At 71.0% G+C, this 56,215-nt stretch carries 51 protein-coding genes and 2 pseudogenes (1 of these 53 cut by a window edge); 16 read left to right on the top strand and 37 right to left on the bottom strand.

The features are described from left to right. Positions 1–225 precede the first annotated feature (225 nt). The 3 genes from ISU07_RS05735 to ISU07_RS05745 all read right to left on the bottom strand — a co-directional run bounded on the left by ISU07_RS05735 (position 226) and on the right by ISU07_RS05745 (position 3,288). Positions 226–1,770: an MFS transporter gene (locus ISU07_RS05735; protein WP_194705831.1), complete on the bottom strand. Its 1,545-nt coding sequence runs from the start codon at positions 1,768–1,770 to the stop codon at positions 226–228. A 92-nt stretch (positions 1,771–1,862) separates the two neighbouring features. Further along, entirely contained in the window at positions 1,863–2,699 is an 837-nt protein-coding gene (locus ISU07_RS05740) for an MBL fold metallo-hydrolase (RefSeq protein ID WP_194705832.1), read from the bottom strand. Between the two features lie 4 nt (positions 2,700–2,703). Beyond that, positions 2,704–3,288 (bottom strand): dihydrofolate reductase family protein, encoded by a 585-nt coding sequence (locus ISU07_RS05745; RefSeq protein WP_194705833.1) that lies wholly within the window; start codon positions 3,286–3,288, stop codon positions 2,704–2,706. A 73-nt stretch (positions 3,289–3,361) separates the two neighbouring features. Here ISU07_RS05745 and ISU07_RS05750 point away from each other — a divergent pair, with 73 nt between their 5' ends. Further along, complete coding sequence (locus ISU07_RS05750) at positions 3,362–3,787, top strand: winged helix-turn-helix transcriptional regulator (RefSeq protein ID WP_194705834.1); 426 nt, start codon at positions 3,362–3,364, stop codon at positions 3,785–3,787. 4 nt (positions 3,788–3,791) lie between these two features. Here the strand turns inward: ISU07_RS05750 and ISU07_RS05755 are convergent, their stop codons facing one another. Next, positions 3,792–3,950: a hypothetical protein gene (locus ISU07_RS05755; RefSeq protein ID WP_194705835.1), complete on the bottom strand. Its 159-nt coding sequence runs from the start codon at positions 3,948–3,950 to the stop codon at positions 3,792–3,794. A gap of 205 nt (positions 3,951–4,155) precedes the next feature. On the opposite strand from ISU07_RS05755, the gene ISU07_RS05760 reads away from it, so the two are divergent. Both ISU07_RS05760 and ISU07_RS05765 read left to right on the top strand, forming a co-directional pair. Continuing rightward, positions 4,156–4,773 carry a trimeric intracellular cation channel family protein gene (locus ISU07_RS05760; protein WP_194705836.1) on the top strand — a complete coding sequence of 206 codons (618 nt, stop codon included), beginning with the start codon at positions 4,156–4,158 and terminating at the stop codon, positions 4,771–4,773. 90 nt (positions 4,774–4,863) lie between these two features. After that, positions 4,864–5,871, top strand: a complete 1,008-nt coding sequence (locus tag ISU07_RS05765) for an aldose epimerase family protein (RefSeq protein ID WP_194705837.1) — start codon at positions 4,864–4,866, stop codon at positions 5,869–5,871. Here ISU07_RS05765 and xylB read toward each other — a convergent pair. Continuing rightward, positions 5,835–7,262, bottom strand: coding sequence for a xylulokinase (gene xylB, locus ISU07_RS05770; RefSeq protein WP_194705838.1), 1,428 nt, complete (start codon positions 7,260–7,262; stop codon positions 5,835–5,837). The two genes, ISU07_RS05765 and xylB, sit on opposite strands and share 37 nt — an antisense overlap. Further along, a complete protein-coding gene (xylA, locus tag ISU07_RS05775) occupies positions 7,259–8,437 on the bottom strand; it encodes a xylose isomerase (RefSeq protein ID WP_194705839.1) in 1,179 nt (392 codons plus the stop codon). The genes xylB and xylA overlap by 4 nt, the downstream gene beginning before the upstream one ends. 63 nt (positions 8,438–8,500) lie before the next feature. Between xylA and ISU07_RS05780 the strand changes: the two genes are divergently transcribed. Then, positions 8,501–9,622: an ROK family transcriptional regulator gene (locus ISU07_RS05780; protein WP_194705840.1), complete on the top strand. Its 1,122-nt coding sequence runs from the start codon at positions 8,501–8,503 to the stop codon at positions 9,620–9,622. Between the two features lie 28 nt (positions 9,623–9,650). On the opposite strand, the gene ISU07_RS05785 is transcribed toward ISU07_RS05780, so the two are convergent. The 12 genes from ISU07_RS05785 to ISU07_RS05840 all read right to left on the bottom strand — a co-directional run bounded on the left by ISU07_RS05785 (position 9,651) and on the right by ISU07_RS05840 (position 20,832). Then, positions 9,651–10,415, bottom strand: coding sequence for an SDR family NAD(P)-dependent oxidoreductase (locus ISU07_RS05785; RefSeq protein WP_323742450.1), 765 nt, complete (start codon positions 10,413–10,415; stop codon positions 9,651–9,653). Beyond that, entirely contained in the window at positions 10,412–11,266 is an 855-nt protein-coding gene (locus ISU07_RS05790; RefSeq protein ID WP_194705841.1) for a fumarylacetoacetate hydrolase family protein, read from the bottom strand. The genes ISU07_RS05785 and ISU07_RS05790 overlap by 4 nt, the downstream gene beginning before the upstream one ends. Before the next feature lie 42 nt (positions 11,267–11,308). Continuing rightward, positions 11,309–12,409: a sugar kinase gene (locus ISU07_RS05795; protein ID WP_194705842.1), complete on the bottom strand. Its 1,101-nt coding sequence runs from the start codon at positions 12,407–12,409 to the stop codon at positions 11,309–11,311. Further along, entirely contained in the window at positions 12,406–13,038 is a 633-nt protein-coding gene (locus tag ISU07_RS05800) for a bifunctional 4-hydroxy-2-oxoglutarate aldolase/2-dehydro-3-deoxy-phosphogluconate aldolase (RefSeq protein WP_194705843.1), read from the bottom strand. Before ISU07_RS05800 ends, ISU07_RS05795 begins: the two co-directional genes overlap by 4 nt. Then, positions 13,035–13,820, bottom strand: coding sequence for an SDR family oxidoreductase (locus ISU07_RS05805; RefSeq protein ID WP_194705844.1), 786 nt, complete (start codon positions 13,818–13,820; stop codon positions 13,035–13,037). The genes ISU07_RS05800 and ISU07_RS05805 overlap by 4 nt, the downstream gene beginning before the upstream one ends. Then, entirely contained in the window at positions 13,817–14,851 is a 1,035-nt protein-coding gene (locus tag ISU07_RS05810; RefSeq protein WP_194705845.1) for a zinc-dependent alcohol dehydrogenase, read from the bottom strand. The genes ISU07_RS05805 and ISU07_RS05810 overlap by 4 nt, the downstream gene beginning before the upstream one ends. Continuing rightward, complete coding sequence (locus tag ISU07_RS05815) at positions 14,851–16,152, bottom strand: enolase C-terminal domain-like protein (RefSeq protein WP_194705846.1); 1,302 nt, start codon at positions 16,150–16,152, stop codon at positions 14,851–14,853. Before ISU07_RS05815 ends, ISU07_RS05810 begins: the two co-directional genes overlap by 1 nt. Before the next feature lie 124 nt (positions 16,153–16,276). Then, positions 16,277–16,948, bottom strand: a complete 672-nt coding sequence (locus ISU07_RS05820) for a FadR/GntR family transcriptional regulator (protein WP_194705847.1) — start codon at positions 16,946–16,948, stop codon at positions 16,277–16,279. Next, a complete protein-coding gene (locus tag ISU07_RS05825; protein WP_194705848.1) occupies positions 16,932–17,888 on the bottom strand; it encodes an amidohydrolase family protein in 957 nt (318 codons plus the stop codon). The genes ISU07_RS05820 and ISU07_RS05825 overlap by 17 nt, the downstream gene beginning before the upstream one ends. A gap of 4 nt (positions 17,889–17,892) precedes the next feature. Continuing rightward, on the bottom strand, positions 17,893–18,849 hold the full coding sequence (locus ISU07_RS05830; protein WP_194705849.1) for a sugar ABC transporter substrate-binding protein: 957 nt from the start codon (positions 18,847–18,849) through the stop codon (positions 17,893–17,895). 91 nt (positions 18,850–18,940) lie between these two features. After that, entirely contained in the window at positions 18,941–19,696 is a 756-nt protein-coding gene (locus ISU07_RS05835; RefSeq protein WP_194705850.1) for an ATP-binding cassette domain-containing protein, read from the bottom strand. After that, positions 19,693–20,832 (bottom strand): ABC transporter permease, encoded by a 1,140-nt coding sequence (locus ISU07_RS05840; RefSeq protein ID WP_323742451.1) that lies wholly within the window; start codon positions 20,830–20,832, stop codon positions 19,693–19,695. Before ISU07_RS05840 ends, ISU07_RS05835 begins: the two co-directional genes overlap by 4 nt. A 197-nt stretch (positions 20,833–21,029) precedes the next feature. Here ISU07_RS05840 and heR point away from each other — a divergent pair, with 197 nt between their 5' ends. Continuing rightward, positions 21,030–21,806 (top strand): heliorhodopsin HeR, encoded by a 777-nt coding sequence (gene heR / locus ISU07_RS05845; protein WP_194705851.1) that lies wholly within the window; start codon positions 21,030–21,032, stop codon positions 21,804–21,806. 78 nt (positions 21,807–21,884) lie between these two features. Here heR and ISU07_RS05850 read toward each other — a convergent pair whose 3' ends face one another. The 6 genes from ISU07_RS05850 to ISU07_RS05875 all read right to left on the bottom strand — a co-directional run bounded on the left by ISU07_RS05850 (position 21,885) and on the right by ISU07_RS05875 (position 28,748). Next, on the bottom strand, positions 21,885–22,295 hold the full coding sequence (locus tag ISU07_RS05850) for a hypothetical protein (protein ID WP_194705852.1): 411 nt from the start codon (positions 22,293–22,295) through the stop codon (positions 21,885–21,887). A gap of 155 nt (positions 22,296–22,450) precedes the next feature. Then, positions 22,451–23,101 carry a response regulator transcription factor gene (locus ISU07_RS05855; RefSeq protein WP_194705853.1) on the bottom strand — a complete coding sequence of 217 codons (651 nt, stop codon included), beginning with the start codon at positions 23,099–23,101 and terminating at the stop codon, positions 22,451–22,453. Beyond that, the gene (locus ISU07_RS05860; protein WP_194705854.1) at positions 23,098–24,570 is read right to left on the bottom strand and encodes a sensor histidine kinase; all 1,473 of its coding nucleotides are present in this window, start codon (positions 24,568–24,570) and stop codon (positions 23,098–23,100) included. Before ISU07_RS05860 ends, ISU07_RS05855 begins: the two co-directional genes overlap by 4 nt. A 4-nt stretch (positions 24,571–24,574) precedes the next feature. Next, positions 24,575–26,062 (bottom strand): TRAP transporter substrate-binding protein, encoded by a 1,488-nt coding sequence (locus ISU07_RS05865; protein ID WP_194705855.1) that lies wholly within the window; start codon positions 26,060–26,062, stop codon positions 24,575–24,577. Continuing rightward, on the bottom strand, positions 26,059–27,648 hold the full coding sequence (locus ISU07_RS05870; protein ID WP_194705856.1) for a sensor histidine kinase: 1,590 nt from the start codon (positions 27,646–27,648) through the stop codon (positions 26,059–26,061). The genes ISU07_RS05865 and ISU07_RS05870 overlap by 4 nt, the downstream gene beginning before the upstream one ends. A gap of 32 nt (positions 27,649–27,680) precedes the next feature. Next, entirely contained in the window at positions 27,681–28,748 is a 1,068-nt protein-coding gene (locus tag ISU07_RS05875) for a TolB family protein (RefSeq protein WP_194705857.1), read from the bottom strand. Positions 28,749–29,298: 550 nt separating this feature from the next. Between ISU07_RS05875 and ISU07_RS05880 the strand changes: the two genes are divergently transcribed. The 3 genes from ISU07_RS05880 to ISU07_RS05890 are packed head-to-tail and all read left to right on the top strand — an operon-like array spanning position 29,299 to position 30,467. Beyond that, positions 29,299–29,781, top strand: coding sequence for an alpha/beta hydrolase (locus tag ISU07_RS05880; RefSeq protein ID WP_228521376.1), 483 nt, complete (start codon positions 29,299–29,301; stop codon positions 29,779–29,781). A 52-nt stretch (positions 29,782–29,833) separates the two neighbouring features. After that, the gene (locus tag ISU07_RS05885) at positions 29,834–30,235 is read left to right on the top strand and encodes a hypothetical protein (RefSeq protein WP_194705859.1); all 402 of its coding nucleotides are present in this window, start codon (positions 29,834–29,836) and stop codon (positions 30,233–30,235) included. Then, positions 30,210–30,467, top strand: a complete 258-nt coding sequence (locus ISU07_RS05890) for a hypothetical protein (protein WP_194705860.1) — start codon at positions 30,210–30,212, stop codon at positions 30,465–30,467. Before ISU07_RS05885 ends, ISU07_RS05890 begins: the two co-directional genes overlap by 26 nt. A 390-nt stretch (positions 30,468–30,857) precedes the next feature. On the opposite strand, the gene ISU07_RS05895 is transcribed toward ISU07_RS05890, so the two are convergent. The 10 genes and pseudogenes from ISU07_RS05895 to ISU07_RS25030 form a co-directional block, all read right to left on the bottom strand. After that, positions 30,858–31,439, bottom strand: a complete 582-nt coding sequence (locus ISU07_RS05895; protein WP_194705861.1) for a hypothetical protein — start codon at positions 31,437–31,439, stop codon at positions 30,858–30,860. A 296-nt stretch (positions 31,440–31,735) separates the two neighbouring features. Next, positions 31,736–32,881, bottom strand: coding sequence for a cytochrome P450 (locus ISU07_RS05900; protein ID WP_194705862.1), 1,146 nt, complete (start codon positions 32,879–32,881; stop codon positions 31,736–31,738). Between the two features lie 11 nt (positions 32,882–32,892). Next, positions 32,893–33,300 (bottom strand): CBS domain-containing protein, encoded by a 408-nt coding sequence (locus ISU07_RS05905; RefSeq protein ID WP_194705863.1) that lies wholly within the window; start codon positions 33,298–33,300, stop codon positions 32,893–32,895. An 83-nt stretch (positions 33,301–33,383) separates the two neighbouring features. Then, positions 33,384–34,112, bottom strand: coding sequence for a respiratory nitrate reductase subunit gamma (gene narI / locus ISU07_RS05910; RefSeq protein WP_194706122.1), 729 nt, complete (start codon positions 34,110–34,112; stop codon positions 33,384–33,386). A gap of 2 nt (positions 34,113–34,114) precedes the next feature. Continuing rightward, the gene (gene narJ / locus ISU07_RS05915) at positions 34,115–34,825 is read right to left on the bottom strand and encodes a nitrate reductase molybdenum cofactor assembly chaperone (RefSeq protein WP_194705864.1); all 711 of its coding nucleotides are present in this window, start codon (positions 34,823–34,825) and stop codon (positions 34,115–34,117) included. An 11-nt stretch (positions 34,826–34,836) separates the two neighbouring features. Continuing rightward, entirely contained in the window at positions 34,837–36,510 is a 1,674-nt protein-coding gene (narH, locus tag ISU07_RS05920; RefSeq protein ID WP_194705865.1) for a nitrate reductase subunit beta, read from the bottom strand. Next, positions 36,510–40,181 (bottom strand): nitrate reductase subunit alpha, encoded by a 3,672-nt coding sequence (locus ISU07_RS05925; protein WP_194706123.1) that lies wholly within the window; start codon positions 40,179–40,181, stop codon positions 36,510–36,512. The genes narH and ISU07_RS05925 overlap by 1 nt, the downstream gene beginning before the upstream one ends. Positions 40,182–40,289: 108 nt before the next feature. Then, the gene (locus ISU07_RS05930; protein ID WP_228521380.1) at positions 40,290–41,636 is read right to left on the bottom strand and encodes a nitrate/nitrite transporter; all 1,347 of its coding nucleotides are present in this window, start codon (positions 41,634–41,636) and stop codon (positions 40,290–40,292) included. Further along, positions 41,623–41,892, bottom strand: a pseudogene (locus ISU07_RS25025) (DUF2249 domain-containing protein); the annotation flags it as partial. The gene ISU07_RS05930 and the pseudogene ISU07_RS25025, both read right to left, overlap by 14 nt. 123 nt (positions 41,893–42,015) lie before the next feature. Continuing rightward, a pseudogene (locus ISU07_RS25030) lies at positions 42,016–42,426 on the bottom strand (hemerythrin domain-containing protein); the annotation flags it as partial. Positions 42,427–42,521: 95 nt separating this feature from the next. Here ISU07_RS25030 and ISU07_RS05940 point away from each other — a divergent pair. Genes ISU07_RS05940 through ISU07_RS24690 form a run of 3 tightly spaced genes read left to right on the top strand, consistent with a single transcriptional unit; the run spans position 42,522 to position 47,139 of the window. After that, the gene (locus tag ISU07_RS05940; RefSeq protein ID WP_194705867.1) at positions 42,522–43,205 is read left to right on the top strand and encodes a helix-turn-helix transcriptional regulator; all 684 of its coding nucleotides are present in this window, start codon (positions 42,522–42,524) and stop codon (positions 43,203–43,205) included. A gap of 59 nt (positions 43,206–43,264) precedes the next feature. Then, positions 43,265–44,404, top strand: a complete 1,140-nt coding sequence (locus ISU07_RS05945; RefSeq protein WP_194705868.1) for a hypothetical protein — start codon at positions 43,265–43,267, stop codon at positions 44,402–44,404. Continuing rightward, positions 44,401–47,139 carry a multicopper oxidase domain-containing protein gene (locus ISU07_RS24690; RefSeq protein WP_323742452.1) on the top strand — a complete coding sequence of 913 codons (2,739 nt, stop codon included), beginning with the start codon at positions 44,401–44,403 and terminating at the stop codon, positions 47,137–47,139. Before ISU07_RS05945 ends, ISU07_RS24690 begins: the two co-directional genes overlap by 4 nt. On the opposite strand, the gene ISU07_RS05955 is transcribed toward ISU07_RS24690, so the two are convergent. The 3 genes from ISU07_RS05955 to ISU07_RS05965 all read right to left on the bottom strand — a co-directional run bounded on the left by ISU07_RS05955 (position 47,129) and on the right by ISU07_RS05965 (position 50,002). After that, a complete protein-coding gene (locus ISU07_RS05955) occupies positions 47,129–48,211 on the bottom strand; it encodes a tellurite resistance/C4-dicarboxylate transporter family protein (protein ID WP_323742453.1) in 1,083 nt (360 codons plus the stop codon). The genes ISU07_RS24690 and ISU07_RS05955 overlap by 11 nt on opposite strands. 519 nt (positions 48,212–48,730) lie before the next feature. Continuing rightward, a complete protein-coding gene (locus tag ISU07_RS05960; RefSeq protein WP_194705870.1) occupies positions 48,731–49,483 on the bottom strand; it encodes a ZIP family metal transporter in 753 nt (250 codons plus the stop codon). A 33-nt stretch (positions 49,484–49,516) separates the two neighbouring features. Next, complete coding sequence (locus ISU07_RS05965) at positions 49,517–50,002, bottom strand: MarR family winged helix-turn-helix transcriptional regulator (protein ID WP_194705871.1); 486 nt, start codon at positions 50,000–50,002, stop codon at positions 49,517–49,519. An 88-nt stretch (positions 50,003–50,090) separates the two neighbouring features. Here ISU07_RS05965 and ISU07_RS05970 point away from each other — a divergent pair, with 88 nt between their 5' ends. The 5 genes in view from ISU07_RS05970 to ISU07_RS05990 are tightly spaced (at most 52 nt apart) and all read left to right on the top strand, a layout consistent with a single transcriptional unit that may run on beyond the window. Next, a complete protein-coding gene (locus ISU07_RS05970; protein ID WP_194705872.1) occupies positions 50,091–52,640 on the top strand; it encodes a molybdopterin oxidoreductase family protein in 2,550 nt (849 codons plus the stop codon). Beyond that, the gene (locus ISU07_RS05975; protein ID WP_194705873.1) at positions 52,640–53,104 is read left to right on the top strand and encodes a hypothetical protein; all 465 of its coding nucleotides are present in this window, start codon (positions 52,640–52,642) and stop codon (positions 53,102–53,104) included. The genes ISU07_RS05970 and ISU07_RS05975 overlap by 1 nt, the downstream gene beginning before the upstream one ends. Then, positions 53,101–54,903 carry a glycoside hydrolase family 15 protein gene (locus ISU07_RS05980; protein ID WP_194705874.1) on the top strand — a complete coding sequence of 601 codons (1,803 nt, stop codon included), beginning with the start codon at positions 53,101–53,103 and terminating at the stop codon, positions 54,901–54,903. The genes ISU07_RS05975 and ISU07_RS05980 overlap by 4 nt, the downstream gene beginning before the upstream one ends. A 52-nt stretch (positions 54,904–54,955) precedes the next feature. Further along, on the top strand, positions 54,956–55,966 hold the full coding sequence (locus ISU07_RS05985; protein ID WP_194705875.1) for an SDR family oxidoreductase: 1,011 nt from the start codon (positions 54,956–54,958) through the stop codon (positions 55,964–55,966). Beyond that, positions 55,966–56,215, top strand: partial view of a hypothetical protein gene (locus ISU07_RS05990; protein WP_194705876.1) — the 5' portion only. It continues 197 nt past the right edge of the window; 250 of the gene's 447 nt are visible here — the first part of the coding sequence; it begins with the start codon at positions 55,966–55,968; its stop codon lies off the right edge, out of view. The genes ISU07_RS05985 and ISU07_RS05990 overlap by 1 nt, the downstream gene beginning before the upstream one ends.

Raw genomic sequence — 56,215 nt, forward strand, 5'->3', positions numbered from 1 at the left:
GCCTGCTCCCCGCGGAGCCCCGGGGACACGCCCTAGGGGCGCCGTTCGAAATGGTCCGGACGAACGCGGGCATCGTGTTTTACCCTGGGGGCAGAGCCGACTGGCTGGACACCTGACGGGTGACCTGTTGGTGCTCAGCATCGCTCGTGGGGTGCGTTTCGGACCGCCCGTGCCGGCAACGGCAGGGCGGTCCCGTCTATTTCGGGTCCTCCCGGGACGCGGCCCTCAGTCCTCGGAGTCCACGAGGAGGGACGGGTCGGCCGGGATGTCCTCCCTGTGCGCGTTGATGAGGACGAGCGTGGCGACCAGGGCAGCAGCGAACAGGAACGCCCCCCACAGGAACGCGACGTGGTAGCCGTGGATGAAGGCCAGCGGCAGGAGCTGCTGGCCCTCGTCGGGGCTGCTCGGCGGGTGGTCGGTGAAGTACGCCGTGACGGCGCCCGCGAACACGGTGTTCAAGAGAGCGGTGCCCAGGGAGCCGCCGATCTGCTGGGAGGTGTTGAGCGTCGCGGAGGCGACGCCGGCGTCGTGGCTCTCCACCCCGATGAGGGACGTGCTCGCCGCCGGGATGAACACGCCCGCCAGGCCGACGGACATGATCACCATCGAGGGGAACACCAGCAGCCAGTAGTTGGAGTCCTGGTCGATCTGGGTCAGCAGCAGCATGCCCACGATCGCCATCAGGAGACCGGGGATCATCAGCGCCCGGGGCCCGAGGCGCGGCAGCAGGTTGGACACGAAGCCCGCCGCGACGATGATGCCGAGGCTGAACGGCAGGAAGGCGAAGCCGGCCTTCAGCGGCGTGTAGCCGAGGTTCACCTGGAAGTAGTAGGTCAGGAACAGGAACATGGCGTAGAGCGCGGCGCCCACGAACAAGAACGTCAGGAACGACCCGCCGCGGTTGCGGTCGGACACCACGCGCAGCGGGAGCATCGGGTTGCGCGCCCGTCCCTCCCAGACCACGAACGCGGCGAGCAGCACCACCGCGACGACCAGGAACGTGACGGTGCTGGGTGCGCCCCACCCCTGGACGGCGGTGGAGGTCGGGTCGTCGGGGTGCTTCGCACGCGCGGCCTCGGTGAAGCCGTAGACCAGCGAGAAGAGTCCGACGGTGGCCAGCAGGACGCCCGGGACGTCGTACCGGGTGTCGCCGTGCGCCTTGCTCTCCTTGACCAGCGGAACCGCAGCAGCCGCCACGATCACGGCGAAGGGCACGTTGACGCCCAGGCACCAGCGCCAGGAGGCGTACTCGGTCAGGATGCCGCCGACGATCAGGCCGATCGCGGCGCCGCCGCCGGACAGGGCGCCGAAGACGCCGAAGGCCTTCGCGCGCTCCTTGGGCTCGGTGAACGTGACCGTCACGATGGAGAGCGACGCCGGCGCCATCAGGGCGGCGAAGGCCCCCTGGAGCGCGCGCGCCCCGAACAGCATCTCCTGGTTGGGCGCGAGGCCACCGATCGCCGAGGCAGCCGCGAAGCCGATCAGGCCGATGATGAACGTGCGCTTGCGCCCGGTGTAGTCGGCGATCCGCCCGCCGAGGAGCAGCAGCGCCCCGAAGGCCAGCGTGTAGGCCGTGATCATCCACTGGCGGTCGGCGTTGCTGATGTCGAGGTCCGCCTGCGCGGACGGCAGCGCGATGTTCACGATCGACGCGTCGAGGATGATCATCAGCTGCGCAGCCGCCAGGACGACCAGCGCCCACCAGCGGCCCGGGTCCGGCTCGGCCGCCTGGGACGACGCCTGGGGGGTGGTGCTGTCGGGTTCACTCATGAGGACTCCTCGAGTCGCGGTTCGACCTCCCGAGAACGCTCGGATCAGCAAACCACTTCGCGCCGACAGGGTCTGCCCCTCAGCGCCCTCGTCTAACGCTGGTCCTCACGCTGGTCCTCACGCTGGTCCTCACGCCGCTGGGCGAGCTGGCGGACCTGCCCCTCGTGCACGCCGGCCACCCACTCCCAGCCGGGCCGGGCCGCGGGGCCGACCCGCGGGTCGTCCGAGGCTCGCCCGTCACGGAGGGCGCCCAGGTACGCGCGGTCCTGGTCGACCCGCGTGCGCAGCTGGTCGGCGCCACCGACGGACCCGTGGCCGGGGACGACGACGTCGACGTCGCCGGCCACGCCGTCGAACAGCGTCAGCGCGTCCAGGTAGTCCTCGACCGGGTCCGCAGCACCCATGTCGAGCATCGGCACGAGGACGTCGGAGAGCATGTCGCCGGCGACGAGGACCCCCGGCCCGACGACGAGCAACGCCGCATGGCCGGCGGCGTGCGCGTCGTGCTCGATGATCCGGACCTCGGGACCGCCCCACGGGACCCGCGTCGCCCCTGGTGGGAGCCCGGTGACGGTGCCGATCAGGTCCAGCGGCACGTCGTCGGGGACGCCGACGGCCTTCGCCCGCTCGGGATCCAAGCCGCCGGCGAGCTTCGCCCTGGCGGTCTCCGCGCCTCGCGCGGTGGCGTGGCGGCGAGCGTCCCCCAGCCCGGTCGTCCACAGCAGGTGGTCCCAGTGCGGGTGGGTCGAGAAGCCCGCCACCACCACCCGGCCCGCATCGGCCAGGTCCTTCTCGAGGCAGGCCAGCTCCTCGGCGTGGATCCCGGGGTCGACGAGGAGGACGCCGTCATCGCCCTGGACGACGACGGTGTTGGTCTGCACGAACTCGCTCACGTGGACGAAGACCCCGTCGGCGACCCGGCTCAGCATGCGCTCACTCCTGGGTGCCCTGGACGGCGTACCGGTGCAGCGTGACGCCCGAGGAGAACGTGCGGTGCTCCAGCAGCTCGAGGTCGATGGGCAGGTCGTGGTCGTCGAACAGCGGCCTGCCGAAGCCGAGGTACGACGGGTGCGTGCACAGCATCAGCTCGTCGAGGAGCCCCGCGCGCAGCAGCTGCGTCGCGAGCGTGGCACCACCCACCGCGATGCTGCCCTCGGTGGCCGCCCGCAGGTCGGCGAGCCGCTCGATGGCGTCGTCCCCGCCGATGATCCGGGTGTTGTGGTCGGCACCGGTCCGGGTCCGGGAGACGAGCACCTTGGGCTTGGCGACCCAGATCTCGGCGTACTCACGCATGTACGCCGGCAGCGACGTGTCGCCCACCGCCCGCGGCCAGTACTCCTCCATCACCTCGTGCATCACCCGCCCGTGCACGATCAGCGCCGCGTCCCGCGTGCGGTCGTTGAGGTCCTGGTGCAGCTCCTCGTCGATGCGCAGCCACTCACCGGCCCCGTTGTCCCCGGGCACCTGCTCGATCCGCAGGTCGAGGGACACGTGCATGGCGTAGACGAAGCGGCCCATCGACATCTCCTCCGTAGTGGTTGCAATTCGCAATCACTATCGGGAAGGATGAGAGGGCTGTCAAGGAGGAGTCGTGGAACCACGGTCCGGGGACCCGGTCACCGCCGCCGTCGAGACGCTCGGCGACCGCTGGTCGCTGCTCGTGCTGCGCGACGTCGTCTTCGAGGACCGCCGCTACTTCAGGGCGCTGCTCACCGGGTCGACCGAGGGCATCGCGTCCAACATCCTCGCCGACCGCCTCGTGCGGCTCGTCGACGCCGGCATCCTCACCCGCGGGACGGCTGCTCGGGGGCAGCGTGCGCAGTACAGCCTCTCCGAGGCCGGCATCCGGACGCTGCCGATCATCTGCGCCCTCGGCGACTGGGGCCTCGACTGGCGTCCCGGCAGTGAGGAGCTCCGTGCCCGGTACCAGCGCATCCGCGACGGTGGTCCGGCGTACGTCGAGGAGCTGATGGCCGAGCTGCGCGTCCGGCACCTGGGCGCCGGTCCCGCACCGTGAGCCGTCAGAGCGCGGGGCCGTCCGCCCGGTGGCGGGGGACGTACTCGGTGAACGTGTAGACGCGGCGCATGCTGGACAGCCACGCCTCGATGTCCACGACCTGGCGGCTGCGGTTCGTCCGAGCGGCCGCGAGGCCGGGGTAGGCGATGGTGGCAACAGACATGGCGGGGGTCCCAACTGTGCGCCCGAGGGGGTCGACTGATTCCGACCACGAAGGTCCCACGAACCACGCTGAAACGCTCCGTTCTCGGCCGATCGGACCGGATTTCGTCGCGAACACCGAATTTGACAGCGGGCGGCTTGCCGGGATGTGACCAGCAGGTCTAGCCGTCGGACGCCCTCTGGGCCGGAGACGGTAGACATCCGCTGTGAGCACCGAACCGACCCTGCTCCTCGCGCTCGACCTCACCGGCACCTTCGCGTTCGCCCTCAACGGCGCGCTCACCGCCCTGCGACTCGCCCGCCTCGACGTGGTCGGCGTCCTCACCCTCGGCATCGTGACGGCCATGGGTGGCGGCATCCTCCGCGACCTGATGATCGGCGCCGTGCCGCCGGCGACGTTCGCCGACTGGCGGTTCCTCGCGGTCGCGGCGGCCGGAGCGACGATCGCGTTCCTCCTCGGCCACCGGCTGGACCCGCTCGCCCGGTCGATCACCGTGCTCGACGCCGCCGGGCTCAGCCTCTTCGCGGTCACCGGCGCCAGCAAGGCACTGCAGTACGGCCTGGGACCCGTCCAGGCGGTCATCCTCGGCGCGGTCACGGCCGTCGGGGGCGGCACCCTGCGCGACGTGATGATCCAGCGCATCCCCACGGTGATGCGGGCCGAGCTCTACGCCATCCCCGCACTGGCCGGGGCGGCCGTGACCGTGGTGGCCGTCGAGACCGACGTGTACGGGCTCGCCACCGCCGTCGTCGCGGCCGTCGCGTGCTTCGCCATCCGGATGACAGGAGTGCGCCTGGGCCTCGACGCCCCGCGGCCGAGGTGAGGCGCGCCCCGCGCGGACGGGTCGGGAGTCGGCCGACGGAACGAACGGACCTTCCGTACCGTCCGGGGCTGAGGTGCAAGGGTGGGCGACGTGAAGGCCGCCACGTTCGGTGCCCTGCCCGACGGCGGTCGCGTGGATCGTCTGGTGCTGGGTGAGGCTCCTGGACCCGTGGTGCACGTGCTGACGCTCGGCGCGACGATCCACCGGTTGGAGGTGACGGACGGCCACGGCCGGCGGCGCAACGTGGTGCTCGGTCACCCGGACGTGGCGACGTACCTCGACTCGCCGTACTACCTGGGCGCCGTCGTCGGACGCTACGCCAACCGCATCGCCGGCGGTCGCTTCGACCTGGACGGCCGCACGGTCCGCGTGCCGGCCAACGACCGGGGCCACGCGCTCCACGGCGGCCCCGACGGCTTCGACCGGCGGCTGTGGGACGTGCTCGAGCTGGGGTCCCACCGCGCGGTGCTCCGGCTCGTCAGTCCGGACGGGGACATGGGTTTCCCCGGCACGGTCGAGGCGACCGCGACCTACGAGGTGACGGGCAACGCGGTCCGGCTCGTCCTGGAGGCGGTGACCGACCAGACCACGGTCGTGAACCTGACCAGCCACGTCTACTTCGACCTCGACGGCGCCGGGACGATCGAGGGCCACCGCCTGTGGGTGCCGGCGGACCGGTGGACGCCGGTCGACGAGACCGGGATCCCCCGAGGCACCCATGAACCCGTCGACGGGACGCCGTTCGACCTGAGGCAGCCTGCGTCGCTGGCGGCGAGGCTCGCCGTGCTGCCGGGAGGCTACGACCACAACTTCGTGGTCGGTGGCTCGGGACCGCGGCCGGTGGCGGCGCTGGAGTCCCCGGCGTCCCGGTTGCGCGTCGAGGTGGGCGCGGACCAGCCCGGGCTCCAGGTCTTCACCGGCGGTACCTTCGACGGCACCCGCCCGGACGTCGACGGCCGATCGCTGCCGCGCTACGCCGGAGTGGCGCTGGAGCCGCAGCTCTTCCCCGACTCGCCACACCACCCGAGCTGGCCGTCGCCGGTGCTGGTGCCCGGCGACACCTACCGGTCCGGCATCGAGTGGTCGTTCTCGACGTAGCGTGCGGCGACCGCCTCGGCCGCGGCGGCGTACCGCTCCATCACCTCGGGCGTCGCCTCGGCGGACATCCGTGCGGTGGCGGGCCGCTCCCAGACCGGCGGCGCGGAGGCACCCGTCAGCACCCAGGCTGCCTGGCGGGCCGCACCGTCGGCGACGTACTGAGCAGGGGCAGGGAGGTCAACCGGCAGGCCCCACACGGCCGGGGCCAGACGGCGGACGGCCTCGGACCGCGCCCCGCCGCCGAGCAACGTCACCGCCTCGACGGCGACGCCGTGCTCCCGCATCCCGGTGATCGCGCTGCCGAGGAGACACAGCAGCCCCTCCACCGCCGCCCTGGCCAGGTTCGCCCGGGTGAGGTTGTCGAGGGTCATGCCGTGCAGCTCGCCGGTGGCGCCGGGGAGGTCGGGGGTGCGTTCGCCGACGAGGTACGGCACCTGGACGAGTCCGCCGGCGCCCGGCGCGGCGGCGAGCGCCAGGCGGGAGAGCTCCTCGTGGTCCACGTCGAGGAGTGCCCCGGCGGCGTCGAGCACGCGCGACCCGTTGAGCGTGCAGGCCAGCGGGAGGTACCGCCCCGTCGCATCGGCGAACCCCGCGACCACGCCGGACCGGTCGTGCGTCGGGGAGTCGGACACGCACGCCACGACGCCGGACGTGCCGACCGAGACGCTCACCTCACCGGCACGCAGCCCGAGGCCGAGCGCGGCACCCGCGTTGTCGCCGCAGCCGGCGCCGAGCGTGACACCGTCGGGTCCCTCGCCGGCGCTCTCGGCCGGCGCCAGCACGCGCGGGAGGCGGACGTCGTCCCGGCCCAGCGCCAGGGCAAGGAGGTCGCGGCGGTACTCGCCCGCGACCGGGTCGAAGTACCCCGTGCCACTGGCGTCGGACCGGTCGGTCACCAAGGTGTCGAGCCCACGGGCGCCGGACAGACGCCAGGTGAGCCAGTCGTGCGGCAGCGCCACCGCGGCGACCCGCGCGGCGTTCTCGGGTTCGTGCTCGGCCAGCCAGCGCAGCTTCGTGACCGTGAACGACGCGACCGGCACCGATCCGGTGGCGCTGGCCCACGCCCCGGGCCCGAGCTCGGTGACGAGGTCGCGAGCCGCGTCGGCGGACCGCACGTCGTTCCAGAGCAGGGCCGGCCGGACCACGTCGCCGCGCTCGTCGAGGGCGACCAGTCCGTGCTGCTGGCCGGCGATCGAGAGGGCCGTCACGTCCGCGAGGCCGCCGGCGCGGTCCAGCGCCTCCTGGAGCGCGAGCCACCACGCCTGCGGGTCGACCTCGGTGCCGTCGGGGTGCGTGGCCGAGCCCTCCCGGACGAGCGCGCCGGAGTCCGCGTCCCGGATGACGACCTTGCACGACTGCGTCGAGGAGTCGACCCCGGCGACGAGGGTCATCCGATCAGGTGCTCGAGAGCCAGCTGCTGCAGCCGCACGAACCCGAAGTCGCGCTCGGCGGCGACATCCGGGTCGAACCCGTCGTCCCCGGCCAGCAGGTCGGACACCGACTCCCCCGGAGCCATCGTCGGCTCGGCGAGCTCCGGCAGCCCGGCGTACGCCATCGCCTCGGTGACCCGGCTGTCGGCCCGGAAGGCGCGGGCCTTCTCGGCGAGCATCAGGTATGTCGCCATGTTGGCCTTGGCCGACTCCCAGACACCGGCCATGTGCTCGGTGCGCGAGGGCTTGTAGTCGAAGTGGCGCGGCCCGTCGTACCTCGGGCCGTCCGGTCGGCTCGGGAAGCCGTTCTCCAGCAGGTCGACGGTGAAGAACGCCGACATGAGGTCGCCGTGACCGAACACCAGGTCCTGGTCGAACTTGATGCCCCGCTGTCCGTTGAGGTCGATGTGGAAGAGCTTGCCGCTCCACAGCGCCTGCCCGAGGGCGTGCGTGTAGTTGAGCCCGGCCATCTGCTCGTGACCCGTCTCGGGGTTGAGGCCGACGATGTCGCCGTGCTCGAGCTCGGCGATGAGCGCCAGGGCGTGGCCGACCGTGGGCAGGAAGATGTCGCCACGTGGCTCGTTGGGCTTCGGCTCCAGCCCGATGCGCAGGCCGTACCCCTGGGACTTGATGTAGCCGGCGACGGTGTCGAGGCCCTCCCGGTAGCGGTCGAAGGCGGCGTGCAGGTCCTTCGACCCGTCGTACTCGCTGCCCTCGCGACCTCCCCACATCACGAACGTCGATGCGCCCATCTCCGCCGCGAGGTCGACGGCCCGCAGCACCTTGCGCAGCCCGAACCGACGCACGGACCGGTCGTTGCTGGTGAGCCCGCCGTCCTTGAAGACCGGGTGGGTGAAGGTGTTCGTGGTGACCATCTCGATCACCAGGCCGGCCGTGTCACAGGCCTGCTTGAAGGACTGGGCCGCCTTCGCGCGCGCGCTCTCGTCGGCGCCGAAGTCGAACACGTCGTTGTCGTGGAAGGTCACGCCCCATGCGCCCAGCTCGGCGAGGCGTCCGGCGTACTCCTCGGGGGCGAGAGCGGGCCGGCTGGCGGTCCCGAACGGGTCGACGCCGAGCCACCCCACCGTCCACAGGCCGAAGGAGAACCGGTCATCCGGCTGAGGTGCACGAACCATGAGCTGCTCCTGTGGTATTTGTTGTATGGCTAAACATAATGGGTTCGACGGGTAGGGGCAAGGGTGACCGGATCACGAGAAGGACCGTCGCGACAGGCGTCGTTGCGGGACAGCAACCTGCGCCTGGTGCTCGCGACGGTGCTGGCGGCCGAGGAGCCACCGTCCCGCGCCGCGGTGGCGGCGACGACCGGGTTGACCCGCTCCACCGTGTCGCGCCTGGCGGACGAGCTGGTCACCGGCGGTCTGCTCGACGAGCTCGACCGGTCGCCGGCCCCGGGGCGCGGCCGCCCGGGCACGCCCCTCGTGGCGGGGTCGGGCGTGGCCGCCCTGGGGATGCAGGTGAACCCGGGCTTCCTGGCCGCCAGGGTCGTCGACCTCCGGGGTCGGGTCCTCTCCGAGGACCTCGTCCCCGGTGACCTCTCCGGGAGCGATCCTGTCGAGGTGCTGCGCCGGCTGGGCCTCATGGCGCGCACGGTCGAGCGCGCCGCTCCTGCCTCGACGCGGCTGGTCGGACGGGGGCTGGCCGTGCCCGGCCTGGTCGCGGCCCGGCACGGCCGGTTGCTCAGCGCGCCCAACCTGGGGTGGGCCGACGTGCCCATCAGGCGCCTGTTGCCGCGCGGCCTCGGGGGATCCGCCCTCACGGTGGCCAACGAGGCCGAGCTGGCGGCGCGGACCGTGGCGGCAGCCGCGCCGGGACGACCGGGTCCGTACACCGACTTCTTCTACGTCTCCGGCGAGGTCGGCGTCGGCGGGGCCATCGTGCTGGACGGACGCGTGTTCGGCGGCCGCTACGGCTGGGCCGGCGAGGTCGGGCACATCACCGTGGACACCGACGGCCCGCCCTGCTCGTGCGGCTCGCGGGGCTGCCTCGAGCAGTACGCCGGCCTGCGCGCGCTGCGCCAGGACGTCGAGCGGGCCGGATGGGCCCTCGGCGTCGCGCTGGCCGCCGTGGTCAACCTGCTCGACATCCCGACGATCGTGCTCGGAGGCCATCTCGCCCACGCGGCCGACGCGCTGCGACCGGGAGTGCTGCGCGAGATGGAGCAACGAGTGCTCTCGTCGCCCTGGCGACCGCCGGACGTCCGGGTGGCCGACGAGGACCCCGCGGCCGGTGCGACCGGCGCGGCGTACCAGGTCTTCGACCAGGTCCTCGACGCTCCGGCGTCGCTCGTGCCCCAGCGCTGAGCGCCGTCGGGGTCGGTGTCGCGGGCCCCTACCGGGCCGGGCCCAGGTCCGGCCTGATGCGCAGGTGCGTCACACCGCCGTCGACCTCGAGCGCTGTCCCGGTCGTGGAGCCCGAGCGCGGGCTGGCCAGATAGGCTACCGCCCCGGCCACCTCGTCCGGGGTGACCATGCGCCCGGTCGCCTGTCGTGCATCGAGGGCCCGTCGCTCGGCGGCAGGATCGTCGAACTGCTGCAGCATCCGGTCGACGAACGCCGTGTGCACCGTGCCGGGACTCACCGCGTTGACCCGGATCCCCTCCCGGACGTGGTCGGTCGCCATGGCGTAGGTCAGCGCGAGCACGGCTCCCTTGGACGCACTGTAGAGAGCCCGGTGGGGCAGGCCGTTGAGTGCGGCGATCGAGCAGACGTTGACGACGGCCGCGGCGGGCGAGCGCCGTAATGCCGGGAGTGCGGCAGCCGAGACGCGGGCCATGCCGACCACGTTGACGTCGAGCACGCGGTGCCACTCCGCGTCGTCGTTGTCCTCCACGGTCCCCACCGCGGACATGCCGTCGTTGTTGACCACGACATCCAGGCGTCCGTGCCGGTCCAGCACTGCGCGGACCGCATCGTCGACCTGGGCGCGATCGGTGACGTCGCACCGGAGCTGGTCGGTCCCGCCGGAGGGATGCACGTCGAGCACGGCGACGACCGCGCCCCGGGCGCGCAGCTCGCCGACGATCGCGGCACCGATGCCGGCGGCGCCGCCCGTGACCAGCCCGACCAGGCCGGCGAAGTCACTCGCCACGGTCACGGAGCGGCCTCGAACCGTTGGCGCGCGCGACCCAGCCCGTCGATCCAGAGCTCGACCTCGTCACCGGGCCGCAGGTACGGCTCGCCAGGCGTCCCCAGCCCGACGCCCGCCGGCGTACCCGTGTTGATGAGGTCGCCGGGGTTCAGCACCATGAACTGGCTGAGGTACCACACGAGGTGGTGGACCCCGAAGAGCATCTCCGCCGTGCTGCTCTTCTGGCGTACGACGCCATTGACGGCGAGCCCGACCTCCAGGGCCTGGACGTCCGGGACCTCCTCCGGCGTGACCAGCTCCGGACCCAGCGGGTTGAACGTCTCGCAGCTCTTCCCCTTGTCCCACTGACCACCCCGTTCGAGCTGGAAGGCCCGCTCGGACACGTCGTGCGAGATCACGTAGCCACCGACGCACGAGGCGGCGTGGTCGGGGTCGTCGAGGTACCGAGCCTGGGCCCCGATGACGACGCCCAGCTCGACCTCCCAGTCGGTCTTCGTCGATCCCCGGGGGATCAGCACGGTGTCGTAGGGGCCCACCACGGTCGTCGGATCCTTCATGAAGACCACCGGTTCCGCGGGCGGTTGCGTCCCTGTCTCACGCGCGTGGTCGCGGTAGTTCAGGCCGATGCACACCACCTTCCCGGGCCGCGCGACGGGCGCTCCCACCCGCAGCCGCTCGGCGCCGGAAAGGACGGGGAGCCCCCCTCTTCCGATCTCGTGGTGCACGAGCGCGGGCTCCGTGCGTGTGAGGAAGGCGCCGTCGAGGTCCTCGGTGAGCGGGCGCAGGTCGAACGTGCCGTCGTCCGTGCACGCGACCGGGATCTCGCGGCCACGCTCACCGAGCCTGCGGTAGCGCATGCGGGACTCCTTCGGTGATCGCGGACGGCGTCTGCGGCGTCCTCATCGCTGGACGCGCGCCCCTGCGCCGCGCACGAGGGCCTCGACCTCGGCCAGGGTCGCCATCGAGGTGTCGCCGGGGGTCGTCATGGCCAGCGCCCCGTGAGCGGCGCCGTACTCGACCGCGGTCGCGAGGTCCCGCCCCGTCAGGAGCGCATAGACCAGCCCGGAGGCGAAGCTGTCGCCACCGCCGACCCGGTCGAGGATCTCCAGGCCGTTGCGCTGGGTGGCTCGGACCAGGCCGTCCTCGGCCGACCAGGCGAGCGCGCCCCAGTCGTTGCGGTTCGCGCTGTGCACGCTCCGGAGCGTCACGGCGGCGACCTGGAGCTGCGGCAGGTCCCGGGCCACGGTGCCGAGCATCGCGGCGTAGTCCTCGGGTCGCAGCTCGGTGAGGTCGGGCGAGGCGCCCTCCACGGCGTACCCGAGAGCGGCGGTGAAGTCCTCCTCGTTGCCGATGAGCACGTCCACCAGCCCGGCGATGCGGGCGTTGACCTCGCGGGCCCGGGCCGGGCCCCCGACCGAGCTCCACAGACTCGGCCGGTAGTTGAGGTCGTAGGAGACCACGGTCCCGTGCCGGCGTGCCGACTCCATCGCCGCGACGACGACGTCGGTGGTTCCGGCCGACAGCCCGGCGAAGATGCCACCGGTGTGGAACCAGCGCACTCCCAGCCGGCCGAACAGCTCTTCCCAGTCCGTGTCACCCGGCTCGAGCTGGCTCGCAGCGCTGTGGCCCCGGTCGGAGACGCCCTTGGCGCCGCGCACTCCGAAGCCGCGTTCGGTGAAGTTGAGCCCGTTGCGCACGGTGCTTCCGATCCCGTCGTCCGCGGCCCACGTGATCCAGCTCGTGTCCACGCCTCCCGCGAGCACGAGACCCTCGACCAGGCGGCCCACCTCGTTGTCGACCAGCGCGGTGACGACCGCCGTCCGGAGGCCGAAGCTGCGACTCAGGCCCCGCGCGACGTTGTACTCGCCGCCGCCCTCCCACACCCGGAACTCCCGTGCCGTGCGGATCCGGCCCTCGCCGGGGTCCAGCCGCAGCATCACCTCGCCGAGGGAGACCGCGTCGTACGCACACTCCTCGCGCAGGCGGGTGTGGAAGGTCATCGCAGGTGCTCCACCAGCGTGGTCGCCTCGCGGACGTCACGGGCGATCCGCTCGAAGTCACCCGAGTCGACCGCGTCGCGCGGCGCCAGCCACGTCCCGCCGACGGCAAGGACGGACGTGAGGCGCAGGTAGTCGCCGAGCTCGGCGGCGCCGATGCCGCCCGTGGGCACGAACCGCGCGGACGGGAACGGTGCCGAGAGGGCGGCCACCATCGCGGCGCCCCCGGCGGCGGCGGCGGGGAAGAACTTGACCACGTCACGGCCCGCTTCCAGCGCCGCCTGGAGCTCGGTGGCGGTCGCGACCCCCGGCACGAGGAGGACACCGAGCTGCCGGCACTCGCGGTCGACCGCTGCGCTGAAGCCGGGCGACACGACGTATCGAGCACCGGCGGCGACGGCCTGCTCCACCTGTGCGGGGCGTACGACGGTCCCGGCGCCGACCACGAAGCCGGGACAGGCGGTCATGGCCGAGATGACCGACAGGGCCGCCGGGGTTCGCAGGGTGACCTCCGCCGACGGGAGGCCGGCGTCACTCAAGGTCTCGGCCAACGGCCATGCGCGGTCCGCGCGGTCGACCACGACGACCGGAACCAGTCGGTGCCGGCCGTGGAACTCGAGGACGTCGTTCACCGGCCCAGCCACCCGCCGTCGACGGGCAGGACCGTGCCGTGCACGTAGTCGGACGCGCGGCTGGACAGGAACACGGCGGCGCCGCCGAGATCCTCCGGTGATCCCCAGCGGCCGGCCGGGATCCGTTCGAGGATCGCCCGGTGGCGCTGCGGGTCCCGGCGCAGGGCGTCGGTGTTGTCGGTGGCGAAGTAGCCGGGAGCGATCGCGTTCACGTTGACCCCGTGGGGGGCCCACTCGTTCGCGAGTGCCCGCGTCAGTCCGGCGATCCCACTCTTGGCTGCCGCGTAGCTCACCACGTTGACGCCGCCCTGGTAGCTGAGCATCGAAGCGGTGAAGATGACCTTCCCGGCGCCGCGGGCGACCATCCCACGCCCGACCTCCCGCGTCAGCACGAACTGGCTCGAGAGGTCCACCTCGAGGACGCGGTCCCAGGACGCGTCGGTGTGGTCGACGGCGGGCGCCCGCTCGATGGTTCCCGCGTTGTTGACGAGGATGTCGACCGGTCGCCCGTCGTTCAGCTGGTGGGCGAAAGCGGTGACCGCGGCCCGGTCCGCGAAGTCGACGCGGTGGCCCTCGAAGCTCCGGCCCAGAGCCTCGACGTCGGCCTGGACCTCGCTGCCGGAGGGCTCGAGGGAGGCACTGACGCCGACGATGTCGGCGCCGGCAGCCGCGAGCGCCCGCGCGATGGCCAGTCCCAGACCACGGCGGGCGCCCGTGACCACCGCGAGGCGACCGCGCAGGTCGAAGCACGACGGGCCGGCGCGCAAGCCTGCGGTGCTCATGCCGACCCTCCCGCCGCCCCACAGTCCACGAGGACCTTCATCACCCGACCGCCCCGGGCGAGGCTGTCGAACGCCGCGGGTGCCTGCGCCAGGACGTCGACCCTCGAGACGATCGCGTCCACCGGGACGGACCCGCGCTCGAGGAGCTCGACCGCCGCGGTGAAGTCGGCCCGCTCGTAGACGCGAGCGCCAAGGAGCTGGAGCTCCTTCCAGAAGACCCGCCTCATGTCCACGCGTCGGGGCTCCGCGTGGATGCCGACCGCCACCAGCCGGCCCCGGGCGCCCAAGGCGGCCACCGCCAGGTCGAGGCCCGCCTGGGTGCCGGACACCTCGAACGTCACGGCCGCGCCGGCGCCGCCGGACCAGGCGTCGAGCGCACCGGTCAGGTCCTCCGAGCCGGAGTCGAGGACGTCGATCCCCAGACCACTCGCGACCGAGCGACGGTACGGGTCCGGCTCGACCAGCAGCACCTCCGCGGCGCGCGTGCGAGCGACGACGGCGATGAGGACGCCGATGGGGCCGCCGCCGATGACCAAGGCGGACTCCCCCGGCGAGAGCGAAGCGCGGACGACGTCGTGATGGGCCACGGCCACGGGCTCGACGAGTGCGGCTGCCCGCAACGACAGGGCGCCGGGCAGGGGTACCAGCAGCTCCTGCGGCACGGTCCAGCGCTGCTGCATGGCCCCGGGTGAGTCGATCCCCACGAAGTCCAGGTGATCGCAGATGTGTTCGTTCCCGGCGCGGCACGTGGGGCACTGCCCACACCAGCGCAGCGGCATGACCGTGACCGGGTCGCCGGGCGACCACCCGGTGACGCCCTCCCCCGTCGCGGCCACCCGGCCGGACATCTCGTGCCCGATCACGCCGTGGTCGGCGATCCGCTCGTCCATGTGCCCGGCCAGGATGTGCAGGTCGGTCCCGCAGATCCCGACGTACGCCACCTCGACCTGCACCTCGCCGGGTCCGGGAGGGCGGGGCGCGACCTCCGCGACCTCGATGCCGTAGCCGGCGACGTACTGGGCGGCCAGCATCACCGGTCCCTCCAGACCGGGCCGTCCGGGAAGCGGTGGTCGAGGACGGACTGTCGGCGCATCTCCGCGCTGGTGCCCGGCGCCGTCGGGGCGAGGTAGCGACCGCCGACGACCACCGCCGGGTCGACGAAGTGCTCGTGGAGGTGGTCGACGTACTCGACGAACCGGTCGTCCATGGTCCCGCTCACCGCGACGAAGTCGAACATCGCCAGGTGGCGCACCACCTCGCACAACCCGACGCCTCCCGCGTGCGGGCACACGGGAATGCCGAACTTGGCAGCGAGCAGGAGGATCGCGACGTTCTCGTTGACCCCCGCCACCCGGCTGGCGTCGATCTGGATGACATCGACCGCGCCGGCCTGCAGGAACTGCTTGACCATGACGCGGCTGTGGGCGTGCTCGCCCGTCGCCACCCGCACCGGCGCGATCTTCGCCCGGATGACGGCATGGCCGAGGATGTCGTCGGGACTCGTCGGCTCCTCGATCCAGTAGGGATCGAACTCGCTCAGACGCGCCATCCAGGCCGTGGCCTCGTCGACGTCCCAGCGTTGGTTGGCGTCGATGGCGATCCCGACGCTTGGACCCACCGCGTCGCGAGCGACCGCCAGCCGTCGCAGGTCGTCGTCGAGGGAGGCTCCGACCTTGAGCTTGATCAGCGGGAACCCGTCCGCCACGGCCTCGCGGGCGAGGCGGGCCAGCTTGGCGTCGTCGTAGCCCAGCCAGCCCGGCGTCGTCGTGTACGCCGGGTAGCCACGCTCCAGCAGCACCCGCTGGCGCTCGGCCCGGTCCGGCGCGGCCCCCCGCAGGAGGGCGAGCGCGTCGGCGGGCGTGAGCGCGTCGGTCAGGTACCTGAAGTCGACCAGGTCGACGATCTCCTCCGGCTCGAGCCCGGAGAGCAGCTGCCACAGGGGCAGGCCGGCGCGCTTGGCGCGCAGGTCCCAGAGCGCGTTGATCAGCGCGCCGCACGCCATGTGGACGACACCCTTCTCGGGGCCCAGCCACCGCAGCTGGGGGTCGTGGGTCAGCTCGCGGCCGAACGGACCCAGGTGGGACAGCACGTCATCGACGTCGCGACCGACCAGCCAGGGCGCCAACGCGGCCGAGGCCACCGTCTGCACGTCGTTGCCGCGCCCGGTGGTGAACGTGAACCCATGTCCCTCGAGCCCGTCGTCGGCGTCGGTGCGGACCACGACGTACGCCGCCGAGTAGTCGGGCTCCGGATTCATGGCGTCGGACCCGTCCAGGTGCTGGGAGGTCGGGAACCGGACGTCGATCGACTCCAGCGACACGAATCGCGCCATCTCCACCTCCTCCGGTCTTGCGGAGGCTAGGCCCAGGATTCATCCGATGTCAATGGGGCTATTCGGCGGCTTTAGGTGCCTCGAACGCATCGTCGGCCCGTATTGATGGGATGTTTGGCGGAGGTCACCGCACGAGCCGCAGCCAGGCCTCGACGCCGGCGACGTGCGAGACCATCGCGGCATGGGCCAGGTCCGGCTCGCCGGCCGCCAGCGCATCGAGGATGGCCTGGTGCTCGCGAACGGTGCGTTCCTGGGCACCGGCCTGGGTGCGACCGCGCCAGACGCGCGCCCGGTTGGTCGGGCCGGAGAGGCCCTCGATCAGCGACGCGAGCACCGAGTTGCCCGAGGCGCTGCTGACCAGGCGGTGGAACTCGATGTCGGAGGTCAGCAGGTCCTCCGGTGTCGCGTCCAGCCGGGAGGCGTCGACCACCTCCTGCATCTGCCGAACCTGCTCGGGCGTGACCAGCTGCGCGGCCATCGCGGCGGCTGCCGGCTCCAGGATCCTGCGTACCCGGAGGAAGTCGAGCACGCTGTCGTCGCGGTGGAAGTCGACCACGAACGTCAGCGTGTCCAGGAGGAGGTGGGGGTCCAGGCTCGTCACGTAGGTCCCGTCGCCCTGGCGCACGTCGAGGATGTTGATCAGGGCCAGGGCGCGCACCGCCTCGCGCAGCGAGTTGCGCGAGAGCCCCAACGTCTCGGCCAGGTCCGCTTCACGGGGCAGGCGGTCCCCGGGCTTGAGCTGGCCGCCGAGGATCATCTCCTTGATCCGGAGGATTGCCTCATCCGTCAGGGCCATGGCACGGATCCTTCGCTCGAGCGGCGCGGTTGACCGGATCATAGGTGGCCGTCGCCGTCCCGCTGAGCACGGACGTGCGGTGCTCCTCGGGCAGGTCGGCGACCACGTCCAGGACGGTCTCGCACCACTGGTGGTAGCCGGCCACGCTGGTCAGCACCGGCCAGTCACTGCCGAACATGCAGCGACTCGGTCCGAACGCCGTCAGAGCGTGCTCGAGCCACGGGCGCAGGGCACTCGTCGTACGTCGTCCGGCGGGAGCTTCCGACAGGAGCCCCGACAGCTTGCACCGCACGTGGGGACGGGCCGCCAGCCTGGTCAGCTCGGACGCCCACGGGGCGAAGTCCTCGGCCGTGACGCTGGGCTTGCCGAGGTGGTCGAGGACGAACAGCACGTCCGGACAGCGGTCGACCAGGTCCACCACCTCGCCGAGCTGGTGCTGCCGCACGCACAGGTCCATCGTCAGGCCATGTGCGGCGAGGAGCCGGACACCCGCGACCAGGGACGGATCGGTGACGAACCCGGGCGGCTCGTCCTGCAGGAGTCGTCGGACGCCCGACACGAGAGGTGCGGTGCGCACCAGGTGCTCCAGGTCCGGCGCACAGTCCGCTCCCTTGTCCAGGGGTACGTGCGCCACGACGGCGAGCACGTCGGCGCCGTCGTCGGCCAGCTGGTGGATCCACTGCACCTCGCCCTCGCTCTGCTCCGCGCGGCAGTCGGCCTGGACGAAGACGGAGCCCGCCGGGGTGACACGGGTCAGCGATGCCAGCTCCGAGTTCAGGTCCTGCGGGAGGAAGTCGCGCCGCAGCGCGGAGTCGGCACTCGCGAGCCACGCGTAGTAGAAGCGCCGGCGGTCCCAGAAGTGCACGTGGCTGTCCACCAGGGCAGGCGTCGTGCCGGTCGCCCGCTGGCGACCGGCGCGACGGTCATGCTGTCTCGTCAACAGATCACTGGAACTGGTCCACGTTGTCCGAGGTCACCATCTCCGTGCCCGTGTCGATCGTCGGCGGCACGTCCTTGCCGTTGATCGCGTCGAACGCGGCCTGGACACCCATGCTGCCCATCTTGTCGGGGAACTGGGCCACCGAGCCGGACTCGGTGCCGTCACCGATCGCGGCCAGCTCGTCGGGAGACGCGTCGAACCCCACGGTGACCAGCTTGCCGCTCTTGCCGATGGCGTCGATGGCTTCGAGCGCCCCGAGCAGGGGCGGTCCGCAGGCCGCATAGATGCCGTCGATGTCCGGGTGCGCGGTGAGGATGTCCTGCGCGGCGTCGAGCCCCTTGGTCTGGTCGCAGTCGGTCGGCGTCTCGGCGACGACTTCCGCGGCGTCCCCCAGAGCGTCCTTCATGCCGGTGACGCGGTCCTCGAGCGACGGGTTGCCGAGCACGCCTTGCAGGACGGCGATCTGGGCTCCGTCAGGCAGGTTCTCCGCGAGCCACTGTCCCGCGAGCTCGCCGCCTGCCTTGTTGTCGGTGGCCACGACCGAGGTCTTGGCGTCCCAGTCCGGGATGTCGTTGTCGACCAGGATCACCACGATCCCGGCGTCGACGGCCTTCTGGAGGTCGTCCTGCACGTTCGGGCTGGTGGGTGTGATGACGATGGCGTCGACCTGCTGGGTGACGAAGGACTGGATGGCCGCGATCTCACCCTCGTCGTCGGTGCCGCTCTTGCCCTGCGCGAACAGGACCTCGGCTCCGGCCTCGTCGGCGTCCCACGCCTTCGCCGCGTCGACCATGGTGTCGTAGAAGTCGACGGGGAACTTGGTGATGAACCCGATCGTGACGGCGTCCCCGCCTCCGTCACCGGAGCCGTCGTCGGCGGCCTTGGAGTCGTCGTTCGAGCATCCAGCAGCCAGCAGTGCCGTGGCCGCCACGGCGGCCAGCAGGTGAGTCCTTCTCTTCATGCTTGTGGTGGTCCTTCCGAAGACAGGCGTGTCTCGCCAAGCCGTCCCGCAGCGCGGTTCGGCGAGGTGGAGCGGGTCGAGTCGTGTGCGGTCAGCTCTCACCCCCCACGATCAGCGAGACCAACCGCGACCTGTTCTCAGGGCGTGGCACCTCTTCACCCACGACACGACCTCGTCGCATGACCACGGCCCGGTCCGCGATCTCCATGACGTGGTCCATGGCGTGGGAGATGACGATCACGGCGCAACCCTCGGAGCGCAGCCGCAGGATGAGGTCGAGCACCTGGCGCGACTCCCGCAGCCCCAGAGCGGCGGTCGGCTCGTCGAGGATCACGATGCGGGAGGCGAACGCGGCCGAGCGCGCGACCGCCACCGCCTGGCGCTGGCCGCCGGACATCATGCCGACGCTGGACGCGCGGTCCGGCAGCGAGATCTGCAGCCGGCGCAGGCGCTCGGCGGAGGCCCGGTTCATCTCGCTACGACGCATCCAGCGCATACCACGAGGCAGCCACGCCGGAACGGCCTGTTCGCGGCCCGCGAAGAGGTTCGCGGTGGCGTCGAGGTTGTCGAAGAGCGCGAGGTCTTGGTAGACGGTCTCGATACCGGCGGCCCGTGCCACCGCCGGGCTGGACATGGACACCTCCTCGCCCTCCACCTCGATGAGGCCGGCGTCGAGTCGGTGGACGCCGCTGATGCAGTTGATCAGCGTCGACTTGCCCGCACCGTTGTCCCCGAGCACGGCCAGCACCTCACCGTGCTGGGCCACGACGTCCACCTCGTCCAGGGCCAGGACCGCCCCGAAGCGCTTCGTCGCGCCGCGGACCGCGAGCGCCGGGGCGTCGCTCATGACGCAGCCGCCTGCAGCACCCGGAACCTGCTCTCCAGACGACCGCGCAGCACGTCGCTCTCGACCGCGATGACGATGACGACGCCGATGACGATGAGCTGCAGGTAGGCCTCGATGTTGAGGAGGTTCATGCCGTTGCGGATCACGCCGATCATGAACGCGCCGACCAGCGCATGCCCGACGTGTCCGCGGCCACCGAGGAAGCTGGCGCCGCCGATCACGACCGCGGCGATCGCGTCGAGCTCAGCGAGGTCGCCGAAGGTGGGCGACCCGGCGTTGAGCCGGCCCGACGTCACGATGGCCGCGACTCCCGCCAGCAGACCGCTGCACACGTAGACCGAGATGAGCACCGCGGAGCGCGGGATGCCGAGGCGTCGCGCGCCGTCGGGGTTGCCACCCACGGCGTAGATCCAGCGACCCCAGACGATCCGCGTGAGGAAGACCGTGGTCACGACGGCCACGCCGGCGACCAGGAACGTCGAGTTCGGCAGCCACGCGGCCAGCCACGTCGCGCTGTCGCCGCCGATGGTGCTCACCACGTCCGGCATCCCGCGGATGGGCTGGCCACCCGAGATGCCCAGGGCGAGGCCGCGGGCGATGCTCAGCGTCGCCAGCGTGATGATGAAGGGATGCGGCAACCGGCCGTAGACGAGCACCAGCCCGTTGACGGCCCCGACAGCCGCGCCCGTGCCGAGCATCGCCAGCACCGTGAGCGCGCCACCGTCCGAGGAACCGAAGACGGTGGCCCCCACCACCGCCGACAGGGCGAGGCTCGACCCGACCGAGAGGTCGATGCCCCTGGTCAGGATCACCAGGAGCTGACCGATCGCGAGGATCGCGATGACCGCGGTCTGGGCGAGGACGTTCCCGAGGTTCTGGGTGGTGGCGAAGACCGGCGACAGGTTCGCCATGATCACCACCAGCACCCCGAGGATCAGCACCGGCCCGAGCCGGAGCAGCACCAGCAGGGCGCCAAGGGCCTTCAGCCTGAGCAGGCCCTCGTCCGCGCGGTCAGGGTCCTGGATCCGCATGGCCTCGACTTCCTGGGCGAGGTCCGACCCGTGCCCGGACGGCGACTGCGTCTCTTCGACGGCTCCGCGGTGGCGGTGGTGGTGCATCGCCTCGATGTCAGGCACAGGGGGTCCCTCCTCTCGTGGCCGCGACTCTAAACGCCGAGACATCGGATGTCTAGCCTTGATTTCGATGATCCGTGCCCATAAATGCGCGAGTTGAGGCAAATAGATCGGATCAAGATGCCTGACAGCCGGCTCAACCGCTCCACCCAGGTGGCCGACCTGGGTGGTGGTCTGGGCGGCCCCGGCAGGATGGGACCATGTCCGACCCGCAGCCGAGCGCCACCGGTGTCACCGCCGGCAACCTGCGTACCCTGCGCGGCTGGAACCTCGCCCTCGCGCTGCTCCATCTCGGGCAGGCGGCGGCGATCCTCGCCCTGGCAACGGACTTCGCCGTCACGGTGACCCGGTCGCTGCCACTCGGCCCTCCGGGCACGCCTCCGGGGATGCCCGAGGAGCTGTTCGACCTCTCGGTCGGTCCCGCGGTCGCGGTGTTCCTCGCGCTCGCGGCCCTCGACCACCTGGCCACCGCGACGGTCTTCCGACGTGCCTACGACGACGACCTGCGCGCCGGCATCAACCGGTTCCGTTGGGTCGAGTACTCCTTCAGCGCGACGCTGATGGTGGTGCTCATCGCGCTGTACACGGGGATCGACGGGGTCTCTGCATTGATCGGGATCGCCGGCGCCAACGTCGCCATGATCCTGTTCGGCTGGTTGCAGGAGGCCGCCAACCCTCCGGGTCGTCGTACCGTGACGATGAGACCGTTCTGGTTCGGGTGCATCGCAGGGGCGGCGCCCTGGCTGTCGATCGGCTACAACCTGGTGGCTGCCGAGGAGGTCCCGGGTTTCGTGGTCGGCATCTTCGTGTCGCTGTTCGTGTTCTTCAACAGCTTCGCCGTCAACCAGTGGCTGCAGTACCGGCAGGTCGGCCCGTGGCGCAGCTACGCCTTCGGCGAGAAGGTCTACCTCGTGCTCAGCCTCGTGGCGAAGTCCGCTCTCGCGTGGCAGATCTTCGCCGGCTCCCTGGCGTCGTAGCGAGCACTCACCGTCCCGCACAGGACCGGAGCACTCATCACACGGACCACGTCGCGGCCTGGTCGTTCCGCGGCGCCCTCACCTGCCCGTACGACGGCCCTGGTCCAGGGACTCCCACTGCCTGGCGTACCAGCGGTGGAACTTGCGGGGGTTGCGGCCCTCGAGCTCGTCCAGCACCGCAGCCCGCACCCGGACGTAACCCACCAGGTGCCTAAGGTTGGCCGGCATGAAGAGCAGGCGCCCGGTCTCGTCCCAGACATCCACGAGCTCCTCCCAGCCGAGCTCGTGAACGACGCGCGCAGCGACGGCTGAGGTGAACGACGGGTGCCGGGCCAGGGCCAGGACGCGGTCGCGCGACGTCACCTCACCTCCACGCTGCTGAGGTTGGCCGGACGTCTCGCCGTGGGTCTGCCACCAGACTCCGGATCCGGTGGACGCCGCCAGACCGGGCCAGAATGCCGACCACGTCACCGACCAGCGAGGCGTCATGGTGATCATCCCCTTCGACACGCCTTCGGTTACGGCCAGCATCTCGGGACGTCGCACTCCTCCCCAGGGGACTCGGTCCCTCCCCGGCGGGACCTTGGGCACGGGCGGCTGCGCCGCTGACAGCCGGCGTCGGTTCTACCAGCGCGAGCTGCGCCCTAAGTGGCTGCGCGAAGGTGCGTGAGGACGGCGAGCACTCGGCGGTTGGCCGTGGTGTCCTGGGGGAGGTTCAGCTTGGTGAGCAGCTGCGCGACATGTACCTCGACCGTGCGCTCGCTGAGGACCAGTCGCTGGGCGATGCCGGCATTGCTCAGCCCCTCGGCAACCAGGCCGAGCACCTCCCGCTCGCGCGCCGTCAGGCGGGCAAGCGGCTCACTGCGACGTTTGCGGTCCAGCACTGCGGCCACCACGGCCGGGTCCACGACGAGCTCGCCGCCGACCACGCGGCGCACGCCGTCCACCAGGGTCGACTCGTCGAGGACGCGGTCCTTCAGCAGGTAGCCGATGTGCGAGTGCTGCTCCAACAGACCCATCACCAGCTCGGGATCGACCACGTGCGAGAGCACGAGGACGGCGGTGCCCGGATGGTGCAGGCGGATCAGCGCGGCGCCTTCGAGGCCCTCCGTGGTGTGAGTGGGTGGCATTCGGACGTCGACGACGGCGGCGTCCGGGGCGAGCTGTTCGACGGCGGCGAGGAGCCCGGCGAGGTCCTGGGTCTCGGCCACGACGTCGAGTCCACCGGCGCGCAGGATGTGCACGATGCCGGAGCGGGTGACCAGCTCGTCCTCGGCGACGACGACCGTGGTCATCGCGCCTCCTCCCGGGGCAGCCGCCCTTCGTGCCGCCACCCGGCCCCGACGCGCTGCGACACCAGCGAACCACCCAGGGCACGGAAGCGGTCCGATCCGCTCGGCGGTGTCGACCCGCCCTCCTCCGTGGTGACCGCGAGCCGCCAGCACCCCGGTCCCTCGGTCAGACGCACCGTGACCGGTGCGGTGGCAGAGCGCAGGGTCTCCTCGACGAGGCGGTACGCCGCGTGGGCGGACGCCGTGTCCAGGGCGGCGGGAACCACCCCGGCGTCCAGCGGCACCGGGCTGCGGTCGGCCAGGCCGGCGAAGGCGTGCGCCAGGCCCCCGGTCTCGAGCTCGGGGGGGCTGATGCCGTGGGCGAGGTCGCGCAGCTGGTCGAGCACCGCCTTGATGACACCGGCCGCACGTGCGCGAACGTCGTCCCCCAGGCCTTGTTCGGCACGGACGGCGAGACCGAGGTTCAGCACGTGGCGCTGGGCGCCGTCGTGCAGGTCCTGCTCGAGCCGGCGCCGGCCTTCCTCGGCCAGGGAGACCAGGCGCGCCGCCGAGGCCCGCAGCTGGTCCGCGCGCAGGGTGGCCTCGGCGGCGAGCCGGTTGTTCTCCAGGGCCAGACGGGCTGGTCCGCGAAGCGCGCGCGCCACGGCCACCGGCCCAACGCCGGACAGCTGTCCGCGCAGCTCGGCCACGACTCCCGTCGGCCCACTCACCTCGATGACGGTCTCGTCCGGCGCGCTCGCTGGCAGCCGGCGACCCGATCGGTCGATCACCAGGCCTTCGCCCACCGGGTAGCCGAGGACGACCGGCCTGCCGCCGAAGGCCCGGGCCAGCAGGTCTTCCGGGTCCTCCGCCGTCGCCAGGGCTGCCACCGCGTCGGTCAGGCGGGCCGCGGCCGACTCGGCACGGGCGAGCTCGGCGGCGAGCAGGACCACGGCCACGCTCCCGGCCAGCACGCCACCGGCGAGGGTCCCGGTCACCAGCGACCAGCTCGCGAACCCGGCCGTCGCGAGACCGCCGAGGGTCCGCGGCCACGGGCCACGGGAGGCGAGCACCAGGCCACCGACGAGCGCGACGCCCCCGACGAGCGTGACCGCGTCGGCCAGGCCGGGGTGCGGGGAGACGACCAGCGGGTTCGGGTCGCACAGCCGCAGGCAGCCGGGGTCGTGGAAGGGGTCGTCCAGCGCCTGTCGCACCGGGCCGGCCAGGACGGCTCCGGCGGCAGCAGCCAGAACCCCCGGCCTGCGGCCATGGACCACCAGGCCGACGAGCACCAGGACCAGCGGGAGGCCGGCCGTGGCCACCGAGCGCGCGGTCGGGCCGGCGGCCAAGGTGCGGCCGTCGACGACGACGACCAGGACCGCCCCGGCCGCCACCGCCGCGCCGGAGCGCATCCGTGAGACCGCGGTGCCCGCCGCCGCCACCGCACCCGTGACCGTGAGTGCGGTGGCGACCAGCAGGGCCAGGGTGATCACGGGTCTAGGGGCTCGCGATCAGCTCGAGGGGGTGGGCGAGGAAGCCGGTGGTGGGCGGGTACGTCGCGAGCCACTCCGGCGTCGGTGTCCACGTCATCTGGTCGCCCTCGCGGTGGAAGACGACCTCCCAGTGCCCGTCGCAGTCACCGACGCTGGTGTCCTCGAACAGCGACATGCGGTCACCGGCCACGGCGAACGTGCCGCCGCAGGACCGGCCGCGCGGTTCGACGTACGAGTAGCTGCCGTCCCCGGCGAACGTGAACGTCCACACGCCCTGGTTGTTGGCGACGTCCTGCGGAGAGGCTCCGGCGGCGGCGAAGTCCTCCGGCGAGACCAGCAGCCGCCACTGGCCGGCCACCACGGACTGGTCTCCCTCCGGCCGGACGGAGGGCAGGTCGTCCGCCGGCAGCATGGAGCAGGGGGACGGCACGTCTGTCGACGGTTCTGCGCGCACGATCTCCTCGATGCGGTCCAGGGCCGCGGCCGTGACCGGGTCCCCTGCCGCGAGGTCCCTCACCACCGGCTCGACGGCGCGTCGCCACGCGGCCAGCTCAGCGGCATCGGCCACCGCGACGTCCCCGAAGTGCTGCTCGCAGAAGTCGCGCGCCGCGCCCGCCAGCGCCACCGTCTGGGTCGTCGACCAGTCGCGGGTCGCCGTGGCGGCCTCGCGCACGGCGTCCTGCTGGCCGGCGGTGAGCCCATGCCACCAGTCGGGGTTCACGATGACGACGTTGGCCTTCGCGGAGAGCTGCACGTTGGCGGTGATGGTCGAGACATGGGCGTGAGACTCTCCCTGGGGGCCCGACGGCCGGTCGACCGAGGTCTCGGCGCCGGCGACGTCCCCCCGGCTGATGGCGTTCGCGGCGTCGTCGCCGTTGCGGGGATCAGCGATGGCGCCCAGCACCGCGAACGCCATCGCGGAGGCCTTGCTGGGCCGGACCAGCACGCGCTTCCCGTCGAGGTTCGTCGGCGTCAGGGGCCCACGGAAGCCCAGCGGCTGACGCATCTGGTCGTAGGCCAGGGCCAGGCCCACGACTCCGGCCCGCTCCAGCCCGCCGAGCATGCGGTCGGTGACCGGGTCGGCCAGGAAGGTCGCGACCTGACCGGGGGACTCGAAGACGAGGGGGGCGTTGAGGGCCTGGAGACTGGTGGCACCCTCGAGGTCGAAGGTGCGGGACGCGACGATCCCCAGGTCGGCGTCGCCGTCTCGGACCATCCCGATGACGTCGGAGGAGCCGTCCTGGGCGCCGGCATCGACGGGTGGTCCCTCCTCGATGCTGATCGCGCCACCGGAGGCCTCGGCCAGGTCCGTGCCGAGCTGCGCCAGGGTCTCCCCGGTGAGGCTGTTGGTCGTGTAGGCGACCGCGACCACGTCGAGCGGACGTGCCGATCCCCCGTCCTTGGCAGGTGGAGGTGGGGCCGTTCCGCAGGCGGTCAGCGCCAGCAGGGAGACGGCACCGAGAGCCGCGGACAAGGGTGGGTGGACCTTCATGGTGACGCCTCCTCGGTCGGTGACGTCGACGCTAGGGACGGGGCGCGGTGGGCCGCATCGGCGCCAGCACCCGCTTCGTCTAGGTGGTGACGCGTGCCCGGGACGCGCACCTCGACGCGGGTCCCTGGGCGCAGGTCCGCCACGTCCACGGACCCTCCGACGGCGGCGATGCGGTCGCGCACCCCCACCAGGCCCCGGGCGGTGGCGCGTCCCGGCCCCGGGCCGTCGTCGGCCACGACCAGGACGACCCAGGGGTCGTCCGACGCGAGCGTGACCTGCCGCCGGGCCGAGGGTGCGTGCTTGACCGTGTTGGCCAAGGCCTCCGAGCAGGCGAACCACAGCGCCCTCCCACCTGTCGGACCCGGCCGGCAGCCCGCGTCGACCCGGACCTCGGCGCCCTCCTGCTGCGCCAGGACGCGCAGCGCCTCGGCGACCGACGCGTACCCGTCCAACGGGTCCAGCCCGGACGCCACCCGCGTGAGGTCGTCCTCCGTCTCCCGAACCCGACGCAGGAGGGCGTCCGGCGCTCGTCCGCCGGCCAGGTCGGCGCGCAGCCGCACGAGGGCTGCGAGGGGCCCTTGGCGCAGCCGGGTCACCAGCTCCGTTCGCTCGTCGTCCTCGACCCGCACCAGGCGAGTGCGCAGCAGCTCAAGCTCGGTCACCCGCTCGTGGACCACCCGCCGCGTGACCAGGTTCTGCGCGGCGAGCCTGAGGCCCTCGTCGACGGTCGCGCGCAGCGCCGGCGGCACGGGTCGACGGGCGACCACGACGGCGAGGTCGTCGAGCTCGGCCGGTGCTGCCGGTCGGCCGTCGAGCCGCACCCAGGCGTCCGGCGCCACCCGCACCACCGCGTGGGCTGCGGGATCGCCGGTCACCTCGGCCAGGAGGTCGTCGAGCGACATGAGCGCGTCAGGTCCCACGTCGAGCGCGGTCGCCCGCCGCAGCCACGGCCCCACTCGCACCAGCGCCACCGAGGCGGTCGCGAGGAGCCCGCCGTACGCCGCGAACAGCCACGCCTCCGAGCTCGTGCCCACCAGCGCACGAACGGTGGGCACTCCGGCCAGTGCCATGGCCGTGGCCACGACAGCCACGAGGTACGTGCGGCCGGGGCGGGTGGCCCACCATCGACGAACATCGGGAACGACGACCGCGAGCACGAGAACCACGCCGGCGGCCGGGACAGCGAGCTCGTACCCGCCCGTGAACGCCGACAGGGATGCCGCGGCCGAGACCGCCAGGGCCACCCTGTGCACACGGCGCACGACACGCCCCTCCGGTGCGACCAGGACCGCCGCCACGACGGCCGTCACGTGGACCAGGGACCCGTAGGCGAGCACCCTTCCCAGCGCGTCGACGTCGGGGGCCAGGTCCGGCAGGAACCACGCGACCGCGGCCAGGACGAGCAGCGTGCCGGTGGGCCGCGTCTGCCGGAGGGCCGAGAGCTGGGAGCCCGACACGAGCAGCACGAGCCCGGTAGCCAGGTTGACGACATCAGGCTCGCGCTGGTGCAGGAGCGCAGGTACCCCCGTCGCCACCACCGCCACGAGCGCGCCCGCAGCCGGGACGGCTGCGGGCGGCACGGGCATGAGCGGATTGTGGACCCGCGCGGGTCGGCCAGTCACTCGAGCGGAGCGGTGCCCCAGTCCACCTGGTGCTCTTCGAGCCGGACGTCGGACACCCACTCTTGCCCACTCCCGTCGGGGTGGATCACCTGCAGGCCCGTGGCTCCGCCCGTGGAGTCGTAGGAACCGTGGGAGAACAAGATCGTCGTCCCGTCCGGGGACCACACGGGGTCGTAGCTGGAGCTGATGAACAGAGGCTGCTGCTTGCCGTTCCCGTTGAAGTACCCGATGCCCGTGAAGAGGTCGGTGGTCAAGGCGTGCGACCCGCTGCCGTCGGCACCGATCACCATCACACTGGCGAAGTTGCCCAGGTGGGTCCCGTTGGTCTCGAAGGTCAGCTGCGTCCCGTCCGGGGACCAGTCGGCGTCTCCGGTGGTCGTGCCCCACGGCGTGAGCCGGCGGGGGTGGCCGCCGTCGATGTCGGCGACGTACAGGGCCGAGACCTCGCCGGCGTACTTGTGCGGGGTGTCCTTGCCGCCGCGGTAGTAGGTGTAGGCCACGTGCCTGCCGTCCGGCGAGATCCGCGGGGCCTCCAACCAGCGGGCCCGAGGATCGTCGGTCGGGAGAGCGAGGATCCGCCGCATCCCGGTGCCGTCGGGACGGACGAGGTAGATGCCGGCGCTGTGCGGGTAGTCGGCCCCGTCGGAGGCGAAGGCCAGCAGCGAGGCGTCGGGGGCCCAGCTCGGCTCGTCTGAGTACCCGCCGATGTGGGTGACCTGGGTGATCTGCGTGCCGTCGGGCCGCATCACGTAGATCTCCTTCAGGTCGCCGTTCGCCTCGGGCGCGATGCGGGTGCTCTCGAAGGCGAGGCGCGTCCCGTCCGGTGACCAGGTCGCCCAGCCGTTGTCGAAGCCGCCGCTCGTCACTTGGTGCTGGTGGGTCAGATCGGGGTTCGCCGTCCAGACCTGCCAGTGGAAGTTGTCGTCCGGCCGCATGAAGCTGATCCGGCCGTTGCTGCCGGGCGGCGTCGCGAGAGCCGGGGCGACCATCGGGGTGCTCAACGTGGCGGCGGCCACGAGACCGACGATGGCGAGGCGACGGGTCGTACGTCGGGTGCTGGTCATGACGACCAGGCTGATCGCTGACGCTCTCCTCCACATCGGTGTCAACGCGTATCCGTCCCTCGGCGGCACCGGCGACGTGGTGCTCGACCTGCGCCGTCCTCCACGGGAAGGCACTCGTCCACGTGGCGTCGCCCTGGACATCGCGAGGTGAGCCGGCGACCAGCGAGCCTGTCACCAGGCGAGGGTTGTCCCGTCGCGGAAGAAGCCTCCAGTGGTTCGTCGGCCAGCGTGCCCTGCCTGCCTGACTTTCCCCACCCTGTCCCGGTGGGTCGGGTCAACAGATGAGGACGCCTCCTGGTGATCCTGAACGCCGAGACGGGCGACTGCGCTCGCCTGCTTGCCGTTGGATCGCATGGTGCGCGCAATGACCAGGACCATTGGGACGATCCCCTTCGTGCGCTTCGCCCGGACCACTGGCGACGACGAGGAGACCGCCTTCCAGAAGCCGGCCTTGAGTCACAGCCCTTGGGCTAAGCCCTCCACACCCGAGATTCGCAGCCCCATCCCCGGTTCTCGGACACCGGCACGGCCGAGTGGTGGGGAAACGCAGTTGCGCCGGGCGCCGATCGCCGAGGGCGGCGGCTTCGCCTGGTTCGCCAACCGCGGCATCGGCCGCCCGGTCGCCGAGTCCCTCGCCGAGACCATGGCCTGGTTCCGCACCTGGCTCGACGGCGTCGCACCCACCGGGCGCGCCGTGATGCTCGTCGGGTTCAGCGGAGGGGCCGCCTTCGCCGGCGGCCTCGTCCTCGACGACCCCGGCCGGTACGCCGGCGCCGCCATCCTCTACGGCACCCTGCCGTTCGATGCCGGCGTACCGGTCGAGGCCGGACGTCTCGCCCGCCTGCCCGTCTTCGTCGCTCAGGGCGACGCCGACCAGGTCATTCCCGCCGAGCTGCTTGCCCGGACGTGGGACTACCTGCTCGGCGAATCCGCCGCTCCCGCCACCGCCCATCGCGACGCCGGCGGACACCGGCTCACTCCGGCCGCAGCGAGCGGGCTGCACGACTGGCTCGCCAACCGCTGCACTTCCTGAGCCAGCGCAACGCCCCGCCGCCGGCCTACGCACCGACATCGCGTGGCGCACCGTGGCCGCGGGACGGTTGCCGGACCGCATCGCCCCGCACCACACTCTCTCTTGGGACATTCCGCGACAGCAGCTCAGCGACACTGCATCCGCGAGCCTGCAGCAGCGGCAGCTGCTCGCCCTTGCCCGACAACAGCTGCCGGGAGTCAGCGTGGCCGAGTCACGCATCGCAGTGACCGGTACGCAGGCGTTCACCCTTGACGACGAGCCCGGCGAAGGCGACGACGCCTTCCTCGTGCCGTCGGTCGGGGAGTTCGCGCGCCTGCACTCGTGGGCCGGCACCCGCCTCTCTCCCGGCTTCGTGATGGTGTGCGGACCCCGCGACGACGCCGAGCCAATACCTGCGCAACAAGGCGCTGTCCTCGATGCGCTCGGCGATGCTGGCCTTCGACGGTCTCGATGACGACGGGCGGGTCACCCGTCTGCTGCTGAACCTGCAGCACGCTTTCGAGATGCTGCTGAAGATCGCCCTGGTGCAGGACCGGCAGGCGGTGTTCGACAAGAAGAGCGGCAAGTCCATCGGCTTCGACACGTGCGTCAACCTCGCTCAGCCCAAAGCGATCTCGCTCTCGCCATGGGAACGAGGCACCCTGCGCACGATCGACGCGATGCGCGACGAGGAGCAGCACTGGTAGACGGTGGTCGACGAAGGGCTCCTCTTCCTGTACACACGCGCCGCAGTCACGCCGTTGGACGACCTGGTGCATCGAGTGTTCCGCGAGAGACTGGGGGGACCCCAGGCCGTTGCGCGTCCTGCCGATCGGAACCGAGCCGCCCCAGGACTTCCAGACCTTCGTCGACCGCGAGTACTCCAACATCGCGGAACTGCTCAAGCCGGGTCGCCGCGCCCGGGCTGAGGCCGACGCGCGCGTTCGGGCACTCTCTCTGAGGTGACTGGGAAATGATCTCTCGTCGCTGGTCATCAGCCCTCCTATCGTCTCCACCAGGGTCGCGCTGAAGGCGTCCGGCGATAGCCGTCGAGCCGAGCGCAGGCAATTGCGTGGGTCGGCTTCGCCGTCTGGACATCATGAAGATGTGTCCCTCTGCTGGGGGACGGCGGCCTCGGCACCCCTGCGTTTGGCCGGGCTATCGGGGCTGTCGCGCTTGCGCACTGGGTCGTGGAGCGACGTCGAGCGGTCGTACAGCGGTTCTGTGCGCGCACCTATGTCGGCGCGCCGAATCAGGCTCGAATCGAGGTCGTGTGCATCCGCGATGGTCCTTTCGAGGATCCGTGTGCCGGTATCTATCTGGCCGGCTTCGAAGGACCATTTGGCTGCCGCCATGCCTTGTACCAGTGAGTCGTTGATTTCTATCGCCTCGCGGTGGAGTAGTGCGGCGGCTTCAAGTCGCCGATGCTCCTCGTGTGCCCGGCGTTCCCTGTCTGTCGCGTGCCCGAGGAGCACGCCCAACAGCAGGAGCGGCAGCACCCGGGACGCCCATCCGGTCGTGGTGAGGTGAACGCTCTGGGTCATCGCCCACAGCACGGTGAGGCCGACGGCGAGCAGCCCCGCGACCGTGCCGGCCCTCAGGCCAAATGTGGTGGCGACCAGGGCGATCGGCAAGGCGTAGAGCATCGAGTACGCGTCGACTGGCGAGCCCAAGAACATGCGCAGACCGAGCACTCCAGCGAACAAGATCCCTGCGACGGCCAGCGCAAGGGGTGGGTGTCGTCGGAACCAGGGGTCCCGCGGCGCGACCGCTGCCGCTGGCATCAATGGGGCACTCATAGCCCACAGGGTGCGTGATCTGGAGGCTCTCGTCTCGGGCCAAAGGTCCTCACTCGAACTGCCGGACGGCACCGGACCTTTCACGCAGCTAGCGCAGCTTCTGGGCGGCACGAGGACTCGTGCCAGAATTCTCAGGCTCGAGGCGCTGCCGACACTTGCCTGGGTGTCCCGCGCTGTCAGCGAAGAACGATCGGGACGCGCGCCCAACCGCCCACCGGCGGTGTCTCCCGGATCGCCGGGCGGTCTGGGGCGGGGTCGATCCAGTTGGTTCTGCCCATGAGCTCTTCGAGCATCACGCGGAGTTCCATGAGCGTCAGCGCCCGGCCGGGACAGACGTGGGGTCCGATGCCGAAGACCAGGTTCGCGTCGGCATTACTGTCGGGGTCGTAACGGTCGGGGTCGCCGAAGACGAGCGGGTCCCGGTTGGCTGCGGTCCAGTTCAGTAGCAACCCTTCGCCCTTCGCTATCTGTTCGCCGCCCAGGTTGACGACTCGGGTGGCGACCCGGCGGTTGGACACGAAGGGGTCGTCGATGCGCAGGATCTCCTCTGTGGCTGCTGCGAGGGCCGTGCGATCACCTGTCTCGACGAGCGCCCGCACCTCTCGCTGGATGTCCGGTTTGGTCGCAAGGAAGTGGACGATGACGCCGACCGAGGTGGCCAGTGATCCGAGGTCGCCAGCGGTCCAGTTCCGCAGGATGGAGACGATCTCCTCGGTGGTCAGTGGTCGACCTTCCACGGTGTCGTTGAGCAGTTCGTTGGTGACGTCGGTGGTCGGTGTGTTGCGCCTGGTCTCGAGCAGTGCGCGGATCATCTGGTCGAACCGTTCGGCGACCTCGGCCGTCCTCTGGCGGTCTCCGGACCTCGTGGCGGCGTGGTTGTCGCGGATCCACGCGACCAGTTCTTCCTCGAGGTCAGCGGGCCATCCGAGCCAGGTGGATTGCGAGCGCACCGCGTACGGCGTCCCGATGTGGGCGATGGTCTTCACGGTCACCCCGCGCGGAAGGGCGTCGACGATGGCGGCTGCGTGCGCGCGACATCGCGGCTCTTCCCGCGCCACTCGCTCGTCGGTGAGGTACCGGTCGACCACGGCGCGGTAGGTGGCGTGCTGGGTGCCATCGAGGCTGTTGGGGATGGCTCTACGGGCACTGACGTTGCTGGAGAACGCCGCTGCGTCTGTCGCGGCTGCGACCACCTCGGCGTGTCTGAGCGCCACCCATCTGTCGTCCTCGCGGGCTACGGCACATCGGGCGCGCAGGGCGTCGTAGGTCGATCTCTGGTCCTTCCAGTTGTGGTCACTGTCGATCTCGGCGGGGTCTCCCATGCTCGTCCGTCTCAGTCCGCGGGGCGCCGTGACCAGGCGCGTGATGCGACGTCCTCGTCTGAGCAGAACCCCGTCCGGCTGCGCTTGAGGCACATCAGCCCGAGCAGAGCGCCGTCATGGTCGACCACGGCCAGGCGCCGCAGGCCACGTGCGATGAGGAGTTCTTGCACGGCGTCGGCAGACGTGGACGGCGGCACGGTTCGGTTCCGGAGTGTCGACCACGGCAGTGCGGGGTCACTCCCCTGGTCACTCCCGTGACCACTCCCCTGAATCGGGTGCGGCAGGTCGGTGCGCACCAGGGTGCCAACCAGCGTGCTGCCCTCGGTCAGCAGGACCATGTGGATGTGGTCGTTGGTGAGGGCGGCGCGTGCCTCCTCGAGGGTGGTCCGGGCATCGAGGACCTTCGGATGGCGGAGCATGACGTCGCCTGCACGGGTGTCCGGACCGGCGGGTGCCTGCTGGTCGATGACGTGTTCGGCCGGGGAGGCTGATGCCGCGCCGTTCATTGGGAGATGCGGTCCCAGCCGCGTCGGGGCCGGTGGCTACCGAGCTGGTCGTCCCGGCTGCGGTAGACGATGTAGGGCCGCGTGAGGTATCCCAGTGGTGCGCTGAAGACGTGCACGAGGCGAGTGAACGGCCACAGCGCGAAGAGCCCGAACGCCACCAGTGCGTGCAGTTGGAAGCCCCACGGCGCGTTGGCCATCAGGGAGGCATCGGGGTTGAAGGCGAGGAACGACCGGTACCAGACCGAGACGCCCTCGCGGTAGTTGTACTCCCCGCCGATGGTCATGATCGAGCCGGCGATGGTGTTCCACATCCCTAGCAGGATCACCACGGCCAGGAAGGCGTACATGACCTTGTCCATCACAGTGGTTGCGGAGAAGACCGGGCCGACGGTGCGGCGCCGGTAGATCAGGATGACCATGCCGACCACGGCCATGATGCCGGCCAGCAGGCCGCCCGTGACGGCCACCACGTGGTAGGCCTCGTGGCTGATGCCCATCGTGTCGGTCCATGATTGTGGGACCAGCAGACCCACGATGTGGCCGCCGACGACGCCGAGCATGCCGAAGTGGAACAGGGGGCTGCCGATCCGTAGGAGCCGATTCTCGTAGAGCTGGGAGGAGCGGGTGGTCCAGCCGAACTTGTCATAGCGGTAGCGCCAGAAATGGCCGACGACAAAGGTGGCGAGGCAGAGGTAGGGGACGATCACCCACAAGAAGGTGTCCACGGTCAACGGGCTCCCATCGAGTGGGAAGGGAACGACGGCATCGGAAGCGGGATCGGGGAGTCGGGGGCGGCCGGGCCGGGGTCGAAGCCGGGGGTGGCGTACGGCGTGAGGCCGACCTCCTCCTCCGGGGGACCCTCGGCGGCAAGCCGGCGGACCGCCTCGACCTCGTCGCCGCGCAGTGGTGGCAGCGTCGCGGTCACGGTTTCGACAACGCCGGCCCATGGTGAGCCGAGGTCGCGCAGCGACATTCGCAGCAGCTCCAGCCCGGCTCGGTGGTCGAGCATCAGCTGCCGCCCGGTGGTCTGGTCGCCGGTAGCGGCGAACTCCAGCACCACGCACAGGTGGTCGGGCAGCTCCTCGTCGATCACCTCGAAGCCGGCGGCGAGGTAGGCCTGCTTGAACCGGAGCAGCGCCATCCCGCGCTTGCGGGTGTCGCCGTGGGCGAAGTAGGTGAGGAACAGGTTCGAGCGCCGCCGGGTGTCGAAGGTCTCGACGTACTCTGCCTGCAGCTCGGCCAAGGGCGTGCGCTCCAGGTGGTCGGCGAACCCGCGGAGCGGGTCACCGAGCCGGTCGGGCAGCGCCCGGGAGGCCGAGCGGACCAGCTCCACGTGGTCGAGCAGGTCCTCGGAGGGGTAGTCGAGGAGCAGGGAGGCGGCCTGCCAGACGATCGTGAGCTGCTCGGCGTCGAGGCCCGCCCGCCGGCGGGACCTCATTGTCGCGCCCCTCACTGCTCGTCACCTCGGCCGTGGTGCTGGTCGGCGTCCTTGGGGGGGAACATCCCGGGGGGAGCGCCCTTGCCGTCCCAGTTGAGCAGGTTCACCCGTGCCGCCTTGTCGTTGGGCGAGGCGATGGTGTCGGAGGTCTGCCGGTCCTGGAGCATCCGGAAGTTCTCGACCGCGAGCGGGGTCTGGCTGCCGGAGCCTTCGCCGAAGATCTCGGGGTTGCCGCCGCCGTACTCCGAGACGGAGCACTCTGTGGCGATCTCCTCGAGCGAGTGCGCCTGCTCGGCGTGGGCGGGCGGGATGACGTAGCGCTCGTCGTACTTGGCGATCGCGAGCAGGCGGTACATGTCGTACATCTCCTCTTCGCTCATGCCGACCGCGGCGGGGATGGAGGCGTCCGGGTCGCGGCCCAAGTTGATGTCGCGCATGTAGGAGCGCATCGCGGCGAGCTTCTTGAGCACCCCGTCGACCGGGACCGTGTCACCCGCGGTGAACAGCTCCGCGAGGTACTCGACCGGGATTCGCAGCGCGTCGATCGCCGCGAACAGGTTGCCGGTGTCCTCGGCGTCCTCACCGGTCTCGCGCACCACGTCGATGACCGGTGACAGCGGCGGGATGTACCAGACCATCGGCATCGTGCGGTACTCCGGGTGCAGTGGCAGCGCGACCTTGAAGACGTTGATCAGCGCGTGGATCGGCGAGCGCTGCGCGGCGTCGATCCAGTCCCGGGGGATGCCGTCGCGCTCGGCGGCGCGGACGACCTCGGGGTCGTGAGGGTCCATCAAGACCGAGCGCTGGGCCTCGTAGAGGTCGTGCTCGTCGGGCACGGACGCTGCTTCCAGCACCCGGTCGGCGTCGTAGAGCACCAGGCCGATGTAGCGCAGCCGACCGACGCAGGTCTCCGCGCAGACGGTCGGCAGCCCGACCTCGATCCGCGGGAAGCAGAAAGTGCACTTCTCGGCCTTGCCGGTCTTGTGGTTGAAGTAGACCTTCTTGTACGGACAGCCGGACACGCACATCCGCCAGCCTCGGCAGCGGTCCTGGTCGACGAGCACGATGCCGTCCTCGGCGCGCTTGTAGATCGCCCCGGACGGGCACGACGCGGCGCAGGACGGGTTCAGGCAGTGCTCGCAGATCCGCGGCAGGTAGAACATGAAGGTCTGCTCGAACTCGAACTTCACCTTGTCAGCGATCTTCGCCAGCATCGGGTCGTGCTTCTCGGTCGCTGCCGACCCGCCGAGGTTGTCATCCCAGTTCGAGGACCAGGAGATCTTCATGTCCTTGCCGGAGATCAGCGACTTGGGCCGCGCGACCGGCGTGTGCTCCTGCGCCGGAGCGTCGGTGAGCGTGGCGTAGTCGTAGGTCCAGGGCTCGTAGTAGTCCTTGATCGAGGGAAGCTTGGGATTGGAGAAGATCGTCGCGAGCTTGCGCCACCGGCCGCCCGCCTTGAGGGAGAGTCGACCGCGCTTGTTGAGCGTCCAGCCGCCCTTCCACTCCTCCTGGTCCTCGTAGCGCCGCGGGTAGCCCTGGCCGGGCCGGGTCTCCACGTTGTTGAACCAGACGTACTCCGTGCCGGTGCGGTTGGTCCACGCCTGCTTGCAGGTCACCGAGCAGGTGTGGCAGCCGATGCATTTGTCGAGGTTCATCACCATCGCCATCTGGGCCATGACCTTCATCAGTAGGTCACCTCCTGCGAACGCTTGCGGATGACGGTGACCTCGTCGCGCTGGTTGCCGGTGGGGCCGAGGTAGTTGAACGCGAAGGACAGCTGGGCGTAGCCGCCGATCAGGTGGCTGGGCTTGACCAGGATCCGGGTCAGCGAGTTGTGGATGCCGCCGCGTTTGCCCGAGGTCTCGGCGATGGGGACGTCGATCAGCCGGTCCTGGGCGTGGTGCATGTAGACCGTGCCCTCGGGCATCCGGTGCGACACGATCGCGCGCGCCACCACGACGCCGTTGCGGTTGACCGCCTCGATCCAGTCGTTGTCCTCGACGCCGACCTTGGCGGCGTCCTTGTCGCTCATCCAGATCGTCTGCCCGCCCCGCGAGAGCGACAGCATGAAGAGGTTGTCCTGGTACTCCGAGTGGATCGACCACTTGTTGTGCGGCGTCAGGTAGCGCACGGTCACCCCCAGCTCCCCCACGTCGCCGACATCCGGCTCGCTAAAGAGCGCGCCCATGTTGAGCGGCGGCCGGTAGACCGGCAGCCCCTCCCCAAGCTCGGTCATCCAGTCGTGGTCGAGGTAGAAGTGCTGCCGCCCGGTCAGCGTGTGCCACGGCTTGAGCCGCTCCACGTTGATGGTGAACGGTGAGTAGCGCCGGCCGCCGGTCTCGGACCCCGACCACTCCGGGGAGGTGATCACCGGCACCGGCGCAGCCTGGGTGTCGGCGAAGGTGATCTGCTTGCCCTCGTGCTCGGCGGCCAGGTCGTGCAGCAGCCGACCGGTGCGCTTCTCGAGCGTCTTGAAGCCCTGGGTCGCAAGGTGGCCGTTGGTGGTGCCGGACAGGGCCAGGATCGCCTCGCAGGCATGCACGTCGCGCTTCAGCGACGGGCGGCCGTCGGCCGGGCCGCCGCGCACGGCCCCGTTCTTGGCGCGCAGGTAGTCGATGGACGCGGTGACGTCGTACGTCACCCCCTTGGTGGTGGTGCCGAGAGTGTCGAGCAGCGGCCCGAGCGCCTGCATCTGCGCGCCGACGGCGGCGTAGTCGCGCTCGACCTCGACGATCTTGGGCATGGTCACCCCGGGAACCGGTTCGCACTCGCCGTGCTTCCAGTCCCGGACCACGCCGTGCGGGTTGGCCATCGCGTCGGGAGTGTCGTGCAGCAGCGGCACCGCCACGACGTCGTGGCGGGTGCCGAGGTGGGTCGTGGCGAGCTCGCTGAACTTCGCCGCGATCGTCTGGAAGGCGTCCCAGTCGGTGCGGGTCTGCCACGGCGGCGCGATCGCGGGGTTGAACGAATGCACGAACGGGTGCATGTCGGTGGTGTTGAGGTCGTGCTTCTCGTACCAGGTGGCGGCAGGCAGCACGACGTCAGAGAAGATCGTGGTGCTGGTCTGGCGGAAGTCGAGGGTGAGCAGCAGGTCGAGCTTCCCCTCGGGCGCCTCCTCGTGCCAGTCGACCTCCTGGGGCCGCTGGCTCTCGGACGCCTCCGTCGCGCGCAGCGAGCTGTCCGTGCCGAGCAGGTGCTTGAGGAAGTACTCGTTGCCCTTGCCGGAGGAGCCGAGCAGGTTGGCCCGCCAGATCGCGAGCACCCGCGGGAAGTTCTCCGGCGCGTCGGGATCCTCGGCGGCGAACCGCAGGTCGCCGGACTTAAGCTGGTCGACGACGTGCTCGGCGACCGAACGACCGGCGGCCCGGGCCTCGTCGGCGAGGTCCAGCGGGTTCCGGTTGAAGGTCGGGTACGACGGCATCCAGCCCATCCGTGCGCTCTTCGCGATCACGTCGGCGGTGCTCATCCCGGCCAGCTTGCCGGTGCCGGTCGCCGCCGAGACCGTGTCCGCGCCGAATGTGTCGTAGCGGAACTGGTTGGTGTGGAGGTACCAGTACGCCGTGTGGATCATCTGCCGCGGCGGCCGCTTCCAGTCGAGGCCGAAGGCGAGCTGCGCCCACCCGGTGACCGGTCGGCACTTCTCCTGGCCGACGTAGTGAGCCCAGCCGCCCCCGTTGACGCCCTGGCAGCCGGTCATCGTGGTCAGCCCGAGGAAGCCGCGATAGATCGTGTCGGAGTGGAACCAGTGGTTGGTGCCGGCGCCCATCAGGATCATCGAGCGACCCTTGGACTCCTCGGCGTTGGCCGCGAACTCGCGGGCGATCCGGGCCGCAGCCGAGGCGGGGACGCTGGTGATCGTCTCCTGCCAGGCGGGAGTATACGGCGCGGTGGCGTCGTCGTACGACGTGGCGTAGCTGCCGCCGAGGCCGTCGCGCGCGACACCGTACTGCGCCAGCATCAGGTCGAAGACGGTGGTGACGAGGGTCTCCCCCACCCGGCGCACCGGCACCCCTCGGGTCAGGGAGCCCGGGGCGCCGTCGACGTTGTCGAAGCGGGGCAGCTCGACGAGCATCGTCTCGGCGCCGGGCCCGAGCAGGGTCAGCCGCGGGTCGATGTCGCCGAGGTCGAGGTTCCAGCGGCCTGTGCCGGCCTCGCCGAAGCGGTCGCCCAGGGACCCGTTCGGCACGACCAGGTCGTCGGTGCGGGCATCGACCAGGACCGTCTTGAAGTGGGCGTTCTCCTCACCCGCGTGGTCGGGCAGGTCCGCGGCCGTGAGGAACTTCCCGGGCCGGTGGGCGCCGCCGGCCACGGCCTCGAGGGCTACCAGGTAGGGCAGGTCGGTGTACTTCTTGGTGTAGTCGGCGAAGTAGGGGGTCTGCTTGTCGACGAAGAACTCCTTGAGCACGACGTGGCCCATGGCCATCGCCAGCGCCCCGTCGGTGCCGGGCTTGATCGCCAGCCACTCATCGGCGAACTTCACGTTGTCGGCGTAGTCGGGCGAGACCACGACCACCTTCTGGCCGCGGTAGCGCGCCTCGGTCATCCAGTGCGCATCGGGCGTGCGGGTGACCGGCACGTTCGAGCCCCACATGACCAGGTAGCCGGCATCCCACCAGTCGCCGGACTCCGGTACGTCGGTCTGGTCGCCGAACACCTGCGGTGACGCGACCGGCAGGTCGGCGTACCAGTCGTAGAAGCTCAGCATCGAGCCGCCGATCAGCGAGGTGAAGCGCGCACCGGAGGCGTGCGAGACCATCGACATCGCGGGGATCGGCGAGAACCCGGCGACGCGGTCCGGGCCCCACTTCCTGATCGTGTGCACGTAGGCCGCGGCGACCATCTCGGTTGCCTCCTCCCACGTCGCTCGGACCAGCCCCCCCTTGCCCCGCGCGGACTTGTAGGCGCGCGCCCGCAGCGGGTTGTCCACGATGTGCGCCCACGCGGCGACCGGGTCACCGTGCTGGGACTTGGCCTCGCGGTACATCTGCAGCAGCACGCCGCGCACGTAGGGATAACGGATCCGCGTGGGCGAGTAGGTGTACCAGGAGAACGCCGCCCCGCGGGGACAGCCGCGTGGCTCGTACTCCGGCTTGTCCGGACCCACCGAGGGGTAGTCGGTCTGCTGGGTCTCCCAGGTGATGATCCCGTCCTTGACGTAGACCTTCCACGAGCAGGAGCCTGTGCAATTGACTCCGTGCGTGGAGCGCACCACCTTGTCGTGGCTCCACCGATCCCGGTAGAAGTCGTCGGCCTGCCGACCACCCTTCATGCTCAGCGTCCGCAGGTCGTCGGAGACCGTGCCCTTGGTGAAGAAGCGTCTGGTGCGCACCAGTGCGTCGCTGAGCCCTCCGTCCAGCCCGACCTCGCGCTGCGTGTCCTGCTGACCTTCGGGCTGGACCTCTGTGCTCACGGGCTCATCCTGACGTCGGGGATGGAGGGTCTTTGGTGGACGTTACCGAGAGGCTCAGGCTGGGCTCGGGTGGGATGCGGCTGTGTCGTGTGAGCGTTCGGTTCGTCGGACCACGGTCAGGGTCAGGATCAGAGTGAGCCCGGCGGTCACCGACAGGAGCCAGAGGCCGATCGCGTAGGAGTCGGTGCGACCGTAGACGTAGCCCATGATCAGCGGCGGCACGAACCCGCCGAGCCCGCCGGCAGCGCCCACCAGACCGGTCACCCCACCCACCCGGGAGGGGTCCGTGACCTTGGCGATCAGCGCGAAGGTGGCGCCACTGCCGGACCCGAGGGCGGCGGCCATGGCCAGGAACGCGGCCGTACCCACGTGCTCGAGGAGGGGATGCGTCGCGGCGACCCCCGCCCCCACCGCTACCACGGCGAACCCGCTGGCGAGGACCGGGATCGGGCCGATCCGGTCGGAAAGCCAGCCCCCGACCGGGCGCATGACGACGGCGACCAGGACGAAGCCCGCCATCCGATTGGCGGCGTCCGCTGGGGTCAGCGCGTAGTCGGTCTTGAGATAGGCGGGCAGGTACACCGAGAACGCGACGTATCCGCCGAAGGCGACCGCGTAGAGCGCGCAGGCCTGCCAGGTGATCGGCAGCCGGGCGTTGGCTGAGAGTCGGGTCAACAGTGGCGTGGTCGGGATCGTGCGTCCCGGCGCATCGCGCAGGATGAGCCATGCGGCGATCGCGTAGACCGTGAGGACACCTGCGGTGATCAGGAACGGCGCCTTGGATCCCACGTTGGTGAAGAGCTTCACGGTGGTCAGGGCGCTGATCGCGGTCCCGCCCATGCCTGCGCCAAAGATGCCGATCGCGAGGCCTCGGCGCGCCGGGGGGAACCACGCGTTCACGAACGGCACCCCGACCGCGAAGGCGGTGCCGGCGATGCCGAGGAAGAACCCACCCACCAGCAGCAGCGCGTAGGAGGAAAGGGCGAAGAAGGCGATGAACAGGATCGGCACGATGGTGACACCCGAGATGATGGGGAACATCACCCGGCCGCCGAACCTGTCGGTCAGGGCGCCGACCACGATCCGGCCCACCGAACCGACAATGACCGGCACCGCAACCAGCAGTGCCACGTCGGATTCGCTGAGTGTCCCGAGGGTGCCCTTGTCGCGGAACAGCGGGCCAAGCGGACTGATCAGGGCCCAGGCCCAGAAGTTCACGGCGAACCCGAGGGTCGCCATGGCCAGCATCAGCCACGGCGAGCCGGCCGTCTGGCGGGTACGACGTTCAGCCGGCGTCGATTCCTCAGTCGGTGCGGTCATGGTCGTCGTCCCCCTGGGCTCGTCGTGGTTTCCACTCTTGCTGACGGCGCCCGTGTTGCCAATGATCTCAGTCTCGTGCATCCGTGCGCTCCAGGGTGAGTCGCCAAACCTCGGGGCCGCGCTCGGTGTAGGCCACCGCGAAGGCTCCTGGCCAGCGCTGGTTGACTTGGCCGAGAAGCGGCAGCGGGTCGTGGGGTGCGACCAGCTCCAGGCCAGCGCCCGGCTGGACGGACTCCAACGCTCCGAAGATCGTCGCGTGCCGGATCACGTGTGGGATCGGGCGCACGTCCAGCTCGGGATACCCAGGGCTGTCGACCTCACCGCACGAGCAGCTGTGGCCCCCGCAGCCTTCATCTCCATGGTCCGGGGCGTTCGTATCGTCCGTATCGCCGAGGAGCTCGTGCATGCCACCGAGCAGGTCATGCAGCGAGACGCCGGGGGTGGCGGCAAGCAGCGGCACCACGAGGTCGTTCTCCTTGGTCAGGTGGGAGTCGAAGACCGCACGCAGTGCCACGGCCGACCCGGCAGCACGCAGCAGGTCCGCGGAGTCCGCCACCTCGCGCAGCAGCCCGGTGATGACGCCGTGCTCGCCGAGCATCGCTTCGACGAGCAGCCTGCCCTCGATGGTTGCCTGCGCGGCCGGGTACAGCGCCTGCTCCTCGGCCAGGGCGTGCGGTACCAGTTCGCGCTCGCACCAGTCCACCAGGTCACGACGGGCCCGCTCGGCTGCGGCGAGGTCGCGTCCGGAGGCGGCCGCGAACAGGGCCTCGGTGCGCAGTGTCAGGGCACCGGCCAGCCCGGCGTGGTGCTGCCTGACAGCCTCGGCGGCGTGGGCCTCGGCCTCGTTCGAGGCAATGACGAGCTCGGACATCTTGCGGTCTCCTTGAGTGGCAGGTTTGGTGAGTCGAGATTGATTTTATTACACTATGCTCCGTGGAAAATAATCGGCCCTCGACGCCCTCACCAATGACGACGGGCTACGGTCCCCGTCCGGGCACTGGCCGCGTTCGCGCGCCGCTGTCCAGGTCGCGGGCGGCGCTGCTGGAGACACTCCGGGCGCAGAGCGAGCCGACGACCCTCGCCGCGCTCGTGGCTGTCGCTGGCCTGCATGCCAACACGGTGCGCGAACACCTCGACGCGTTGGTGCGCCAGGGGCTCGCGCAACGTCACCCCGCGGCGCCGGCCGGCCGCGGGCGGCCCGCCTGGCTGTACGAGGCCGCCGGCAGCGACGCGGTCGCTGCACCTGAGTACGCCGGGCTCGCCGCGGCACTGGCCGCGGCGATCCACCGGACCAGCGCATCACCGAGGACGGACGCGGTCGCCGCAGGACGGGACTGGGGGCACGAGCTCGCACGCGAGCGCGGCGCCCGGCCGGCACCGAGCGCGGTCGCAGCCAGGCGGGAAGTGGTCTCCCTGCTCGACGAAGTGGGTTTCGCGCCCCAGGCCGACGCGCGCAGCTCCGTCGTTCGGCTGACCCGCTGCCCGTTGCTGGAGGCGGCCCACCGGTATCCGGAGGTCGTCTGCGGCGTGCACCTCGGCCTCACCCAAGGCGCACTCGAGGAGTTCGGTGCGGACCCCGTAGGCACCGAGCTCCTGCCGTTCGCGGAGCCAGGCGCCTGCCGCCTGCACCTGATGCGGCGGCCCCGATGAGCACCACCACCCGCCACCACAGCCCTCGTAGCGAGCTCGGCGCCCGCCACGCTCCCGGCGTGAGGGCTTCGCTGGTCCCCCGGGTCGCGTTGCTGGCTCCCGCCGGGATCGCCCTGCTGGCCGGCCTGGACGCCGCCCTGATGCTCCTCGACCTGCCTGCCCCGGTGCGCGTCGATCGGTTGCCCGAGGTGCACGGCATGCTCATGGTCCTCGGCTTCGTGGGCACCCTGATCGCGCTCGAACGAGCTGTCGCCTTGCGCCGCACCCTCGGCTTCGTCGCACCGGCGCTGCTCGGCCTCGGTGCCCTGGTGCTGCTCTCGCCGACGCCGCTCGTGGTCGGCCGAGGTCTGTTCACGGCCGGCGCCGCTGCGCTGGTCGGCCTGTACCTGCCGCTGTGGTGTCGACAGCGCGACGACGCGGTACTGGTCCAGGCCCTCGGAGCGGTGCTCGTCCTCGGCGCTGCCGTGCTGTGGCTGGGCGGGGCCGACGTGCCGGTCCTGGCGCCGTGGCTGGTCGGGTTCGTCGTGCTGACCATCGCCGGCGAGCGGCTCGAGCTCGCCCGAGTCGCGATGGGTCCCTCGGCTGGCAGCGCGCTGGTGCTCCTCGCGTGCGGGCTGTTGGCCGGGATCGTCGCCGCGTTGCTGTGGCCGCGACCGGGCACGGTCCTGCTCGGGGCGGCACTTCTCGTCCTGACCGGATGGCTCGCCGCCCATGACGTCGCCCGACGCACCATCCACGCCTCGAGCGGCCACTCGGGCCACCACCCGGGCCACAAGGCGGGCCACAAGGCGGGCCACAAGGCGGGCCTGGCTCGCTATGTGGCCAGCTGCATGCTGGCCGGCTACTGCTGGCTCGGCGTCGCCGGTGGCATCTGGATGCTCGGCGGTCCGGCGACCGAGGGCGTACGCTACGACGCGGTGCTGCACGCGGTGTTTCTCGGGTTCACGCTGTCGATGGTCATGGCCCACGCCCCGCTGATCCTGCCGGCGGTACTACGCCGACCTCTGCCGTACCACCCGGCCCTCATCGCCCCGGCCGTGCTGCTGCACGGCTCTCTGGCGCTGCGGCTCTGGGTGGGCGACGCTCTCGGCAGTCACAGCGCCTGGGTGATCGGAGGCGTCCTCAACATCGCGGCCGTGCTGTCGTTCCTTGCCGTCGCTGTGGGATGCGCGGTCCGCGGCACCCGGAGCCCGGCGTGAGCAGCCACAGCGAGCAGGCCGGTCTCGAGCAGGCGGTCGTCAGGAGGCAGGGCAGTCGTGGTTTCTGGCCGCTGCGCGACCTGCCGGTGCTGGTCTGGTTGGCGGCCACGGTCGTGGTCGCACTCGTGCACCCGTTCGTACCGGCGCCACGCTGGCTGATGATCCATCTGCTCATGCTGGGGGCGGTCAGCCACGCCATCGTGGTCTGGAGCCGGTACTTCACCGACGCGCTGTTGCATTCGGCCGAGGATGACCGTCGCAGCCAGAACCGGCGGCTGCTGCTGCTCAACGGCGGCGTCATCCTCGTGGTGGTAGGCGTCCCCTCCCATGTGTGGCCCCTGACCCTGCTCGGCGCGACTGCGGTCGGCTCCGCGGTCCTGTGGCACGGCTGGACGATCCTGCGCCAGCTGCATGCGGCGCTGCCGGCCCGGTTCGGATCCTCTGTGCGCTACTACGTGGCGGCCGCCTGCTTCTTGCCCGTCGGCGCGGGACTGGGCACGGCGCTCGCGCGCGATCTCGCCGATCCCTGGCACACCCGGCTGGTCGTCGCGCACGCTGCGGTGAACCTGCTCGGTTGGGTCGGTCTCACCGTTGTCGGCACGCTGGTCACCTTGTGGCCGACGATGCTGCGCACGAGGATCGCCTCGGGCGCTGAGCGAGCCACGACCCGGGCGCTCCCGGTGCTGGTCTGCTCGGTGCTGGTGACCGCGGGCGGCGCGTCCGCAGGCGTGCGCCCACTCGCCGCCGTGGGGATCGCCGGATATGTGACCGGGCTGTTGCTCACCGCCCCGGCGTTCGTCGACGCGCTGCGCCGCAAACCGCCGACCGCGTTCCCGGCCTGGTCGGTCCTGTCGGGGCTGACGTGGCTGGTCGGCACCCTGGTCGCCCTCGGCGCGGGTATCGGCGCCGCGTCCTCCTGGCCTCAGGTCCATGAGGTGTTCGGCTGGCTGACGCCGTTCCTGGTCGCGGGCTTCGGTGCCCAGGTGCTCCTCGGTGCCCTGTCCTACCTGGTCCCGGTCGCCCTCGGTGGCGGGCCGACGCCGGTCCGGGCAGCGAACCTCGTCCTGGATCGAGGTGCCCCGCTGCGGCTGGTGGTGACCAACACCGGCCTGCTTCTCTGCGCGCTGCCGGTGCCCAGCACGGTCCGGGTGCTCGCCTCGGTCCTCGTCCTGGTCGCGCTGGCCGCCACGCTGCCGTTGCTGATCCTCGCGGTGCGTGCCTCGCGCTCCGCGACGGCGCACCCGACGAGTGCCCCAGGGGGCGCGCGAGTTCCGCACGGCCGGCCGGCGGGCCAGATGTCCGGCCTCGCCGCGACCGGACTCGCCGTCGTGGTGATGGCAGTGGCTGCCGGCGTCGCGGTCGACCCGGCCGTCCTCGGTGCCGGGACCACCGTGTCGGCGGCGGCCGGGGTCGCCGCGACCGGCGAGACCACGACCGTCGAGGTCGAGGCGCGCGACATGAGGTTCACCCCGGCCACCATCTCGGTGCCGGCCGGCAACCGACTGGTGATCGTGCTGACCAACACCGACGACGAGGACGTGCACGACCTGGTGCTCGAGACCGGAACCGACAGCGGCCGCCTCTCCCCCGGCGAGACCGTACGCGTCGAGGTCGGAGTGGTCGGCCGCGACCTCGACGGCTGGTGCTCGGTCATCGGCCACAAGCAGATGGGCATGGTCCTCACCGTCCACGTCACCGGGACTGGCACCGGGACTGGCACCGGCGCTGCACCTACCACGGCGGCTGCGTCGTCCGAGGGGCACGCCAGCCACCTGCACGGGCCAGGCGTGAATGACGGCGACCCGTCCCCCGCCGAGACCGACGAGACCCGCGAGGTCGAGCCCACCCCGGCTACGGACCATCTGGACCTGATGGCCGAACCCTCGCCGGGATGGGCGGCGCGCGACGCTGCCTTGCCGCCGTTGCCGGCGTTGCCGAGAAGCCGGGTGCACCGGCGTACGTTCGTTGTCCGAGACGTCGAGCGCGAGGTCGCCCCGGGGGTCACCCAGCGACTGTGGACCTATGGCGGCACCGCCCCCGGGCCGGTGCTGCACGGTCGGGTCGGGGACCGGTTCGAGATCACCCTGATCAACAGTGGGTCGATCGGTCACTCGATCGACTTCCACGCCGGAGCACTCGCCCCGCAGCGTCCGATGCGCACCCTCGCACCGGGGCAGTCACTGACCTACCGCTTCCGCGCCACCCGCGCGGGGGTGTGGCTGTACCACTGCTCCACCATGCCGATGTCGGCCCACATCGCCAACGGCCTCTTCGGCGCTGTCGTCATCGAGCCTCGCCACCTGCCGTCCGTCGACCGCAGCTACCTGCTGGTGCAGTCCGAGCTCTACCTCGGCGAGCAGGGCGGGGAGGTCGATGTCACCAAGCTGGCCGACGAGAACCCCGACCTGGCCGTGTTCAACGGCTTCGCCAACCAGTACGACCACGCCCCCCTGACCGCACGGGTCGGAGAAAGGGTCCGGGTGTGGGTCCTCGACGCCGGCCCCAACCGGCCGACCTCGTTCCACGTGGTCGGCGCCCAGTTCGACACCACCTACGCCGAGGGCGCCTACCTGCTGCGACGCGGGGAAAGCGGTGCGCAGAGCCTCGGGCTGCAGGCCGCCCAGGGTGGGTTCGTCGAGCTCACCTTCCCCGAACCCGGCGACTACCCGTTCGTCTCACACGTGATGATCGACGCGGAACGCGGAGCGCACGGGAACTTCCGTGTCAGCCCCTGACCACGGGCTTCGTAGTGCTCGACTCCAGGCAGCCCGGCGCGACCACTGTCCGGAACAGGTGCACGACCATGGCTACGAAGACCAGCACACACGCGGCGAAAGCCACCCACAGCCCAGCACTGCCCACGGTCTCCACCACCGGCAGGTGGTCGGCCCGGCCCAGGTAGATCCCGGCCACCGCGTACATGCCCAGCGGAAAGATGATGCTCCACAGCGTCGCCTCGTACCGCAACGGCACCCGCCGGCGGACGTGACGCCACCAGCCCGCCGCGACCAGAACCGGGATCAGCCACGTCGCGAAGGCCCAGAACACCACCGCCAAGCCCGCGATCAGGTCACGAGTCGCCGCGACCATCGGCGCGTCCGCCATCTCCACGATCCGGGCGCCAGCGAGCACGGTGATGGCCAGGGCGCCCATCGAGACCCAGTACGGCGGGGTCAGATCCTCGGGGCCGAACTCGTAGAGCATCAGCCGCAGCGAGACCAGTATCCCGGCCGCGCCGTACAGGAACACTCCGACCGACCACGACATGATCGCCAGCACCGCGAGCTCACGCCGTACAGGGTCGAAGACCGGTTCGATGGTTGCTGCCGCCACCGCGACGGACTGGCTGGCCACCACCCAGATGAACCAGGTGCCGTTGGCGGTAGCCAGCACAGGGCGTTCCTGACGACCCAGCACTGCGGTCCACGGCACCACGTAGCCGAGAGCCAGCCAGGCGACACCCGCGAGGACGAGCAACACCGCGGTAGCCTCGTGCAAGCCAGCAAGGCCGAGGCGGACACCGAGCACATTGGTGCCGGCAACGAACGTGAAGAACCCGAACCCCCGGCGCGGATCGGTGAAGTCCTCGATCACCGCACTCCGGTAGGCGACCAGCCGCCAGCCGGTCAGCGCCACCAGCACAACGAACCCGGAGCAGCACACGCCTACCAGCCCCGCGGACAGGATGTCGAAGCGCTCAAGGTGCATCCCGACGGACAGGATCCCCGTGGCCATCACCAGCGCGAAGTAGCCAGGCGTCAGCCCCTCGACAGCCCGGACGACGCGATCACCGAGTCCTTCAGCCACGCTCGGAGTTTCGCACGCAGGGGTGCTCGCGGATTGGGATGCCGTTCGCACTGACCTCGATCTGCGAGACGAACGACCCCGGGACGTGCGTGCATCGCAGTCACATGGCGTCCTCGGAGATCACCGAGGAGCGAACCAGGTCGGCGAGACTGACGACGTTTCCTGCTCGACCCCGGCGGTCGGCACGGAAGGCGCCACGTGTGTGAAGTCATCGGATTCGCACGGCTACGGTCAGCAGAAACAACGGAGTCTTCGACCGCTTCGAGTCCGTGTCGGGAGTCGGGGATGACGATCAGACCACCGGGTGATCCGTTCCATCGACTCTCCCCGTCCACCAGGGTGACGCGCGGCCTTGCGGAACCTGAAGGGTTCCTTCGCCAGGGCTTTCGTGCTCGTCGAGGTCGCTCCCCGATCGGAGGGCGACGAGCGTTTGGCGCAATACACGTTCGTAGCCCCCATAGATCGTGTGAGCGCTGCGACCGCGGGACGAAGTCAAGGTCCGTGAATGAGGCGATCCGACTATCCCGCGCGTCCGATGGTGAACGCTGTCAGGAATCCCAGGGTGGCGATGAGGCCGGCGTAGAGATGGGTGCGCTCGAACGCTTCGGGGATCATCGTGTCGGCGACCATGGTCAGGATCGCTCCGGCGGCTAGGGCGGTGATGGCCGCGACCAGTCCGTTCGGGGCTCCCTGGAGCAGGAGGCAGCCGAGCAGGCCGGCCGCGCCACTGGCGACGGCGACGCCGACCCAGACTCCGAACACGTACCGGGCCGAGCGTCCGTTGTGCTTCATGCCCGCTGCGCTGGACAGCCCCTCCGGCAGGTTAGAGATGAAGATCGCGGCGAGCACCGGGATCCCGATGCCGTTTCCGCCGAGGAGCGAGAGGCCGAGGACGACGGACTCCGGGATGCCGTCGAGGAGGGCGCCGATCGCGATCGCGGATCCGCTTCCGCTCTGCTCCTGCTCGCTGGGCTGCTGTTCACCTGAACGCTTGCGGTGTCGCGCTCCTCGCTTGGCCAGCACGAGGTTGGCCAGCAGGTAGGCGACTGCGCCGACGAGGAAACCGAGCACGGTGGCGGTGAGGCCGCCCTTGGTCTCGGCCTCGTCGACGAGGTCGAACGCGAGCGCGGAGATGAGCACCCCCGCCCCGAAGGCCATCACCGAGGCAACGATCCGTTGGGGGACTTCGACCATCCAGGCGACCAGTGCTCCCACGACGAGGGCACCGCCAGCGGCCAGGCCCCACAGGCCGGCTTGCAGCCAGATCGGCATCTCAACCAGCTTTCTCGGGCGCGATGATCGGTCTCACAGGATGTGCGCCGTCCACTGCGCCTCGCCGACTTCGTTCGCGGCTTCGCCGAAGGCGGTGAGTGCGGTGATGGCCGCCTCGACGTTGTCGGGCGACATGTGGCTGAGGATGCGTCGGACCTCGTGTCGTCGGTGATCTCGGACCGTCTCCAGGAGCTCGCGCCCGGACGCCGTCAAGGACACCTCGACGGCCCGCCCGTCGGTGGTCGACCGGTCGCGGGAGACCAGCCCCAGCTTCTGGAGCCGGTCGCACAGCCGGCTGGCGTTGGACGCGTTCACCTCCAGCTGTCCGGCCAGGGTCCCCACGGTCTGATCTCCCCCCGTCGCCAGCAGCACCAGCAGGCGGTGCTGGACCAGCGTCACCTCGACCGGCGCGGCGTTGACGGAGCGAACGGCGGTCCCCACGAGTGCTCGACTGACGGTGATGAACGCGTCGGCCAGCGCGTCATCCACCGCCGAGGACGCCCGCGCACGCTTCGTCATTGGTCCCTTTCGAGTCATGTGCTTTCCTTGCTGTCAAGCATACATGCGCAAGCGCATGTTCATTGGAGGCTGGGGGTACTGGGACCGCATGAGCACGAACAGCACGACCTCGGACAGGGTGGCGAAGGTCTTCGGCGAGGAGACCCCGCACCCGCGCGGAACCGTATGGCCGGCCAGGGTCGACCAGTACCTCGACGAAGGCCTCGATGAGCAGGACGTCGACCGGTGGGTCCAGTCCGCGTGCCTGCTGTGCAGCAACGGGTGCGGCGCAGACATCGCGGTCAAGGACGGTCGCATGGTCGGCATCCGTGGACGAGCGGGCGACACCGTGAGCCACGGACGCCTAGGCCCGAAGGGCCTGTACGGCAGTACCCCATGGGCAGCGTCCCCCGACCGTCTCACCCGTCCCCTGATCCGGGAGGACGGCCGGCTGGTCGAGACCGACTGGGACACCGCGATGGGCCGCATCGTGGAGGTGAGCAAGAGGCTCCTCGCCGAGAAGGGCCCGTTGAGTCACGGTTTCTACACCTCGGGCCAGCTGTTCCTGGAGGAGTACTACACCCTCGCCGTGATCGGCAAGGCCGGGCTCGGAACCCCGCACATGGACGGCAACACCCGCCTGTGCACCGCGACCAGCGCGGCGGCGTTCAAGGAGTCGTTCGGTGCTGACGGCCAGCCCGGGTCCTACACCGACATCGAGCACTGCGACGCGATCTTCCTCTACGGCCACAACATGCCGGAGACCCAGACCGTGCTCTGGACCCGGATCCTGGACCGCACGCGCGGGGAGGATCCGCCTCGGATCGTCTGCGTGGACCCCCGACGCACCGCCGTCGCCGAGGAAGCGACGCGCACCGGGGGCGTCCACCTCGCGCCGCGTGTCGGCACCAACCTGGCGTTGATGAACGGCCTGGTGCGCGAGCTGTTCATCCACGGCTGGATCGCCAACGACTGGGTCGCCGAGCACACCGTCGGCATCGAGGGCCTGCGCGACATCGTCGACCCGTACACCCCCGAGCACGTCGCCGATATCTGCGGGATCGACGCCGACGACCTGCGCTCCGCCGCCCGCATCTTCGGAGAGAGCGACAACGTGCTCTCCACGGTCCTCCAGGGCTTCTACCAGTCCCACCAGGCCACCGCATCCTCGGTGGCCGTGCACAACCTCCACCTGCTGCGCGGGATGATCGGGCGTCCCGGCGCCGGGGTGCTACAGATGAACGGGCAGCCCACCGCCCAGAACAACCGGGAGTGCGGCGCCGACGGGGACCTGCCGGGCTTCCGCAACTGGGACAACCTCGACCACGTCCGGCAGCTGGCCGACGCGTGGAACGTGGACGTGATGACGATCCCGCACTGGGCGCCTCCCACCCACGCCATGCAGATCATGTCCTACGCCGAGACGGGGTCGATCGGGTTCTTGTGGATCTCGGCGACCAACCCGGCCGTGTCGATGCCGGAGTCCGCGCGGATCCGCAAGATCCTCGCCGGCGACCAGTGCTTCACCGTGGTCCAAGACCTGTTCCTCACCGAGACCGCAGAGCTGGCCGACGTCGTCCTGCCGGCAGCCGGGTGGGGTGAGAAGACGGGTTGCTTCACCAACGTCAACCGCGTCGTGCATCTCTCCGAGCAGGCGGTCGAGCCACCGGGTGAGGCGCGCAGCGACCTCGACATCTTCCTGATGTACGCCGACGCCATGGGCTTCACCGACCGCGACGGTGCCCCCGTCGTCCCGTGGCGCACCCCAGAAGAGGCGTTCGACGCGTGGGCCGCGGTCACCGCCGGCCGCCCCGTCGACTACACCGGACTGTCCTACGCCAAGCTGCGCGGCCCCTCCGGGATCCCCTGGCCGGTCAACGCCGAGCACCCCGACGGGACCGACCGGCTGTACACCGACGGTGTCTTCCCCACCGGCACCGACTACTGCGAGACCTACGGCCACGACCTCATCACCGGCGGCACGGTCAGCGAACAGGAACACCGCGCCATGGCCTCGGCCGGACGCGCATTCCTCAAGGGTGCGCCGTACACCCCCGCGCACGAGACACCCAGCGACGAGTACCCCCTGTTGTTCACCACCGGCCGGACCGTCTACCAGTTCCACACCCGCACCAAGACCGGCCGCGCACGCTCCCTCGACCAGGCGGCACCCGATGCCTGGGTCGAGCTCTCGCCCGCCGACGCCGGTCCGCTCGGCATCGACGAGGGCGACTGGGTGCGGGTCGAGTCGCCACGGGGGGCGATTCAGGTACGGGCTCGCATCGGGCGCGTCATGCAGGGTGCGGTTTTCGCGCCGTTCCACTACGGACACTGGGACCCCGACGACCTCGCCGACGCCGACCACCGCACCGCGAACGAGCTCACCATGACCGTCTGGGACCCGGTGTCCAAGCAACCGACGTTCAAGACCGCCGCCTGCCGCGTCACGCGCCTGCGAGCCGGGGACGGCCCGGCGCCGGCCCCCACCAACACGGCGTCGGCTCCCGCCTCCGGCGCGAACGACGCCGCGGCCGCGGTGCCGGTGACCGGCGGTGGGTCTGCGACCTCGAGCCGGGTGCTCACCGAGACGCCGCGCTACGCGCTCGACCCCAGCCAGGTCGGGTCCAGCCACGTCGAGTCCAGCAGGGAGGACCACTGATGCCCCACCTCTCCACCTACGTCGCCCTGGCCGACCACAGCGAGCAGACCCTGGCGGAGTCCCTGAGGGCGGTGGCCGAGGGTCACGCCCGTCAGGCCGACGTGTTCCACACCTGCCACACCCTGGCCGGGTGGAGCGACCAGCATCGCCAGGACCTGGCACCCGTGGTCGAGCGGTACGGCGAGCAGGAGGACGTCGACGAGCCCGAGCGCCTGCGCGCGGACGCACTGACCAACACCCGCGAGGGCGAGATCGGGCTGCTGCGTGACCTTCAGGACCTGCACCTGCTGGCCACCTTGGTGCACAGCACCTGGACCGTGATCGCCCAGGGCGCCCAGGGCCTTCGTGATCACCAGCTGCTCGACGTGGCCACCTCCAGCAGGCAGGAGACCACTCGGCAGCTGACCTGGCTGACGACCCGGATGAAGCAGGCTGCTCCGCAAGCATTGATCGTCGCCTCATGACCCGACGCTCCACCGGCGACTTGTTGCGACCCGCCCCGCACGTGCTGCGTCAGTACGCGCTGATCGCCGACGGCGAGCGCGGTGCCTTGGTCGGGCCCCGCGGAGACATCGCGTTCCTGTGCGCGCCGAGCTGGCACGACGACGCGGTGTTCTCCAGCCTGCTCGGCGGCCAGGGCGGGTACGGCATCAGCCCGGCGGACGACCGCTTCGTGTGGGGCGGCTACTACGAGCCGAGCAGCCTGGTCTGGCGCAGCCGCTGGGTTTCGCACCACGCGGTCACCGAGTGCCGCGAGGCCCTGGCGTTTCCCGGCGACCCCGAGCGGGTCGTCTTGCTGCGACGCATCGACGCCACGCGTGGCGTGGCACACGTGCAGGTCGGTCTCGATGTCCGCGCCGAGTTCGGCGCCCGGACGATGACCGTCGCCCGCAGCGAGGACGGTCACTGGCACGGTCACTCCGGCGACCTGGCCTACCGCTGGACCGGAGCCACCCGCCATGCGCAGCTGCACGACGGCCGGCTCGTGCTCGATCTCGTCGTCCCCGCTGGGGAGTCGCGTGACCTCGTCCTGGAGATCTCCCGGACCGCCCTCCCCCGGGAGCCGCCTGAGCCGGGTCGGTTGTGGGACCGCACGGAGCGAGCATGGCGGCACGGCGTCCCCGAGATGAGCACCTCGGTGACCCCCGGGGAGTCGCAACACTCGTACGCCGTCCTCCGCGGACTCACCACCAGCGGGGGCGCCATGGTCGCCGCGGCCACCACCTCGCTGCCCGAGCGCGCCGACCAGGGACGCAACTACGACTACCGCTACGCCTGGATCCGCGACCAGTGCTATGCCGGACAGGCCGCAGCCGCCATCGGGGAACACACCTTGCTCGACGGGGCCGTCCGGTTCGTGTCCGAACGGGTCCTGGCCGACGGGCCGGACCTGCGACCGGCGTACACCATCTCCGGCGGCCGGGTGCCGGACCAGCACGACGTCACGCTGCCGGGTTACCCCGGCGCGGCCGTGCGGACCGGCAACTGGGTCAACAACCAGTTCCAGCTCGACGCCCTGGGCGAGGCCCTCCTGCTCCTGGCGGCTGCCGACGACCTCGGACGACTCGACGACGATGGTCGCCGAGCGGTCGCGACCCTGGTCGACGCGATCGCCAAGCGTCACGACGAACCTGACGCCGGCATCTGGGAGATCGACAACCGCCGCTGGGCACACTCCCGCCTCATGTGTGCCGCCGGTCTGCGCGCCGCCGCCGCAGCTCCCTCCGGCCGATCGGAGAATGCGGAGCAGTGGCGCCGGCAGGCCGACGAGCTGGTCGCGTCGGTGGACCGCGACTGCCTCCACCCCACCGGTCGATGGCAGCGGTCCCCCGACGACTCCGCGGTCGACGCTGCCCTGCTCCTGCCCGGGATCCGTGGCGCGGTCGTTGCCGAGGACCCGCGCAACCGCGCCAGCGTCTCCGCGGTCCTGGAGGAGCTGACCGACGACGGGTACGTCTACCGGTTCCGCCACGATCCCGAACGGCCCCTCCACGAGAGCGAAGGAGCGTTCGTCCTCTGTGGGTTCCTGATGTCGATGGCGCAGCTGAACCTCGGCAGGCGGGAGGAGGCCGTGCGCTGGTTCGAACGCAACCGCGCCGCCATGGGACCACCCGGACTCTTCGCAGAGGAGTACGACGTCGTGCAACGCCAGCTGCGCGGCAACCTCCCCCAGGCCTTCGTCCACGCGTTGCTCCTCGAGAGCGCCCACCGACTCGGGCGAGCAGGCGTCGGTTCGACGGGATTCCAGGCCCGTGCCAGGTGACCGGTCGTGAGCGACCGCCACACACCAGATCGCAGCAGAGAAAGGACACCTGATGAGCGTCAAGAAGAGTCCCCGCGTCGTCGTCATCACCGGAGCGTCCGGTGGCATCGGACGGGCCAGCGCCCGGCTGTTCGCCCAGCAGGGTGACCACGTCGCGCTCCTCGCCCGAGGCAGCGCCGGCTTGGAGGCGGCCGCCCGGGAGCTCCGCGACCTCGGCGGGGACGCCCTGGCGATCAGCGTCGACACTGCCGACCATGAGGCGCTCGACCGCGCTGCCGACCAGGTCGAGGCCGAGCTCGGCCCCATCGACGTGTGGGTCAACGACGCCTTCACCTCGGTGTTCGCCCGCTTCGTCGACATCGAACCCGAGGAGTTCCGCCGCGTCACCGAGGTGACCTACCTCGGATTCGTCAACGGCACCCGCAGCGCCCTGCGGCACATGCTGCCTCGCGACAGCGGCGTGATCGTGCAGGTCGGCTCTGCCCTCGCCCACCGCGGGATCCCGCTCCAGTCGGCCTACTGCGGTGCCAAGCACGCCATGTGGGGATTTCACGAGTCCCTGTTGACCGAGCTGCGCCACGACCACAGCAACGTGCAGCTCACGTCCGTGGCGATGCCGGCCGTCAACACCCCGCAGTTCAGCTGGGTGCTCTCCAAGCTTCCCCACCAGGCGCAACCCGTTCCACCGATCTACCAGCCCGAGGTCGCCGCTCGCAGCGTCCTGTACGCCGCCGCTCACCCCGAACGACGGGCCTACTGGGTCGGCGCGGCCACCGTCGGCACGATCATCGGCAACCGGCTGGCCGGCGGTCTCCTGGACCGGTACCTGGGTCGGACCGGGTTCGCCTCCCAGCAGACCGACGACCCGAAGCCGCCCGACCAGCCCTCGAACCTCTTCGAACCAGCCGACGACGACCACGACTTCGGCGCCCACGGCCTCTTCGACACCCGGGCCTCTCGACACTCCCCCCAGGCCTGGGCCTCGCGGCACCGCCGCGTGCTGGCCAGCGCGGCCGCAACCGCTGCCGTCGCGGGTGGCCTCCGAGCAGTCAGGCAGCGCTGATGCGCACGGTCGACGCGGCCCGTCTGGGCCTGGGTCTGGCCCTGCTGGTCCGGCCAGACCTACCTCAGGATGCCCTCGCGACGCGCACGTTGGGACAAGGGAGCGGACCGATCACCGACTCCGTGGCGCGTCGGGTCATCCAGGCCCTCGGCGCACGGTACGTCGTGCAGGGTCTCGCCGGTGCCGTCCTGCGGTCGCGCTGGGTGCCCGCCGCCGACGCGACCGTCGACCTGGTCCATGCGGCCTCCA

Origin of the sequence: Nocardioides islandensis (assembly GCF_015352455.1) — a bacterium.
Taxonomy (GTDB): Bacteria; Actinomycetota; Actinomycetes; order Propionibacteriales; family Nocardioidaceae; genus Nocardioides; species Nocardioides islandensis.

What these genes read in the sequence shown, in the direction of transcription:
- ISU07_RS05835 (WP_194705850.1), bottom strand. Translation starts at nt 19,696, where the DNA reads ATGAGCGACGCCCCGGCGCTCGCGGTCCGCGGCGCGACGAAGCGCTTC.
- ISU07_RS05980 (WP_194705874.1), top strand. Translation starts at nt 53,101, where the DNA reads ATGACCCGACGCTCCACCGGCGACTTGTTGCGACCCGCCCCGCACGTG.
- ISU07_RS05985 (WP_194705875.1), top strand. Translation starts at nt 54,956, where the DNA reads ATGAGCGTCAAGAAGAGTCCCCGCGTCGTCGTCATCACCGGAGCGTCC.
- ISU07_RS05745 (WP_194705833.1), bottom strand. Translation starts at nt 3,288, where the DNA reads ATGGGCCGCTTCGTCTACGCCATGCACGTGTCCCTCGACCTGCGGATC.
- ISU07_RS05740 (WP_194705832.1), bottom strand. Translation starts at nt 2,699, where the DNA reads ATGCTGAGCCGGGTCGCCGACGGGGTCTTCGTCCACGTGAGCGAGTTC.
- narJ (WP_194705864.1), bottom strand. Translation starts at nt 34,825, where the DNA reads ATGAGGTCCCGCCGGCGGGCGGGCCTCGACGCCGAGCAGCTCACGATC.
- ISU07_RS05890 (WP_194705860.1), top strand. Translation starts at nt 30,210, where the DNA reads ATGCTGGCCTTCGACGGTCTCGATGACGACGGGCGGGTCACCCGTCTG.
- ISU07_RS05790 (WP_194705841.1), bottom strand. Translation starts at nt 11,266, where the DNA reads ATGCGCTACCGCAGGCTCGGTGAGCGTGGCCGCGAGATCCCGGTCGCG.
- ISU07_RS05975 (WP_194705873.1), top strand. Translation starts at nt 52,640, where the DNA reads ATGCCCCACCTCTCCACCTACGTCGCCCTGGCCGACCACAGCGAGCAG.
- ISU07_RS05865 (WP_194705855.1), bottom strand. Translation starts at nt 26,062, where the DNA reads ATGAAGGTCCACCCACCCTTGTCCGCGGCTCTCGGTGCCGTCTCCCTG.
- ISU07_RS05805 (WP_194705844.1), bottom strand. Translation starts at nt 13,820, where the DNA reads ATGAGCACCGCAGGCTTGCGCGCCGGCCCGTCGTGCTTCGACCTGCGC.
- ISU07_RS05940 (WP_194705867.1), top strand. Translation starts at nt 42,522, where the DNA reads ATGACGACGGGCTACGGTCCCCGTCCGGGCACTGGCCGCGTTCGCGCG.
- xylB (WP_194705838.1), bottom strand. Translation starts at nt 7,262, where the DNA reads ATGACCCTCGTCGCCGGGGTCGACTCCTCGACGCAGTCGTGCAAGGTC.
- ISU07_RS05875 (WP_194705857.1), bottom strand. Translation starts at nt 28,748, where the DNA reads ATGACCAGCACCCGACGTACGACCCGTCGCCTCGCCATCGTCGGTCTC.
- ISU07_RS05970 (WP_194705872.1), top strand. Translation starts at nt 50,091, where the DNA reads ATGAGCACGAACAGCACGACCTCGGACAGGGTGGCGAAGGTCTTCGGC.
- ISU07_RS05855 (WP_194705853.1), bottom strand. Translation starts at nt 23,101, where the DNA reads ATGACCACGGTCGTCGTCGCCGAGGACGAGCTGGTCACCCGCTCCGGC.
- ISU07_RS05870 (WP_194705856.1), bottom strand. Translation starts at nt 27,648, where the DNA reads ATGCCCGTGCCGCCCGCAGCCGTCCCGGCTGCGGGCGCGCTCGTGGCG.
- ISU07_RS05895 (WP_194705861.1), bottom strand. Translation starts at nt 31,439, where the DNA reads ATGTTCTTGGGCTCGCCAGTCGACGCGTACTCGATGCTCTACGCCTTG.
- ISU07_RS05755 (WP_194705835.1), bottom strand. Translation starts at nt 3,950, where the DNA reads ATGTCTGTTGCCACCATCGCCTACCCCGGCCTCGCGGCCGCTCGGACG.
- ISU07_RS05905 (WP_194705863.1), bottom strand. Translation starts at nt 33,300, where the DNA reads ATGCTCCGCCATCCGAAGGTCCTCGATGCCCGGACCACCCTCGAGGAG.
- ISU07_RS05810 (WP_194705845.1), bottom strand. Translation starts at nt 14,851, where the DNA reads ATGCTGGCCGCCCAGTACGTCGCCGGCTACGGCATCGAGGTCGCGGAG.
- ISU07_RS05900 (WP_194705862.1), bottom strand. Translation starts at nt 32,881, where the DNA reads ATGGGAGACCCCGCCGAGATCGACAGTGACCACAACTGGAAGGACCAG.
- ISU07_RS05735 (WP_194705831.1), bottom strand. Translation starts at nt 1,770, where the DNA reads ATGAGTGAACCCGACAGCACCACCCCCCAGGCGTCGTCCCAGGCGGCC.
- narH (WP_194705865.1), bottom strand. Translation starts at nt 36,510, where the DNA reads ATGAAGGTCATGGCCCAGATGGCGATGGTGATGAACCTCGACAAATGC.
- ISU07_RS05965 (WP_194705871.1), bottom strand. Translation starts at nt 50,002, where the DNA reads ATGACGAAGCGTGCGCGGGCGTCCTCGGCGGTGGATGACGCGCTGGCC.
- ISU07_RS05795 (WP_194705842.1), bottom strand. Translation starts at nt 12,409, where the DNA reads ATGACCTTCCACACCCGCCTGCGCGAGGAGTGTGCGTACGACGCGGTC.
- ISU07_RS05830 (WP_194705849.1), bottom strand. Translation starts at nt 18,849, where the DNA reads ATGAAGAGAAGGACTCACCTGCTGGCCGCCGTGGCGGCCACGGCACTG.
- ISU07_RS05820 (WP_194705847.1), bottom strand. Translation starts at nt 16,948, where the DNA reads ATGGCCCTGACGGATGAGGCAATCCTCCGGATCAAGGAGATGATCCTC.
- ISU07_RS05815 (WP_194705846.1), bottom strand. Translation starts at nt 16,152, where the DNA reads ATGGCGCGATTCGTGTCGCTGGAGTCGATCGACGTCCGGTTCCCGACC.
- ISU07_RS05850 (WP_194705852.1), bottom strand. Translation starts at nt 22,295, where the DNA reads ATGACGCCTCGCTGGTCGGTGACGTGGTCGGCATTCTGGCCCGGTCTG.
- ISU07_RS05930 (WP_228521380.1), bottom strand. Translation starts at nt 41,636, where the DNA reads ATGCACGAGACTGAGATCATTGGCAACACGGGCGCCGTCAGCAAGAGT.
- ISU07_RS05960 (WP_194705870.1), bottom strand. Translation starts at nt 49,483, where the DNA reads ATGCCGATCTGGCTGCAAGCCGGCCTGTGGGGCCTGGCCGCTGGCGGT.
- xylA (WP_194705839.1), bottom strand. Translation starts at nt 8,437, where the DNA reads ATGGTTCGTGCACCTCAGCCGGATGACCGGTTCTCCTTCGGCCTGTGG.
- heR (WP_194705851.1), top strand. Translation starts at nt 21,030, where the DNA reads ATGTCCGACCCGCAGCCGAGCGCCACCGGTGTCACCGCCGGCAACCTG.